Below are 57,671 nucleotides of genomic sequence, written 5' to 3'. Positions count from 1 at the left end.
CAGCCGGTGTATTGCCTGGGCAGCGGCCGCACCGATTCGGGCGTGCATGCCAGCCACCAGGTAGCGCATTTCGATGCTGACCTGCCCGAAGGTCTCGATTTGCCCACACTGCTCTACCGCCTCAACCGGGCGCTGCCCACCGGCATCCGGGGGCAAGTGCTGCACCCGGTACCGTCCGACGCCCACGCCCGCTTTGCTGCCCGCGCCCGCACCTACGAGTACCACGTGCGCCTCATCCCCGACCCGTTCGCCACACGCTTCAGCCTCTACCTCGACCGCGCCCCCGACCTGGAAGCCATGAACGAGGCGGCCGCTATGCTGGTCGGCACCCACGATTTCACTAGTTTTTCCAAGGTAAAAGGAGCCGAAAAGCACTACAACTGCACCTGTTTCGAGGCCGCCTGGCACCTGGAGCCGGGCGGGCTGGTGTTCCGCATCCGGGCCAACCGCTTTGTGCGGGGCATGGTACGGCTGGTGGTGGGTACGCTGCTGAGCGTGGGCCGCGGTAAAATGAGTCCGGCCGAGTTCGGTGCAATTTTCCGGAGCCTGAGCCGGGTGCATGCCAGCGGCGCGGCCCTGGCGGGCGGCCTGTTCCTGTGCCGCGTCGAGTACCCGCCCGAGCTGGTGGATGCGGCGCTGCTGCCGATGGGGTTGCCGTATTTTAAAGGGGAGTAAGTGAGGGGCTGGGGTCGGGCTGCCAGATGAAGCATGACGTTCCTTTTCCTGCTGCTGTCCGTTCCAACTTCCGAATCAATCTGCCCGCGGGCTGGTTACCTTTGCATTCTCGTAGAAACCACGAATGGAGCAAGCTAAACCCGCCACCAAAACCGGCAACGTATTCGACTGGCAGGTGCTGCGCCGGCTGATGAAGTATGTGCGCCCGTATCGGCGCGTCTTTTATTTCCTGATTTTCCTCACCGTTGCCACGGCCGCGCTGGGCACATTGCGCCCCTTCCTGATTCAGCAGATGGTGGATGTAAGCATCGAGCAGGGCGATGTAGCGGGACTCAACAAGATGTTTGGGATACTGCTGGTGCTGCTGGTGGGCCACGCCATCGTCAGCTACCTGCAAACCTATTTCGGCGGCTGGTTGGGCCAGTACATCGTGCGCGACATCCGCGTCGACCTCTACCAGCACATCCTCGACCTGCGCCTCAAGTTCTTCGACCGCACCCCCATCGGCCAGCTCGTCACGCGTAACATTTCCGACGTCGAAACACTGTCGGACGTGTTCAGTGAAGGCCTGGCGGCCATGATTGGCGACATTTTGCAGCTCGTGTTCATCGTGAGCTTCATGTTTTATATCGACTGGCGGCTGACGCTGATTAGTCTGTCGGTGATTCCACCGCTGCTCATCAGCACCTACGTTTTCAAGGAGAAAATCAAGCAGTCATTCCAGGAAGTACGCACGGCCGTTTCCAGCCTCAACTCCTTCGTGCAGGAGCACCTGACGGGCATGAACGTGGTGCAGATTTTCAACAACGAAGCCCGCGAGCAGCGCAAGTTCGAGGCCATCAACCAGGAGCACACCCGCGCCAATATCCGCTCGGTGCTCTACTACAGCATCTACTTTCCGGTGGCAGAAGTGCTGGCCGCCGCCGGCGTGGGCCTGCTGGTGTGGTACGCCGCCCAGGGTCAGATTGAGGGCACGATTTCCAAGGGCGCACTCATTGCCTTCATCATGTACAATGCCCTGTTCTTTCGACCAATTCGCCAGATTGCCGACCGTTTTAACACGCTGCAGCTGGGTTTGGTGAGCACCGAGCGCCTGCTCAAGCTGCTCGACAGCAAGGAGCTGATGGCCGACAATGGCACCTACGCTCCTGAGCAGCTACGCGGCGACGTGCAGTTCGAGCACGTCTGGTTTGCCTACAACGACGAGGACTGGGTGCTGCGCGACGTGAATTTCGACATCAAAGCGGGCCAGACCTACGCCTTCGTGGGGGCTACCGGGGCCGGCAAAACCAGCATCATCAACCTGCTGAGCCGCTTTTACGAAATCAACAAAGGCACCATCAACATCGACGGCCACGACCTGCGCGACTACGACCTCAAGGACCTGCGCCGCCATATCGGCGTGGTACTCCAGGATGTGTTCCTGTTCGCCGGCACCATCCGCGACAACATCACGCTGGGCAAAACCGACATCACCGACGCCCAAATCTGGGAAGCGGCCGACCTGGTAGGTGCCCGCCGCTTCATCGAGCGGCTGCCCGGCGCCCTCGATTATGCCGTGATGGAGCGCGGGGCCACGCTTTCGGTGGGCCAGCGCCAGCTTATCAGCTTCGTGCGGGCCATGGTGTATCAGCCCCGCATCATCATTCTCGATGAGGCCACCTCGTCGGTCGATTCGGAAACTGAGGAGCTGATTCAGCAAGCCATCGAGAAGCTGATGCAGGGCCGTACCAGCCTCGTCATTGCCCACCGCCTGAGCACCATTCAGAAGGCCGACCAGATTATCGTGCTCGACAAGGGCGAAATCAAGGAGTCGGGCACCCACGAGGAGTTGCTGCGCCATCAGGGTTTCTACGCCAACCTCTACCAGATGCAGTACGCGTAACGGCACGGCTACAGAATAGTGTCATGCTGAGCATGTGGCGCATAGAGCCAGAGACGGAGCCGTAGTCGAAGTATCTCTACTGCAATGCTAATCCTATCGTCTGAATTCGACTACAACGAAACGGTAGAGATGCTTCGATTACGGCTCCGTCCCTGGCTCTATGCGCCACATGCTCAGCATGACAGCCGATTACTAAACTCAACAGCTCACCTCTCCCCTTATATGAATCGAATTCTCCTTGCTCTTGCTTTACTGCTGATTGTTGGCTTTTCGGCAGTTTACTGGCAGATGGGCGGCTTCAAGGCCGCTACCGTTACGCTCGAAACCACCTCCCAGCCCTACTTTGTGGCCGGCCGCTACTACGCCGGCCCGGCTAACGACGAGGCGTTTGGCGACCTGACCCGGGAGGCCTACAACGTGCGTAAATCGGGCAAGCTGCGCGGCGACTTCGGCAACATCTTCTACAACAGCCCCGAAAGCACCCGCGACTCGGCCCGCGTGTTCGTGGGCGTACTCGTAGCCGACACCACCAGCCAGCCGCTGCCCAAAGGCTACTCCTACCGCGTCTTCCCAGCCGGCCAGCGTGTGCTGCACGCCCGCATCCAGGCCAGCTACCTCGTGGCCCCCGACAAGCTCTACTCCGGCATTACGGCCGCCGCCGAAGCCCAGAAGCTGGCGTTGGCGCACGTGTATCTGGAGCGTTTTCCCGACCAGGGCGACCCGGAAGTTTTCGCGGTGGTGAAGTAAGGGTTTTTGAACTTCCCTCAAACGTCAAACGGCCCTCCCGAAGCTTTTGGGAGGGCCGTTTGGTTTGGTAGAGTGTGCGGATTTAATTGCGGCCCAGGTAGAGTGAAATGCCTAGGTTTAGGTCGTTGAGGCCGAAGCCGAAATCTAAGGTTTGATCCGTGATTTTAATGTCCTGAGAACCATTTTCGACGCGCTCAGTCAGGCTGTTGTAACTGAGTCCGCGAAGTGTGAGCTCCAGGCCTAGCTTGTTGGTTGGGAAGAACACGATGCCCGGCAGCAACCCGCCGTAGAAGCCCTGCTTGCGGCGGTTGTTGGTGGAGGATGGCGGTCCAACGGCCAGCCTGTTGGAACTGTACACATTCTGATAGCCACCTCCCAACTGGCCGTACAGGGCTACTTTCTCACCGATAAACTTGTAATAGCGGCCGAAAACGCCGCCGCTCAGCGTACGCTCTCTAAAACCATTGATGGAGCTATTCCCTGAGATGTTGTCCGTGCTCAACGACTCGCTTTTCCTCGAAAAAGCACCAACCTGTACACCCAGCGCCAGGTTTTCAGCCACAAAATAGCCAGCGTTAGAAGAGAAATTAAACTGTCTAAATTTATTTTCGGTTGAATGATTGAAGACACCGTCAGTCTCTGTTTTTTGCTGGCTGTAGCCAATGGAGCCCGTAAGCAGCTTGGTGCCGGCCGAAATTTGGGCCTGGGCCGATAGGGTGCCGGCGCTCAGGAGCAGCACGCCGAAAAAGGAATTCTTCATAGGATGAGGAAAAGGATAAAAGATGGGCGAAAGTAAGCGTTTGCTGGTAACCAGACGACGATTCAACGGCCTGTTTATCTTCTTTAGTATCGGTATAAACCTATCTATTTTTGAGGACTGAAACTCCTGCCGAAAGCAACCTCGCCCCAAACGCCAAACTGCCCGCCGAACCAAAGTTCAGCGGGCAGTTTGAAAGAGAGGGTACTATAGGGTCGGGGTGGCAGGATTCGAACCTGCGGCCTCCTGCTCCCAAAGCAGGCGCGATACCGGGCTACGCTACACCCCGAAAAAAAGCCTCCGGGTGGGGTTCCCGGAGGCTTAATCGAAAAACATTCGTCGTCGGAGTGGCAGGATTCGAACCTACGACCTCCAGCACCCCATGCTGGCGCGATACCAGGCTACGCTACACCCCGATGAATGATGATGCAAATGTACGCCACCCAAACGGTAAAACGCAAGCAACCGCGCGGTTTTTCTTGCGCTTCGACGAGGCTCTTAGCCAGCAGAATACCTTATGCAACTGTTTGCGTGCCGGTTGTCTCCTGTTAAAGAAGCAAGGACCACCAAAAAAGTTGATTTGGCGCGCTTCTTGTCCGGTAGTAGCGGCTTACTTTTAGGTCGGCAAAACCAGTAGCAGGGGTGTTCATCGTATCTTCCCTGCCCGTATTGAACCTCATTTTTTCAGCACGTCTATGAAAACCTCTACTTTCCTGGTTTGCCTGCTGGCGTTGCTGGCAATTGGCACCATAGCACGGGCCCAGGCCCCGGCCGCCGCCACCGTAGCCGCAGCTCCGCCAGCCCTGATTACCAGCAGCACGGAAGCGCCAGCGGCTCACAACGAGGCGCTCAAGCTGCGGCTTAATCACAATCCGATTACCAATGCCCTAACCGTACACACCGACGCTACCGGCCCCACCCGCATCGAGGTCAACGGCACCGACGGCCGCCCCGTCATCACCCGCGACGTGCTGCTGGCCGGCGAGTCGGCGGTGGTCCTCAGCGTGGCCAACCTGCCCCGCGGTGCCTATATCGTGAAATGCATAGCCGGCGAACGGCGCGGCATGAAACGCGTGATGCTGGGGCAGTGACCTTCGGCAAGTCAAGGAGAAAAAGTAAAAGCCGTTGAACAGACCAAGTGGTGTCGTTCAACGGCTTTTACTTTTTCTCCTTGACTTGCCGAAGGTTATGCTTCTTCGCTCTGGAGTTGCCGCTCTGGAGTTGCCGCTCTGGAGTTGCCGCTCTGGAGTTGCCGCTCGTAGAGGGCGCGGTAGAGGCTCTGCTCGTCGCGCATGAGGGCTTCGTGGATGCCTTGCTGCCCATTCTGGCCATCGCCAAGCACTAGAGTTACGCTTTGGCTGCTTTCAAATAGAAAAATATGCAGCTTTGTGCCTGCTCGTATTGCCCGCGCTAAACGTCGAGAAGGAGTGTGCCATTACGCTCCGATTCAGAAAAGCAGCCCTTGAAGCTGTTTAGGAAGTCAACTAGAACGTCATGCTGAGCTTGTCGAAGCATCTCTACTGCTTTGTAGTGGGGCGTTCAACGAGGCAGTAGAGATGCTTCGACAAGCTCAGCATGACGTTCATTTAAATAGCAGACACTTCCTAAACAGGTTCCTTATAAATCGGCATACCGCGCAACATCATCAGATATATCAATTACCCACTTCGTTGGCTAAATCACCTTTTTTACGCTCTGCTACAGGCCTTTCCTTGCTCCTGCTGCTGGTACTGGTCTTCTTCTCGCTGTTTTTCCGCTTGGGCAGCGCTCCAATGCAACGGTGGGATGAGTCGCGGCTGGCCCTTAATGCGGCGGGCATATTGGAGCAGCGGGAGTGGCTGGTTATGTTTTACGGGGGGCAGCCAGACCTGTGGAATACCAAACCGCCCCTGATGATTTGGCTGCAGGCGCTAAGCATTAAGGCCCTGGGATATACCGATTTAGCAGTGAGGCTGCCGGCGGCCCTGGCGGCTCTGGCCACTACGCTGGGTTTGTTCTGGTATGGCCACCGCTACTTGCGAGGACCACTGATGGGCTGGCTGGCCGCTGTAGTGCTGCTGGCCTCTCCGGGCTACATCACCTTACATGTGGTGCGCACCGGTGATTACGATGCGCTGCTCGTGCTATGGACTACTATTGCCCTGCTTGCCTTTGGCAACTACCTGACGACAGGCGCCAGCCGCACGCTGTGGCTCGTTGTGGGGGCCTTTACCCTGGCAGTTTTTACCAAAGGCGTGGCCGGGGTGGTGGGCCTGCCCGCGTTGCTGCTGGCGGCTGCCTGTACCAAACAACTGCCGGGTCTGCTGCGGCAACGCCACTTATACCTGGGTGGCCTGGCATTACTGATTGCGGCAGGCAGTTACTACGTGGCGCGGGAATCAGCCGCGCCGGGCTATCTGGCGGCCGTGTGGGCCAATGAGTTGGGCGGGCGGGCAACTACCGCTCTGGATGATCATTCTGAGTCGCTTGGGTGGTACACCAATCTGCTGGCTACTTCCAAGTATTCGTTCTGGCTGGTGTTTTCTCTGGTTGGCTTAGTGTTGGGAATCCGGCAGCAGCCACGCAGTCCGGAGTATCGGCTGGTGGTGCTCTGGGGCTGCTGGGTGGGCTGGTATCTACTGGTGCTTAGCCTTGTGCAAACCAAGCTTACCTGGTATGATGCGCCCATCTATCCGGCGCTGGCCTTGTTGGCCGCCTTCGGTATCAGCATGCTGGTACGGGCAGTAACCGTTCATTTTCGGCTGCCCGCATTACGGCCCGTGGTGTGGGTGCTGCTCTCACTGCTGTTGTTCTGGGGGCCATATGCTAACCTGATGAAGCAACAGACTACCGCTCATCGCGCACGCTATGGCGAGGCTGAGGTGCAGTTTGGCCGACATCTGCAACGGCAGCGCACAGCCCAGCCTTGGCTGACAGCTTATTCCATCCTCACGTCGTCGGCTTACAACGGAAGCATGGAGTGGTACGCCATAGTTGCGCAAAAATCATTCAACGAGCAGGTTACGTATCGTTTTGACGATAATATTCCCCAGTTGGTCGCCGGCGAAACCGTGATGGTGTGCGACAGCCGACTGCGGCAGCAGTTGCAACAGCAGCGCGTGGTTCAGGTGCTGCTTCAGCAAGATTCCTGTGCCACCTTGCGGGTGTTAAAATAGCCAGCCCTGGTAAGATAGCCCACTTTCCCCTACGCTTCCTCGCTCTGGAGCTGCCGCTCGTAAAGGGCGCGGTAGAGGCCCTGCTCGTCGCGCATAAGGACTTCGTGGGTGCCGTGCTGCACAATCTGGCCGTCGTCGAGCACCAGTATTTCGTCGGCCAGCTTTACCGAGCTCACGCGGTGGCTGATGATGAGGCTGGTGCGGTTGTGCATGATGCGCTGCAGGGCGCCCAGAATGGCGTTTTCGGTGTCGGTGTCCACGGCTGAGAGGGCGTCGTCCAGAATCAGGATTTTGGGTTCCTTGACGAGGGCGCGGGCGATACTGACGCGCTGCTTCTGCCCCCCCGAAAGCGTAATACCCCGCTCGCCGAGCTTGGTGTCGAAGCCTTGGGGGAAGTCGATGATGTTGTTGTACACGTTGGCGTCGCGGGCCGCCTGCAGCATGCGCGCCTCGTCGGGCTCATCGAGGCCGAAGTTGATGTTGTTGCGGATGGAATCAGAAAACAGGAACACATCCTGCGGTACGTAGCCGATCTGGCTCCGGAGCGAAGTGAGGGCCAGGTCGCGCACATCCACGCCATCGACGCTGATGCTGCCCTCCGTTACATCATATAGGCGCGAGAGCAGGGCCGCCACGGTGCTTTTGCCCGAGCCGGTGTTGCCAATAACGGCCAGCGTCTGGCCCGGCCGGATGCGGAACGACACGTCGCGCAGGGCCTGGATACCGGTGTCGGGATAGGTAAAGGATACGTGCTCGAAGTTGATTTCGCCTTTGATGTCCAGCTCGATGTGCTGGCGCGAAACGATGTCGGTTTTCTGATCCATGAACTCGTTGATGCGGGCCTGCGAGGCCTCGGCACGCTGCACCAGCGAGGAAGTCCAGCCCAGCGCCGTAACGGGCCAGGTAAGCAGGTTCACGTAAATCAGGAACTCGGCAATGCTGCCGGTGGTAATCGTGCCCCGGATAACTTCCTGGCCGCCCACCCACACGGTGATAATCGTGCTCAGGCCCACCAGAAACAGAATCAGCGGGAAAAACAGCGAGTTGACGAAGTTCAGGCTCAGCGACTTCTCCTTGTACTCGTTGGAGGCCGCCGTGAACTGCCGGTGCGAGTCCTGCTCGCGCACGAACGACTTGATGACCCGGATACCCGAAAAGGCCTCCTGCACGAAGGTCGTCATGCCCGACAAGGAACGCTGGATTTCGTCGGACTTGCGCTGGATGATGTTATTAACGTAGAAAATACTCACGCTCAGCACCGGCAGCGGCAGCAGCGTGTAGAGCGTCAGCTTCACGTTCACCATGAGCATGAGCGGCACGATAAGCACAAACAGCAGCACGAGCTGCATGAAGTACATGATGGCCGGCCCGATGTACATGCGCACCCGGCCCACATCTTCGGAAATGCGCGACATCAGGTCGCCGGTGCTGTGGCGGCGGTAGAAGCTCAGCGGCAGGCTCTGGTAGTGCTGGTAGATTTCGTTTTTCTGGTCGTTTTCTACCAGCCGGCTCATCACAATCAGCGTCTGGCGCATGAAGAACAGGAAGATGCCCCGCAACAGCGCCATCAGCAGAATCAGGAGCGCGTAGAGCAGCACGTTACGCCCGAACAGCTCGTAGACCTGCGTTTGGGCCCGGGTACCGCCATAGAGGTGATATAGGTCGATTCCCTCGCCCACCAGATCGAAGGCGTAGCGCACGATCTGGGCCGGAAAAATGGCCAGCAGCGTACTCAGGGCCACGAACAGCACGCCCCCGAGGAAGTGCCATTTATAGCGCAGTAGATATTTATTGGTAGCGGAAATTGCAGGCACCAGCGAAAAGTTGGGAGGTGGTATAGTGTAGGAAGGTAGAAAGTTATAAACGGAGCAAAGGGTTTCCGCGGCTCGTTTAACTGCGTACAAACGCCACCGTTGGAGTATCGCCGTTGAACGGTTCGTGTCGGGCAGAACCGAATAAACAACAGCAGCAACGACGAGACGCAACATTTTGCGTCTGCACTTTCTCCCCTTCCAAACTCCCGCAAAACGGCGTACTTTTGCACCCGAATTGCGGGGGCATCGGGCCGGAGCCGCGCGGGGCGTTCATTGAGCGAAGGGAAAACAGCCAAAGGCCGTTACCAATCGTTTAACGACTGCCGGGCGCTGGCAGCGGGCCGCCACCACCGCGAAGGTACGCCAATCCTCCCCTTCCCACCCACCCATTTTCCACCTCCCCCACGTTATGGTTGAAACGCAAGTAGTAACCGAGGCCTCCGTTTTCGGCCAGATTGCCGAGTTCCAACACGAGCAGGTAGTGTACTGCCACGACCACGAAACCGGCCTGAAAGCCATCATCGGCATTCATAACACCGTACTCGGGCCCGCACTGGGCGGCACCCGCATGTGGCACTACGCTTCCGATGCTGAGGCCCTGAACGACGTGCTGCGCCTGAGCCGCGGCATGACCTACAAAGCGGCCATTTCGGGCCTGAACCTGGGTGGTGGCAAAGCCGTCATCATCGGCGACGCCGCTACCATGAAAACCGAGGCGCTGCTACGCAAATTCGGCCGCTTCGTGCAGAACCTCAACGGCAAGTACATCACGGCCGAAGATGTGAACATGACCACCCGCGACATGGAGTTCATCCGGATGGAAACCAAGCACGTTTCGGGCCTGCCCGAGAGCATGGGTGGCTCCGGCGACCCGTCGCCGGTAACAGCATACGGTACGTACATGGGCATGAAAGCCGCCGCCAAGCGCGCCTTCGGCTCCGACTCGCTGGCCGGCAAGCGCATTGCCGTGCAGGGCATGGGCCACGTGGGCACTTACCTGCTGGAATATCTGCAGAAAGAAGGCGCTCAGCTGATTGTGAGCGACTACTACGAAGACCGGGCCCTGGATGCGGCCAACCGCTTCGGTGCCCAGATGGTCGGCCTCAACGACATCTACGACCAGGACGTGGACATCTACTCGCCCTGCGCGCTGGGTGCCACGCTCAACTCCGACACCATTCCGCGCCTGAAGTGCCAGGTGGTAGCCGGCTGCGCCAACAACCAGCTGGCCGATGAGAACCTGCACGGCCCCGAGCTGGTGAAGCGCGGCATCGTGTATGCCCCCGACTTCCTCATCAATGCCGGTGGCCTCATCAACGTGTACTCGGAAGTAGTGGGCGGCAACCGCGAGGCGGCCCTCATCCAGACCGAGAAAATCTACGACATCACCACCCAAGTGCTGGCCAAGGCCGAGCAGGAAGGCAGCCACCCACAGGCCGCCGCCACCCGCCAGGCCGAAGAGCGCATCGCCGCCATCGGCAAGGTAAAATCTACTTATTAATTGAGTTATTAGTTGGTGGTTGTCAGTTGTTCGGTTGTGCTTGTAGCCATCAACCTACCAACTGACAACCACCAACTGACAACTGACAACTCTACAAAATGCTCAACCGTCGCACGCTCCGCATCAAGGTCATGCAGGCCCTGTACGCCTACCATCAGGCCGTCGGGTCCGATTATTCTTTGGCTCTTGAGCGGATTGCGGAAGCCTTCGTGCCCGATTTGACCGCCGCCGAAGCGCCTGACCGCAAGCTGCTGCAAGGCCAGCGCAAGATGGGCGAGGTCATTTTCAAGGAGTGGCATAAATCGGGCGAAACCCCGGAGCCGACCGACGATGCTGACGTGAACGACGCGGTGAAAGACGCCATCAAGTTCTACCAGGCGTCGGTTGCCAAGGATAAAACCTACTACGCCGGCCAGCTCGTGAGCGGGGCCGAAGCCATTCATGACCAGTACCTGCACCTGCTCAATATTCCGGAGGTGCTGCTGCAGATCCTGCAGCAGGAGCGTGGGCGCGACTCGCGGCGGCTGACGGCCTCCCCCGAGCCGTTGCTCGACACTACCCGGCTCACGGAAAACCAGGCTATCGGCAAGCTTTTGGAAAACCTGCAGTTGCTGGACCTGACCATTCGGCGCAACCAGAAGTGGCACGGCCAGCCCGAGCTGGACGCGCTGCGGGCGGCCTGGCGCAATGAGATGAAGCAGGACCCCGAGCTGCTGAGCTACTTGGCGGCCCCGGCCGGCAACTACGCCGAAGACCAGGAGATGCTCAAGCATCTCTACAAGGAGTTCGTGTTTAAAGGCACGGCCCTGCCCGAGTATATTGAGGAGGATGACCAGAACTGGGAAGAAAACCGCTCGGTAGTGAAGAACCTGGTTATCAAGACGGTGAAGATGCTCGATGAAGCGGCCGACGAGAATATGGTGCTCATGTCGCTGTCGGCCAACTGGGCCGAGGACAAGGAGTTTGCCGAGAGCCTGTATCAGCAGACGCTGGCCGACGACGCGCAGTATGAGCAGCTCATCGCCGACTCGTCGCAGAACTGGGACGTAGACCGTGTGGCCCTGACGGACAAGATTCTGCTGAAAATGGCGCTTTGCGAGATGCACCTCTTCCGGGCCATCCCGGTGAAGGTGACCATCAACGAGTACATCGAAATCAGCAAGAACTACAGCACGCCGAAAAGCAAGCAGTTCGTCAACGGCATCCTCGACAAGCTGGCCCAGGACCTGACGGCCAGCGGTGCCATCCGCAAGTCGGGCCGGGGTCTGCTGGACAACCAGTAAGGAGAAACGCCCGTCATGCTGAGCGTGTAGTTTTATGCGCCACACGCTCAGAATGACAAGCCTCCAACTACTGGCTGCCGGTTTGCGTACGCAGGTTTACTATCCTGTCTCAACTCTCACCTCCCTATACTCACTTTTCCCGTTATGAGCAGCAAAACCACCACTGGTATTCTGTGCTTTGCCGGCGGCGCCCTCACGGGGGCCGTGGTTGGCCTGTTGTACGCCCCCGAAAAGGGCCGCGAAACCCGTAGCTGGCTCAGCTACCAGCTCGAAAAGTACCGCGAAACCCTGGCCGACCTTACGGAAAACCTCGTAACGAGCCGCTCCGACCAGGGGCCCAGCTCGGCCAAAAGCGAGGGCCAGCGCGTAATTCAGGATGCCAAGAGCAAGGCCGAGCAGCTACTGGGCGATGTCGACCAGCTCATCGACCAGATCAACTCGCGCAAAACGCTGTAAGCAGCCCCGTCGCGCCGGGCAACCGGCGTATTGTTGCGGGTGCTTTCTGCTTTTTTTGCTGATGCTATTCAGGAAAGTGCCGGAGAACTGACGCAACTGTCGGGGCTTCGGCACTTTTCGTTGCCCGCTCCGCTTCGGTATCGGTACCTTTACGGAAACGTTCCCGGTCCTGCTCCCCCGAGCGGCCGGGCCGCCCTTCAAACCATCAATCCTTCAACGTAATGCAACGCATCACCCTTATCCCCGGCGACGGTATTGGTCCCGAAATCACGAAAGCAGTAACCGATATTTTTGCCGCCGCCGAGGTTCCGGTGCAGTGGGAGGAGCAGAACGCGGGCCAGACCACCTTCGACGCCTCGGGCGAGCTGATTCCGCAGGCCCTGCTCGATTCGCTGGAGAAAAACCGGGTAGCCCTCAAAGGCCCTATCACCACGCCCGTGGGCAAGGGTTTCCGCAGCATCAACGTAACGCTGCGCCAGAAGTACAACCTCTACCAGAACGTCCGTCCGTCTAAAACCACCGCCGGCATTGCTTCGCGCTACGCCGATTCGGGCATCGACCTGGTGCTGTTCCGCGAAAACACCGAAGGGCTGTATTCGGGCCTTGAAATGTACGATGAGCACAATGGTATTGCCGACTCAGTAGCCCGCAACACGGTGGTGGGGGCGCGCCGCATTTGCCGCGCTGCCTTTGCCTACGCCGCCAAGCACGGCCGCAAAAAGGTAACCATGGCTCACAAAGCCAACATTCTGAAGGTGGCGGGCAAAGTAATGCTCGACGCGGCCCAGGAAGCGGCCCGCGAGTTCCCGCAGATTCAGTACGAGGAAAAAATCATCGACAACATGTGCATGCAGCTGGTTATGCGGCCCGAGCAGTTCGACGTGATTGTGACCACCAACCTGTTCGGCGACATTCTCTCCGACCTCTGTGCCGGCTTGGTAGGCGGCCTGGGCGTAGTGGCCGGCGCCAACATCGGCGACGATATGGCCATTTTTGAGGCCGTGCACGGCTCGGCCCCCGACATTGCCGGCCAGGGCAAGGCCAACCCCACCGCCCTGCTGCGCTCGGCCCTGATGATGCTGCACCACATCGGCGAGCACGCCAAGGCCGACCAAATTGAGAAGGCTCTGCACCTGACACTCCAGGACAAGAGCAAGTGCACCGGCGACCTGGGCGGCTCGGCTTCCACCAGCGAGTTCACGCAGGCCATTATTGGTAACCTGGGAAAGTAAGAGGGAAGAAAGCAGCCCTGTCGTTCCAACGAAGGAAGGGCCTGGGTTAAGCTGTTGCAACGCTGTTGTTCAATAGTTTAACTCAGGCTTCTGCTTCTTCGGAAGAATAGGGCTACTGCCTGGCTCCGTTCCCTACTGCAACTCAAGCTTACTTATATTTGTCTTTCGGAAGCTATATACCGGCTTCTCATCTTGACTTTCAGTTACCTATGAAACGTACACTGCTTTCTTCTTTGCTGATTTCCAGCGCGCTGCTGCTGGGTGCCTGCAACAACACCCCCAGCGAAGTAGGCACCGAGGGCATGAATGCCGCCGCTGCCGATGCCAACGCGGCCACGGCTGCCCCGCTCATCGACAACCCCAATGTGAGCTCGGAAACCGAGGCGCCTAACCCCAACGCGCCGGTGATGACTTTCGCCAAGACTGACCACGACTTTGGTGACATCCAGCCGAACGCGGTAGTAAAGACCACCTTTGAATTTACCAACACCGGTAAGTCGCCGCTCATCATTGAAAACGCCACGGCTGCCTGCGGTTGCACTACGCCCAACTGGACCAAGGAGCCCATTGCGCCCGGTGCAAAAGGCACGATTGACGTGCAGTTTGACGCCCACGGCAAAACGGGGATGCAGAACAAGGAGGTGGCCATTCAGGCTAACACCCAGCCCAGCATCAACAAGGTGGTCATCAAAACCAACATCCTGCCCGACGGCCAGAACGGCCCCTACCGGCAATAAGCCAATAGCAGGGGAGCAGGTGGTAACGCCCGCTCCCCTGCCATTGCCAACGCTGCCTCTCTCCCGCTGAAAATCCCGCTTATGTTCGCTTCTCTTTTGCTGCAAGCCCCCGCCGCCGGTGCCGGAGGTCTTATTCAATACCTGCCCCTAGTAGCCATGGCCGCGGTGGTTTACTTTTTCATGATCCGGCCCCAGCAGAAGCGCACCGCTACCGCCAAAAATTTCCGCGCCAGCTTGGCCAAGGGTGCCCATGTGGTAACTATTGGCGGACTGCACGGCAAAATCGTGGACCTGAGCGAAGAATCGGTGACGGTAGAAGTGGATAAGGCTGTGCGCCTGCGCTTCGACCGCGCAGCCATTGCCCGCGAGGTAGCCAGCAAAACCACCGTAGTGGCCGAGTAATAGCCGCGGCGGGGCGTCAATTCGGCGCTTGTAGTATCTTGTGGATTCCGGAATTCCGGCTTCGGGTGCAACCGGAGGCCGGAATTTTGGTTTTTGCAGCAGTTGCCGCCGCTTTTTCCACCCTTTTTCAGCTGATTTCCTGTGTCGTCTGCCCGCCCCAGTATTCGTCTGCTTCGCTGGTTCGTGAGCCCGTTTTTCGGGCAGGAGCGCAGCTATTGGCGGGCCGTGCTGGCGTGTTTTCTGGTGGCCAGCACCTTCTGGCTGCTCAACGCGCTCAACAAAACCTACACTACCCGCATCAGCTATCCGCTGGTGTGCCGCTACGATGATGCCCGCTTTGTACCAGTGCAGCCGTTGCCCCAGGAAGTAGCCGTGAACGTAACCGGCCGGGGCTGGAAGCTGCTACGCGGCCAGCTACCGCTAGAGGTGCGCCCCGCCGAAATAGTGCTGCGCGACCAAGCTACCCGTTACCTCACGGCCGGCAGCCTGCGCCCCGCCCTGCAGCAGGCCATGGACGGACTGCAACTCAATTACCTGGTTTCCGATACGCTATGGGTTGACCTCGACCGGCTGGTAAGCCGCCGTCTGCCGCTGGCCCTGAGCCCAGCCACCGATGGAGCCGCGCTGCCCTACGAAGCCCGCTTCAAGCCCGACGCCGTTACTTTCACCGGTCCCGCCAGCAAAGTCAACACCCTGCCCGACCCCTACCCCGTACACCTGCCCCAGGCCCCGGCCGGCTCCACCCAGGGCGATGTGCAGGTACCCATTGGCGGCCCCGACCAGGTGCAGTCGGACGTAACAGATGTGCGCGTGCGCCTCTTGCGCCGGCCCGTAATAACGGTGCCCGTCGATGTGGTGCCCGAGCTGCTCGACGCGCCCGCCGGCCGCAGTTTCCGCCTTACGCCGGCCACGGTCCGGGTGCGGCTGCAGTTCTTCCCCGAAGACACAGCAGCTTTCCGGCCCGACCAACTGCGGGTACAGCTGCACTACGGCCAGTTCATCAGCCCCACCGACTCGGTGATGCGCCCCTTCCTATCGCGCAAGCCACCCCAGGTACGCGGCTATCTGGTACTCACGCGCGGCGTACGGCTACAGACCAAATAGCACACGGCTAGCTGTCAGCAGGTAGGATATAACGTGTCATTTCTGCGAATGCCAAAGCCCCGAAGAGGTAGCTAGGCTGTTTGTCAACCATTGCTCCCCTACGGGACTATCTTAGCCTATAGCACTCACGTCTATCTATGTATAAATAAGCTGTTATGCGGGCGTCTGGAGTTTAAAAGGCTGGGGTTGTCTTCCACTTACTGCTGCACTCAGTTGAAAAAAGGCTTTCTGGGCTTGGTTGGTGGCTTCGTCTGCTTATCGGGAGGAGGGAGATTTAAAGGACTACCTAAAACGCTGTTGTTATCGTGGTTTCGAGTCCCACAATGCGAACAGGTGTTCTCGAAGTACGTATTTTTCCGGGCGCAATAGGGGCATTTCATATAAGCACTGATTACGGTCAACAGAGCCGGATTTCACTTTGCGCTACACATGGAAAGAGCTTTCTTACGGCTTTGGAGAAAGTAACAACATAGGCGGTTACACAGCTCCTGCCTATTTGCTGAGCACAAAAGTCCACCTCTATCCGCATATCCACAAAGGCCAAAAATTTCTTTTTCTTTAAGTATTCAATACCCGCTACCGCTCCGTGCCCCGCTTAACCCTACCCGTTCATGCTGCCTTGCAAGCCGCTGTGGCCACCCGTTTCGGGCAGCCGCTACGCTACCCCAGCCACTGCGACGCCCTCGAGGAGGAGCTGCGCCAGGCACCGGCCACGGGCGGGGGGCGTTTGAGCCCGAGTACGCTGCGCCGGTTTTTCGGCCTCGTTGAGAAAGAAGGCGGCTACCACCTGCACACGCTCGATACATTGGCGCGCTATGCCGGCCACGCCGACTTTGCGGCCTTCGGGCAGGCCCTACGCCAGCAGGCGAAAGTCGAAGCCAGCCACCTTACCGATATTCCGGAGCTGTTGGCTATGCAGCAGCTGGCATACCCCGAGCGCCTGCTGCTGGGCTATTTCCTGGGCCGCATTACGCGGCCGGCCGTGCCCACCGGCCCGGCACCCGCGCTGGCCCTGCGGCTGGCTGCCCACCCGGCGGGGCAGGAGTACTACGTCGAGTCATTCGTGGATCTGGCCTACCTGAACGGGGCGTACGGGCAGGTAGTGCACACATACCTGCAGCACAAAACCACGCCCGAAGCCCAGCTATTCGGGCATTGCGCCCTGTTTCTGGGCGAGTTTCTGGCCCAGGACGAGCCGGCCTGGCAACAGCGGCTGGCACAGCTAATGGACCTGCCCGTGCCCGCCGACTGCCACGCGTTTCCGCACGGCCGCCGGGCCTTTGCTGAGGTGGCAGCCGTCCACCACGCTGCACCGCAACACCCGCTCCCCGCTGCACTGCTCAGCCGGCTGCGGCAGCAAGCTACAACGCACGCCGCCCGTTCGGTAGCGGCCCCGGCCGCTTTGCCGGCCTTCTACAACCTGTTTCCGGCGGGGTTCCATTTCCTGGTAGCCGAGGCACTTTTCCTGACCGGCCAATATGCGGCACTTGGCGAGTGGGTAGCTGCCACCTGGGCCGAGGTTCCGGCTGTAGCCACGCTCGAAAACAACGTGTACACCGAGCTGCTATACGCTTTCGAAGCAGTGGCCGCCCACCGTACGGGCCGGGTGGTACACCGCCCCACGCGGCTAAGGGCGCTGTTTATGCTCGATACCCACGGCTGGCTACTCGATTATTACCAGGTACACCTGTGGCTCGTAGAGCTGCATTTTGCAGCTGGTACGGCCGAGCAACAGGAACTACGCAGCTATATAGATACTTTTGCCCAGCGGCACCGGATGACCTTTTTCGGGCAGTTGGCTGGGCACATTTCTCCTACCGCGCCGCTCTAACAACCCTATTTCGCTTACTAAACACCCGCCAGATGCTCAAAATCGGAATTACGGGCGGTATTGGCTCGGGCAAGAGTATAGTAGGCCGGCTGTTTACCGTGCTGGGCGTGCCCCTCTACGACTCCGACAGCCGGGCCAAGCAGGTAATGGCTCACAACCCAGCACTGCGCCAGGAGCTGAGCGAAGCCTTCGGTCCCGAAACCTTCGACGCCAGCGGCCGCCTCGACCGCGCCTACCTGGCCCGCGTTGCCTTCCCCGACCCGGTGCAGTTGGCCCGCCTCAATGCCCTGGTACACCCCCATGTAGGCCGCGACTTTGCCGAATGGGCCACGGCCCGCCAGGCCGAGGGCCACGCCTATGTGCTCAAGGAAGCGGCTCTGCTCTACGAATCAGGTGCTTACAAACAGCTTGACCGTATCATCACTGTTTTTGCACCCCAGGCGCTGCGCCAGGCCCGGGTGCTGCTCCGCGACCCCCACCGCAGCGTTCAGGATGTACTCACCATCATCGGCAAGCAACTGAGCGAGGACGAAAAGCTGGCCCGCGCCGACTACGTAGTGCACAACGACGATGAACACCTGCTCATCCCGCAGGTAGTGCAGCTGGATGCGGAGTTGAAGGCGCTTTCGAGTTAAGGCACTGTCATTCAGAGTGCAGCGAAGCATCTTGCGTGCTAACGTTGAGTTTCTACCCCTAACGTCAGCACGCAAGATGCTTCGCTGTGCTCTGAATGACAGTGCCCTCAATCTGACACGTTCTTTTACTTTGCCGACTAACGGATAATCGGGCTGCGCTCGAACGGCCGCTCGCGGTCGAAGAGGTAGCGGTAGGTGACGTGGGTTTTGTAGATGCGGGCGCCAATAGAGCGCGTGAGAGCCAGCATGCGGGGGTTGAAGTCGCCAATCCAGTTCATCTCGATTTCGCGGTAGCCGGCGCGCATAAACTCGGCGCGGGCGTGCACCATCAGGGCGCTTTCGACGCCCTTGCCCTGCCACTCGGGCACCACCCCGAAGATGACGCCAAATAGCTTTTTATCGCGGCGTTGCATGTATTGCCGCTTTTCCCAGAGAAAGCGCAGCTTGGCCAGCAGCCCAAACCGGCGGCTGACGTGCTTGAAAATCTGGTTCAGCTCGGGCAGACTCACGAAAAACGCAATCGGCTCGTCGTTGTGGTAGGCAAACCAGAGCAGGCGCTCATCGAGCACGGGCTGCATCTGCTTCACCAATTCGCGGGCCTTATCGAGGCTCATGGGGTTGATACCGCTGTGGTTGGCCCAGGCCAGGTTGTACACATGGTGAAAATCGTGGGCCAGCTTCTCGGTGTCGCGCTTGTTAGCGTGCTTGAACTGAAAGGCCGGGTACTGCTCCGCATACTTATCGAAGGCCCGCGAAAACGTAGCATGCAGCGGCATATCTACGTCGCGGTAGCAAGTGTACTGCCGGAAAAACAGCTCGAAGCCGTACCGCTCGAACAGCTGCTGATAATAGGGCTGGTGGAAGAACATGCCGTAGTTGGGCTCGGTAAAGCCATCCGTCAGCAGCCCCCAGAACCGGTCCCGCTCGCCGAAATTAATGGGCCCGTCCATGGCCTCCATGCCGCGGGCTGCCAGCCAGTGCCGAGCGGCTTCGAATAGCTCGTTGGCCGCCGCTTGGTCGTCCTCGCACTCAAAGAAGCCCATCCCGCCCACCGGCAGCGTGGGGTCGGTTTGCTCGGCGTCACGATTGACGAAGGCCGCCACCCGCCCCACTACCGTGCCAGCCGCATTGGTCAGCACCCAGCGGATGGCCTCGCCCCGGGCAAGCAGGCCATTTTTAGCCGGGTCGAACACGGCTTCAACATCCGGGTCGAGGGGCGAAATCCAGTTGGGCTGGTTCTGGTAGAGCCGGGCCGGCAGATCGAGAAACTGACGAACGAGGGCGGGGCTGTTGACTTCGAGGAGGGGCATGATTAACTGGGCTATTGATTATCAACGGCTAGCGGTTAGCGCGGGCGAGGTTGGCTTCAAAGGAAACAGATATTCGCCAGCATCGACGGCGACCAGCCGGCAACCCTGTCAGAACGGGCCGCCGGAAACTGGTATCCCGGCATTAACCGGCCAGATCTAGAGCCTGTTATGCACTGGTGTGTTGAAAAGCGGCTTTTTCGGCGGTTGTACAAGCGGCAAGTCGCTGCTGCTGCACAGGCAATGGCCTTGAAGAGCCTACAACGACGCTTTTCTGCCCAAACAAGCCGGAAACGGCCGCGTTTTGACGCACCAGTGCATAACAGGCTCTAGGCGTTCCGAAATACTGTTGGCACGTTCATGGTTGATAGAGCACTGACAAAATCGTCAGGCCATCAGCATCTACCCGGTACATCTCCCGTCCCTGACCGGTTGGCAACGGACTAGGCCAAGCGCGGTAGCCGAAAAAGTAATATCGCCTAGGGCCGGGTTCGTTCAGCACATGAATGCGCTGCCGGTCGGTGGGGCTGAGCCAGACCAAATTATTTAATAATGGCTGCTCCTCGGCAGCGGCCACAAAGATGGGGCCGGTAGGTTGGTGGTGTACCAGATACTCCAGCCCCTGCCGATATGCCAGCCCCCAATAGTCGCGTTCAAACGTACCCTCCACTTGTTGGCTGGTCAGGAAGCTGAAATATACCTGCTGGTGCGGATGCATGCTCACCATGCGTACCACTGTAAGTCCCATCTCAAGCCCGGCCAGCAGCCCCAGCCCCAGCAGCAGCGGCTTTGCCTGGCGGTGGCCGCGTCCCCAATCCCACAGTTGCTCACCCGCCGATACGGCTAGCAGCAGCAAGGCCGGATACGCAAAATACAGGTGGCGCCAACTGTCATAAATAACTGACTGCATATAAATTACTAGTAAAAACGGCAGTAGCAGCCAGCCGCACAGCAGCAAATCGAGGCGGCCGCTGAAAGCACGTAGTCCCTTCAGCGGCCGGCGCAACAACCGCAGGGCTACCAGCACCAAGCTCACTCCAGCCGCCATCCAGTACGCCACCGGTGTGGTAACGAGTAGCCAAACGGGCCCGTAGTGCCAAGGCAGGTGATGGGCCTGCTCCAACTTTCCCCAATACAACACTTCGCCCTGCCAGGGGAAATGACTCATCCGCTGGAAAGCCAGCAGAAGTCGGGATAATGGGCTGGCCCACAGATAGGGCCAGCCCACTATGGTGGCCGCCGCCGCCATCAGTAGGTATATCCCCACCACGGCCCCCACACGGCGGGGGCGGTCGGCGGGTTGAGTGGGCAGCAATACTACCAGCAGCAACAGCCCCAGTGTAAACGGAATCAGCATCAGCCCCAACAACCGAACATCGATAGCAGCAGCCGTGGCTAGGCCGTGCAGTAAGGCACGGCTAAGGGTAGGGCGCTGCACCAGCCGGGCCAGCGTAAACATGCCTAAAGTGAACACCGCCAGGAATAGCAGGTCTTTCGCGTTGTAAAACGATTCGGCAAACAACCGGGGCGAAAGCACGAACAGAAGCACAGGCAACAGCGCCAGCCACGGTCGTTGCAGCCGGAGCTGGGCCAACCTATAAAGTCCCCCTAAACCTCCTAAAACCAACAAAAATGTTAGACTGTGGCGTACCAGATAGTAATTCCAATCAACCTGTTCGCCAATTAGGCCTAGACCATACCGAGCCACCAGGGTCATCGGAAGCTCAAATAATACGCCGTGGTCACTGTCGCGGTACTGCTCAATCGGGTAAGGCTTGTGCCCAAGCGCCAAGTCGGCCACGTAACGCAGGCTTACCAACCCATTACGCTGGTCGGTTGGCTCATCCCACGACACACCATAGTCGGCCACCAGTAGCAGCCCTATAAGTAGCAATAACCCGAAAAAGGCATGTACGCCGAATCGGCGCACCGCAGTAGAAGGAAGCATAGCAGACCTAAAGGAATCGGGCAAGATAGCAGAACGCTGGTGCCAATAGTACGCCCCGCCACGAGCCGCCCGGTGGCCAGACACGCCCAAGCGGGGCCATAACAAAAAAGGACTGCCGGTAACGGCAGTCCTTTTTCTGTGTGGGAGATACTGGGTTCGAACCAGTGACCCTCTGCTTGTAAGGCAGATGCTCTGAACCAGCTGAGCTAATCTCCCGATGGGTGAGCGTACTATAAAAATGGTGGGAGATACTGGGTTCGAACCAGTGACCCTCTGCTTGTAAGGCAGATGCTCTGAACCAGCTGAGCTAATCTCCCGATGGGCGTTTCCCGTTGTTTGGGATGGCAAAGATGGGGGCTCATTTCTGAAAACGCAACACTTTCCCCCATCTTTGGGCGAAGAAATTTCCTGGCTGGGGTCGCTTATGCAGGGAACCCCTTGCCAGTCAGAAATTTCGCTTATAAAAAACAGAGGGCCGCTGGTGGGTAGAATCCTGAAAATTGTGGGGCTGACGCTGCTGAGCCTACTGCTGGCAGCCGGCCTGGGCCTATGGCTGGGTCAGGACTGGCTGATTGGCCGCTTCGTGGTGGCGCTCAACCAGCACCTGACAGTGCCCGTGCGCGCCAGCCGCCTCGATGTGTCGGTGCTCGACCAGTTTCCGCGTCTGTCCATTACGCTGCACGATGTGGTGATGCAGGGCTCGTTGCCCACCGATACCACCCGGCTACTGCGGGCCCGCCGCCTCTACTGCGCCTTCGACGCCCTCGACCTGCTGAGTGGCCACTACCGCATCCGTCGCCTCACGCTGGCCGATGGGCAGCTGCTCCTGCGACGCGACGCCGCGGGCCAAGCCAATTACCTGATTCTCAAAGCCGATACCACTACAAGCAGCGAGCAGCCCTTTGCGCTGGAGCTGCGCGGCATCAGGCTGGAGCGCGTGCGGGCTACCTACACTGATGCGGCCCGCCAGCAGTTCTTCGCCCTGCAAACGCCCGATTTACGGGCCACCGTGCGTCTGGCTGGCCCCCATGTGGAAGTGGCCGTGACGGGCCCAGCCCGCATCGAAACCGTACGCCTGGGCTCCGACGACTACTTCCGGGCCAAGGATGTACGCATGAACGTCCTGCTCGACGTGGACCGGGCGGAGCAGCTGGTTTCTATCAGCCCTTCCACTATTGCCGTGGGTTCGGCCAGCTATTCGGTTTCGGGCACGATTGATTACGCAAAAGCCACCCAGCTTGATTTGCAGGCCGCCGCCCGCCAAGCCGATGTGCAGGCCGTGCTGGCCTTGCTACCGCCCCGCCTGACCCAACGGCTGGCCGGGTACCGTAGCCAAGGGCAGGTATATTTTGAAGGTACCGTACGCGGCGAATGGTCGGAGCAGCGCAACCCGGCCGTGGAAGTGCGGTTCGGCTGCCGGCAGGCCTCCTTCTTTCACCCCGAATACCGCCAGCAGATAGAGGCTGTAAGCCTGAAGGGCCACTTCAGCAACGGTATAGGCCGCACCGCCCGAACGGCCGTGCTCACGCTACAGCAAGTGCGCGGACAGCTGGCGGGCCGGCCGTTTAGCGGCAGTATGCGGCTCAAAAACCTGGCGCAGCCAACGCTGCAGCTGGCGCTGCAGGCCGAGCTGGATGTGGCCCGTGCATTGAAGTTTTTTCCGGTGGCGGCCGTGCGCGCTGGGGTCGGTGAGGCCAGCCTAAGCCTGAAGCTCAACGGGCCGCTGGCCGTGCTCCGGCAGCGGCCCAACGCCCGACAGGCCAGCGGCGCGCTAACCCTGCGCGGCGTTACGCTGCAACTGCGCGACTTCGGCCAGCCCTTCAGCGGCCTTACGGGCCAACTGGAGTTACGCGGGGCTGATGTAGCCGTGAACAGCCTACAGGGCCGCTTGGGCAACTCTGACTTTCGGGGCCGGGGCACCGTGCGCAACGCTACCGGCTGGGCCCTGGGACCGGGCCAGCCGCTGCGGATTGAGGCAACGGTTACCTCGCAGCTACTCGATTTCAACCAGCTACTGTACGCCTACCAACCGGCGGGCAGCCAACGAAGCGGCGGCAGCGCGGGCGCGGCTGGAGGCCTGCGCGTACCGGGCCGGCTGGTTCTAGATGTAGGCCTGCAGGCCCGGCAGGTGCGCTACCGGCGGCTGCGGGGTCGGCAGCTGATCGGCACGCTGCGGCTGCAAAACCAGGTGTTCAGCTCGCCGGGGCTACGCCTGATGGCGGCCGGAGGCCAGCTGAGCGTGCGCGGCACCATGGACGCCCGCCAGCCCCAACTGCTCAAGGCCAGCACCGTGGCCAGTTGCCAGCAGGTGCCGCTGGATAGTCTGTTTTTCGTGTTCGAGGATTTCGGTCAACGCTTCCTTACGAGCCGCCACCTGCGGGGCACGCTCACGGCCTCGGCCGAGTCGGACACCTACTTTGATGGCCAGCTACGCCCGCTGACCGACCGCCTGGAAGCCCAGGTGAAGGCCACCGTGCGGCAGGGCGAGCTGCTCAATTTCGAGCCCCTGCAAAAGCTGAGCCTGGTGGCCGACCGGGCTACACTGCGCCATCTGCGCTTCGCCGAGCTGCAAAATAACTTCTACATCCAGAGCCAGACGGTGTATATTCCGGAGATGGAAATCCGCTCTAATGTGCGGGCAGCGGCCCTTATCCGGGTTACGGGCACCCATACCTTCGACCAGCAGCTCGACTACCATGTGCGCATTCCGTTACTGCCGGGCCTGCTGCCGCGCGCTGCCGCCCGCGCCGATGGCCCAACGCTACGCCTGGGCATAAAAGGCACCGAAAGCAACTTTGTGGTGCGCTACGAAACCGGCCTGCCCGGCCGGCAAGCGCCGGGCCGCAGCCCGGCAAGTGGCCCGGCCCCGGCTGTCCCGGCTGCACCGGCCACGCCTAAAACCAAGCCTTCGTGGGAACTGAAGAAGCCGGACAAAAAGCCCGCCGAGCCCCAACCGGGCGAATTTTTTGAGTTCTGAGCCGTTGCCGCCGTTGGTAGCCGCATAACTGCTTTCCAACCTCGCCGATGTTTGTGATTATGGTCTGCATGCTGCTTCTCGGTGAGTCGGCGCATTATTTTGGGAGACTTGTTTGAGGCCGGGCCAACTTCAAACCCAAAGCCGCGTTAAGGGAGCAGAATATAGTCTTCCCACCTTTTGTCTATCTGATCATGAACGACTCGCAACTGCTCCAGAACTACTCCGACCAAGAAAAAGCCGCCTATCTGAGTGCTATTGCCAGCCTAGCTTCGGCCGACCGTGAAGCGTCGGCGCCCGAAATCGAATTTTTGCAGCAGCTTGCCCATCAGGCCGGCCTTAGCGGTGCCGCTACCCAGCAGGTGCTGGCGGCCGCCAAAAGCTCGAACAACGAAACAGTAAAAAGCAACCTCGATACGTTGCGCGGCAGCGACCTGCGCTTCTCGCTCGTTACCGACCTCATCAGCTTCGCCCGCGCCGATGGTGCCTACTCGAATACCGAGGAGGAGATGGTGAACAAGATTTCGCAATACCTGGGCATCAACGAAAATCAGCAGCATACGCTGGAGCAGGTAGTCGATCAGGCTGCCAACGTACCCCACGACGCCAGCGACCCGGCCAAGCAAAGCTTTCTGGGCGGTATCGGCGACAAGCTCGAAAGCGCGGGCATCCCTAAAAATGCCCTGATGGCTGGTCTGCTCGGCATTGTGGCCCCCATGGTGATTTCGAAGGTGATGGGTGGCCGGGGCCAGAGCGGTGGCGGCGGCGGAATGATGGGTGGCAGCATGGGCGGCCTGCTCGGCGGTGCGGCCCAAAGCGGCATGGGTGGCTTGCTGGGCGGTTTGCTCGGCGGCGGCCTCCTAAGCGGCGTAATGGGCGGTGGCCAGCAGCAGCAGCCAACAGACCAGTACGGCAACTACCCGCAACAGGGCTCACATACCGGCGGCGGCGGCCTCGGCTCCCTCATGTCGATTCTGGGTGGCCTGGGTGGCCAGCCCAACTCGCAGCCTCGCAGCAGCGGTGGCGGCGGCCTCGGCGGCCTTATGGGTGGTGGCCTCGGTGGCTTGCTCGGCGGCCTACTCGGCGGCGGCAGACGCTAGGCTGTTAGCTGTTAGCTGAAAAATGAATAAGGCCCCGTACTCGGTTGATTGCGGGGCCTTACTTTTTGCGTAATTACAGATGTTCTTTTTTAAACGAAGGCTAACAGCTACTAGCTCTCAGCTAACAGCTTAAGACGCTTCTCAGGAGCTGGCAATCGACTGACCACCGCTTTGTGGCTGCAGGCTTTTGGGCAAGTCGGAGCCGCCGGAGCCGCCCGACAGACGGGTCATAGTGGTATCAACGAAGTCGGCTCCCACCTCCTCCACGGCCGAAACAATTTTAAAGTTGATTTCCTCCATCACGTCGAGGTACTCGTCGTAGCTGTCGGTACGCACATAGTACTGCACCCGCACGTCTTTCGAGTTGGATGTCAGGGAGGTGAATTTAACCTGCACATCGGGCTCGATGAGGCGGTGCGTGAGGATGGCCTCGCGTACCAGCTCGATAATGCGGTGGAGCTGGGTGCTGGTCGTCATCTGGGTAAGCGACATCATGAAGAACACCCGGCGGGAAGTGCGGCGCGAGAGGTTGTCGAGCGGCTTATCAATCATGGATTTGTTGGGCACCGTTACGTAGCTTTTCTCCACGGTACGAATCCGGGTGCTGCGGAAACCTATTTTCTCCACCGAGCCCGTCAAATCGCCCACACTCACCAAGTCGCCTACCTCGAAGGGCCGGTCGAGGAAGATGGTGAACGAGGCCAGCAGGTTTTCGAGGCTTTCCTTGGCGGCGAAAGCCACGGCCAGGCCGCCAATGCCCAGGCCACCCACCAGGGCCGTTACATCAATGCTGAATACGCGGCCCAACACCACCAGAAAGGCAATGATGGCCACAAACAGCTTGATAAGGTCGCGGGCGAAGGGCACGAGCTGGTTGGTGAGCCGCGAAGGGTCGCGCAGAGCTCGTTTCATGAACACCAGCACTGCCAGGTCAATCATGCGCAGGAAAATCCAGGTGACGCCCGCTATAAAGGCTATCTGGTACACCCGGAAGGCCAGCTTCGCAAACCACGGCGTGTCATGGCCCACCTCCGAGGAGCGCACCGGAATATCCAGCACGCTGTAGGCGATGAAGATGGTGATGAAGAAGATGACGATGCTGATGGGCTTGATCAGCAGCTCATGAAACTGCTGCTCCGTAACGCCTTCCCCTACCTTCTTAAAAAACCGGAACAGTACCTTCGTCAGCAGGCGCGACACCAGGTTTTTGAACACGAAACCAGCCAGCAGAATGGCCGCGGCTGTCAGGTATTCCTGCACCTCAATGCCGAGCAAATGGTAGTGAAGGATTTCGGAAAGAGACATAGGCGCAGGTGAAAAAGAAAGAGGGCAACAAACAAGCCGGCCGCCGACTGCCCCAACGGGCAGCAAGCAGACGGCTTGTTAAAGCTTCTAACGCAACGAATTTCTTCGCGTTACGGGTAGGCGGGCCGCAAACACCGGGCCGGCCTTGCAACCAGCCCGCGGTTATACCAGCTGGCGCAGGGCCATTTCGAACGACCGTTGGGCCAGACCAGTATGCTCCTCGCTTTGGGTGCGGGTGCGTTCCAGGGCCGCCCGAATGATGCGCGAGGTATCCTCGAAAATGGCTTGGTCGGTAATCTCGGCGTCCGACTCCATCAGGTAGGCAAATACCCGGGCCATGCCGCAGTTGGCAATGAAATCGGGGATGACGCTCACGCGGGCATCGGCAAACTCGCCGGTGGGGCCGAAGAAGATTTCGGGGTCCTGGAAGGGCACGTTGGCGCCGCACGAAATTACCTCCAGACCGTTGGCGGCCAAGGCTTCCACCTGGGCCTTGGTCACGAGCCGCGAGGAGGCGGCCGGCACGAATATCTCGGCTCCGCTAGTCCAGATCTGCTCGTTTATTTCCTCAAACGACAGCCGGTTATCGGCCGCTAGCTCGTTGCCCTGGCGGTTCAGCATCAGCTGGCGGATTTCTTCCAGCCCGAAGCCTTCGGTGTTCAGCAGCCCGCCGGCCCTATCGATAATGCCGGTGATGCGGGCGCCCTGGCTGGCCAGGTAGTAGGCCGCTGCCGCCCCCACATTGCCCCAGCCCTGGATAATGGCCCGCTTGCCTTCGACCGAGCGGCCGCCCCATAGCGCGTAGTAGTGGCGCACGGCCTCGGCCACGCCGTAGCCGGTTATCAGGTCGGCCACGGTGTACTTGCGGCGCAGGTCGGGCGAGTAGGCCACGTCTTCGAGCACTTTTATCACGCCTTGGCGCAGCTGGCCCAGCTTCTGTATTTTCTGGGGCTCGGTGGCCTGGTAGTGGCCGTTTACCACCCCTTCCTGGGGGTGCCAGAGGCCGTATTCTTCGGTGATGGGAATGACTTCGTGGATTTCGTCCACGTTCAGGTCGCCGCCCGTGCCGTAATAATTTTTCAGGAGCGGGAAAACGGCCTTGTACCAGCGCTCCAGCACGCCGCGCTTGCGCGGGTCGCGGGGGTCGAAGTTGATGCCCGACTTAGCCCCGCCAATGGCCGGGCCCGATACGGTGAACTTCACTTCCATGGTTTTGGCCAGGCTTTCTACCTCGCGCTTATCGAGGCCCAGGCGCATGCGGGTGCCGCCGCCGGCCGCTCCGCCCCGCAGCGAGTTGATGACCACCCAGCCTTCGGCTTCGGTTTCGGCGTCCTGCCATTCAAATACGATTTCGGGACGCTTATTTTCAAACTTGGCCAACAGGTCTTTCATCAGGGAGCAGAAGGTAGGGTGAGACAGGAATTTCGGCAGCAAAGGTAGGCACACGGGCGGCAGGCCCCATCGGGCGGGCGGCTCAACTGCCATTGCCCTGCCGCCTTAATGTTGGGCTTGTCCAACATTTACAGGTACAGTATTTGGGGCAAAAGGAACTTTGCAGGCCCCTAATATCGTATTAGCCCTATTCCCGCTTACCGTTCCGTAATACCACCTTTGCATTGCCGAAATGAAGCCACTACTTGCCCGAGTCGAATCGAAGAAAGTTTATAAAGCCGCAGCCATTCTCAAGGTGCTGGCTCACCCTAAACGGCTGGCCATCGTGGACCTGCTGGGTAAAGAGGATAAGATGACCGTCACGGAGATTTACCGGACCCTCGACCTGCCCCAGGCCATTGCTTCCCAGCACCTTATTACCCTCAAAGACCGCGGCATTCTGTCGTCGCTGAAAGTAGGGACTAAAATCTACTACTCTCTTTCCATTCCCAAGCTGCTCGACGTTATCGACTCACTCGAAGAGTGCTGCGATTCGAGTGAGATTTGAGCTGTTAGCTGAAAAGCGAAGAAGGCCCCGTACTCGGTTGAGTGCGGGGCCTTCTTTTGGGTTGAAGTTGTTGGCTTCTTTTGAAACGCAAGCCGCCAACCTAAGTTATGGAGGGCGCTGTAGGGGCGGGGCTTGTCCCCGCCCGCCATCAGAACGATAGGCTGACCACCTCTTTGAAGGACCCGCAACACATGGTGCTAACGGCGGGCGGGGACAAGCCCCGCCCCTACTTCGTTCTGCGCAATATCGGTAGCCAACAGCCTAAAAAGCCGGCTGGCGCTCCAGATCGAACAGGTCGGTGAGTGTGTCGATAAGCTGATCGGCCTCGCCGCGCTTGCAGGCGGCCTTGAGCTGGAGCACGGGTTGCTTGAGGATTTTCTGCATCAGCGAGCGGGTGATATCGTCGAGACGCTTGGCTTCTTCGGGGCTAATTTTCTTCTTGTTGTAGCGGTCCAGTTCTTCTAGGCGGATCTGCTCCAGCGCGTTTTTCAACTTCTGAATGGTCGGCGACACCATCATTTCTTTGGTCCAGTCGCGCAGGCCTTCCATGCTTTCCTCGATGATGGCCCGCACCTGCGGCACCGACTCCAGCCGGCGCTCCAGCGCGGCCGAAGCCTTGCTCTGAATGGCGTCGATGTTGTACACCAGCACGCCGGGCACCTGCTCCACGTCGGGCGCGATGCTGCGCGGCACCGAAAGATCGATGAAGAACTTGTAGCTCAGCACCTCCAGGTTGGCCACCAGGGCGCGGCTGAAAAACGGCTCGGGCCGGGCAATGCTGCTGATGATAACATCGGCCTCCTTCAGCCCTTCGGCCAGATCCTCGAAGTCGAGCACCTTCAAACCACACTCTTCGGCCAAGGCCTCGGCTTTGCTGCGGGTGCGGTTGCAGATGGTTACGTCGGTGAAGAGCTTGCTGTCGCCAAAGTGGCGGCAGACGTCGGCGCCGATTTCACCCAAACCAACCACCAGCACCCGGGGGTTAGCCACGTCGGCGGTCAGCTCCTCTACCAGCTCCAGCGTGGCATACGAAGTAGAAGCAGCTCCATCGCGGAACGCGGTTTCCTGCTGTACGCGCTTGTTGGTGAAGAAAACGGTGTGCAGCAAACGGTGCAGGAAAGGCCCGGCCGCATCGGCATCGGCCGACCACTGGTAGGCCTGCTTCACCTGGTTGCTGATCTGCAGGTCGCCGACAACCTGCGCCTCCAGGCCCATAGCCACCTCAAACAGGTGGCGTACGGCGTCGAGCGAGCCGGCAAACACATCGAAGTAGGGCGTGAAACCGACCACGTCGGGCAGGTTCTTCAGGCGGGCCAGGGCCTCGATAACGGCTACGCTCTGGTCTTGGTCGGCCGAATAGTAAACCTCGGTGCGGTTACAGGTACTCAGCACCAGCAAGTCGGTCAGGTCGAGCTCGTGGTGTAGGGTTTGCAGCAAGCGCCGGCAGGCTGCCTCATCCAACGCAATCAGCTCGCGGATGGCGAGCGGCGCTTTCTTGAACGAGAGGCTGACAGCTTGAAAAGGATGGGACATAGCAGGAGCTAAGGCAGATAGCAGAGGGCAAAATTACATACAAATTGCTAGGGTAAAAACAGCAGATGTGGTACGCTGGTTCGGGCCTGCCTACTATTACTCGGGAAACAGGCGGGAAATGGCACCAACGCAGTTTCCATCCAGAGCCGGTTGATGAAAATCATGGATATAGACCAGGCGGCCTGACTTTGGCCGGGGCCGTATCTTCGGGGCCGGGGCCGCCGTATCAGGGGTCTGCCTTCCGCTGTTTTGCTGCCTGCCGTGCTCCCTACTATTGCCATCTACGACCAGAAGTCGCGCATCAAGCTCCTTATCGTGGCCGTGGCCCTACTGATTGGGGCGGCTACCGTTGTGTATACCAACGTGCTGGTGCAGCGCCTCTCCGAGCGCGAGCGGCAGCAAATCGACCTATACGCCAAAACCCAGCGCTACATCATCAACACCGAAGAGGAATCGAACCTGTCGTTTCTCTACGACGAAATCATCGAGGCCAACAAAACCATTCCCGTCATCATCACCGACGGCGACGACAACATCATCGACGCCCGCAACGTGAACGTGCCCCAGGGCGTGAGCGAAGAAAAGTCGCTGGCATTTCTGCGCGACCAGATTGCCCAGATGCGGGAGCAACACCCGCCCATCGAGATAAAAATCGGGGCTGGTTCGCGTAACTTCCTGTATTATAAGGAGTCGGATTTGCTGACCCAATTGCGGCTTTACCCGCTGGTGCAGCTGGCCATTATCGGCTGCCTGGCCGTGGTTGCCTACTTTGCCTTCAGCTCCTCGCGGCGGGCCGAGCAGAACCGCGTGTGGGTGGGCCTGGCCAAGGAAACAGCCCATCAACTGGGCACGCCGCTCAGCAGTCTGGTGGGCTGGCAGCAGTACCTGCGCGACTCGGAACGATTTAAAGACGAGCCGATTGTGGAGGAACTGGGCAAGGATATCCGGCGGCTCGAAATCATCACCGAGCGGTTCAGCAACATCGGCTCGGTACCGGTGCTGGGCGATGAAAACATTCTGCGCGTGACGGAAAACGCCATCAGTTATCTCCAAAGCCGGGTGTCGCGCAAAGTCAGCTTCGAGGTAAAAACTGATTTGCCCACCGATACGCCGGCCCAGATAAATATTCCGCTGTTCGACTGGGTGATTGAGAACATCTGCAAGAACGCCGTTGACGCTATGGACGGGCGCGGCAGCATCACGCTGCACATACGCCGGCCAGTGCGCGGCAACGAAAACCAAATTGCCCTCGACATCACCGACACAGGCAAGGGCATCCCGAAAAGTAAGCTACAAAGCGTGTTTTTGCCCGGCTACACCACCAAAAGACGGGGCTGGGGCTTAGGCCTGGCGCTGGCCAAGCGCATCATCGAAAACTACCATAAGGGCCGCCTTTTCGTGAAATGGAGCGAGCCCGGCCGCGGCACCACCTTCCGGATAATCCTGAACGGGTGATTTTTGAGAATTGAGTATAGTGAGGTGAGAAAGGAACGTCATGCTGAGCGCAGCCGAAGAATCTCTACTGCAGTGCTATTTCTATTGACTGCAACGAAGCGGTAGAGATTCTTCGGCTGCGCTCAGCATGACGTTCCTTTCTCAACTCTCACCTCACTATACTCACTTCTTATCCCCTTTCCCCCGGTTCGTTATTTCGACGTAGCTATTGCCTTTCACGGGTTTGCCGTTGTGGGTACCCTCTACGCGGCACATTCCTTCCCAATAGTGCATTTTGATGCCGGCAATAAGCTTAAGCGTCAGTTCTTGGTCGGGCATTACGGGCGTGATGGTAAGGTCGTAGCCTTGGCTAGGCACGCGCAGGCGCCACTTGTTGGGGTAACGAAGCTTGGAGTGCGGGCTGGTCCAGTATTCGAGGACGTCGAGCTGGAAATCCTCCGCGTTCAGGTGCTGGTTGCTCAGGTCGGGGCCGTAGTGGGTGCCGCCGCTCACGGTTTGATTGGTTTTGCGGTCGAACAGCTGGTAGGCCATCAGCTCGGTGCGAGGCTCATCGAGCTGCACCGAAAACCAGTCCCAGCCGATACCCTTGTTGGTTACGGAGTTGCCGTTCCATTGGCGGTCGTACCACAGCTCGCCTTCCACCTGCCGCACTTTGCCGCCTATTTCGAGGGTGCCGGTGGTGGCCAGGCGCGGGTAGCTGTAGTAGCCGGCCTTGGCTACGTTGCCGTAGTTTTCGTAGCCGGTGCCGTTGTGCATCAGCACGGGCTTGGCGGGCGTGGTCGTCAGGTCGATGGCCTGGCCGGCGTGAGCGGCCATGCGGCCCTGCAGGTGGTAGCGGCCCTCCTGGCCGGTCAGGGTCCAGGTTTCGTTTTTCTTGCGGGCGCTCAGGTTAAGGGGCAAAACCGAGGGCATTAGCTCGGGCAGGCGCGTGACTTTATAGTCGTAGCGGAACTGCTTGTTTTGCGGATCGGTGAGAGCAAAGTTCACCATCTGCCAGTCGCGCTTGCCATTGATGTTGAAGTGGAAGAATACGTACTCGACGCCAAACATTTCGCCGGTGGCCTTGTCGCGCAGGTGGCCGGTGAAGTACCACCATTCCAGGGAATTCTGTTTGTGGACGGCTTCCTCGCGGGGCAGTTCGGCGCGCTCCGTAAACACGTCGTACTTATTGGTGGGCTTGAGGGCACAGCCCGAGGCCGTGAAAAGTAACAGAACAATAGCTAACAGCAGGTTTTTCATACTGCTGCCATAAGGGTTTCGGGGGCCGAAAGGTTTAGGGAAATAACTATTTACAGGCTGCTTGCGCTGACCTTACTTACCTGCTCTGCTGGGTTTGTCGCAACCAGGCCCGCCACTGTCGTCCGCCCACGATTCGGGTACTACCCTTCAGCCGGGGCCCCAGTTGCGGCCCGTCATCGGCCGTAATCACCCGGAAACCTATCGGGCCGGACTGAAAGAAATTCACATCCACCTCCTGGGGGCCCAGCGGCGACTCATCTAGCACCAATACATCGTGCAAAAGGCGCAACACCCGCACCAATGGCACGGCCACTTCAAACTCGCCTATCGAATCGGTTGTTACGACCAGTTTCAACCGCTTGAAGCGCAACATCGTGTACGGCCGGGGCCCTTGTTCATCGTAAAGCACCCCCCAGCGGTACAGCGAATCGAGCGATGCGGCCCGCAATTGGGCCGAAGCCGGCGCGGCACTAAGCAGCACCAACAACAGAGTACCAGTTGAAAAAAGACCAAAGATGCGAGGGGCTGACATTGCGGCGAGTATAGGACTAACAAGGAACTGTAAAGATTCTTCTACCGCCGAAATGGTCGTGTCAGGCGCTGCCACAGGCCGCGGGGGGTGTACCAGCGGGAACCATACGTCACTATTACCTCGCCCATAAGCCTGTCGCACGAAGCTTCCAAAACAACCGCTTCGGCTTGGTCACTTGGCATAACAGCCGTTTTGAAGCCGATGCTTGAAAATATCAGCCGCGCGCTGTGCGCACCTGCTGCTACTTCCAGCTCATACGTGCCATCAGCTCGGGTTAAAGTGCCGTTATGGGTGCCCTCTACCAGCACCGTTACGCCCGGCAGGCCCTGCCCGGTGCTGGCCTCCGTTACCCGGCCCCGCACGATGCGAACTGGCAGAACTGGATGGGAAGGGGTCGTGGCTACTATGCCCATCGTCATCGTCTGCTGCGTCAGGATTGGGGGAGTTGGCCGCTGGGCCACGGCTGGCGCGGCAGTTCCCATCCCCAACACGGCCAGCACGGCGGCGGCCCACCGCTGCGCAGCAGGAGCCGCCAGAGCCAGCCGCAGCGGCCGACTCAGTTGCCCGGCCCGAAACCGCCCGCAGCTCGGGCCGCTGGCCCGGCTCAGGTAGGCTACCACTTCGGCATCCGTCATCCAGCTGAAATTGACCACTGTTTTGGCGCAGGCGGCACAGTGGCGGCCCTGGGCGGCAGGCGTCATGGCGGCCCAGTTTTCGGCGCAGGGCTGAGGAACGGAGATGGTTAAGAACTGGGGCATGAGGTAGCAACTTGAAGTGGAGGTCTACCAGCCTGATGCCGGGCCGCGCCCGATTCCACACGCAACGCGTAAGATTTCCGCAGCAACAGCAGCACAACACCCGAAACCCTGAGCGGCCGCCGCTACAGCGGCGGCTTCTGCGGCGGCTCGTGGCCCACTACTTTACCCATAATCTGCCCCCGGCCGGGCACCGATTGCAGCCGCACCAGCAGCGGAGCCGGCGCCGGGTTTACTGCCACGCTTAGCGTCTGGGGCACGAATACGAACGGGCTACCCGACACGCGCAGGCTCACCAAACCGTTCTGCACCGCCTCCCACTGCTTCTTCATGGTGAAGCTGAAATTGCCCTGCTCGTCGGCAACGGCCCCGTAGGGCGTGTCGGCAATGAAGATTTCGGCCCCCGCCACGGCCAGCCCGGTAGAATCGTCGAGCACCCGGCCCCGGATGGTTACCTGGCCCTGCGGCGCGGTGGCCAGCTCATCGGCCTGCTCGGTGGCCCCGGTGGCGGCCGTGGCAGCGTTGGTCTGGGCGTTCTGGCAGGAAGTAAGCAGCGGCTTGAGGCTGAGTAGCGCCAGCCCCGTAAGCAGCCAGCGCCGCCAGCGCGGGGCGGCCATTGCCACAGCGCCGGCTGGTACCGGAGGCGCAAACTGCCCGGCCCGGAACAAACCGCACACGGTGCCTACCCCCGGCTGTGCCAGCCACGTGTGCACCTCGGCTTCGCTCAGGGCCGAAAAATCTACGACTTCGTGCTGGCACTGCCCGCAGAACCGGCCGGCGGCGGTGGGGGTCATGGTGGCCCAGGACTGAGGGCAGGGGTTCGGAACAGAGAAGCCAGGCATAGCGGCAGGAGGTTAAGGCAGGACAATAAGTATAAGAATATTTGCCGGTTAGTGCCTGGTAGCCATCGGCACGGGGCAACTGCCCGGCATATTTCTGTATCTTTTGCCCTCTAAACCTGTTCTCCGCTCCGTTGTCAAGCCCTCTACCTCCCTCCCGCATCAGCGGGCTGTTCCGCCGCAAAACCGTTTCGGACCTCCTTGTTAACCCGCCCGCCGACCTGGATATGCTCGGCACCGACCCTGGCTCGCAAAGCCTGGAGCGCCACCTCACCGTCCGCGACCTGACGTCGCTAGGCATTGCGGCCGTTATCGGGGCGGGCATTTTCAGTACCATCGGTAATGCGGCCCACGACGGCGGCCCGGCTGTGTCGCTGCTGTTCGTGTTCACTGCTATTGCCTGCGCCTTTTCGGCGTTGTGCTACGCCCAGTTCGCGGCCACTATTCCGGTAAGCGGCTCGGCTTACACCTACGCCTACGCCTCGTTTGGCGAGTTGGCCGCCTGGATTATCGGCTGGGCGCTTATCATGGAATATGCGGTGGGCAACATCGTGGTAGCCATTTCGTGGTCAGACTACTTTACCGGCCTCATGGACGGGGTGGGGCTGCAAATTCCCATCTGGCTGACGATGGGCATGCAGAGCGCCCACCGCTACTACGGCGAAGTGCTGGCCCTGATGCAGGCGGGCAAGCCCTTGAGCGAAGCCACTGCCACGCAGCTGCTCGGCTACAATGCCTGGAACTCGGCTCCCGAGCTGCCCGGCGGCCTGCGCCTGGTCATCGACCTGCCCGCCGGCCTGATTACACTCGCCATTACGGCCCTGGTGTACATCGGCATCAAGGAATCCAAGAACGCCTCCAACATTCTGGTGGGCCTCAAGCTGGTGGTTGTGGCCGTAGTTATTCTGGTAGGCGCTTTCTACGTGAAGCCCGAAAATTGGAGCCCGTTTGCGCCCAACGGCATTGGCGGGGTGCTTAAAGGGGTGTCGGCCGTGTTCTTCGCCTACATTGGCTTCGATGCTATTTCGACGACGGCCGAGGAATGCAAGAACCCCCAGCGCGACCTGCCCCGGGCCATGATTTACGCCCTCATCATCTGCACCATTCTGTACGTGATTGTGACGCTGGTGCTTACCGGCATGGTGAACTACACCGAGCTGGCCGTGGGCGACCCGCTGGCGTACGTGTTCAATAAAGTGGGCGTGGAGTGGCTAGGCGGCGTGGTAGCCGTGTCGGCGGTGTTTGCCATGGCCTCGGTGCTGCTCGTGTTCCAGATCGGCCAGCCCCGCATCTGGATGACCATGAGCCGCGACGGACTGCTGCCGCCGGTGTTTGCGCGGGTGCATCCCAAGTTCCGCACGCCTTCGTTCAGCACCATCGTTACGGGCTTCTTTGTGGGCATTCCGGCGCTGCTGCTGAACATGGATCTGGTGATTGACCTAACCAGCATCGGCACGCTGTTCGCCTTTGCGCTGGTGTGCGGCGGCATCCTCATCATCGACCCCTACGGTACCTCCGATGCCCGTTTTAAGGTGCCCTACATCAACGGCCAGTTCCTGGTACCGCTTATTCTGACGGTGTGCGGGGTGCTGGTACTGATCTACAATCAGGCCGGTATCCGCGAGTTTACCAAGGCGCTGGGCTCCTACGAGGAGGGCCGCCACTACATCCCGATGCTGGTGTTCTTCGGCTTCTGCCTGGGCCTGTCGTGGCTGTCGTTCCGCAAGCGCCTGAGTTTGCTGCCGACGCTGGGCCTGCTCACCAACCTGTACCTGATGACCCAGCTGGGCCTCAACAACTGGCTGCTGTTTTTCGCCTGGCTGGTGATTGGCCTGGCCGTGTATTTCAACTACGGCTACAAGAAATCCAAGCTGCGCCTGAAGCACGCGTAGCCAGTTGGCGTAGCACCCTGAGCGAGTACCCCGGAGCACGACTCCGGGGTACTCGTTTTCGTTTCCCAGAAGCAGGTTTTGGGCTGGCCAGGGAATTCTGAGCCGTCGGGCACGTTGTATATTCGCATATAGTCCGTTTTTCCGCCCGATATTTTACCTCATGAATCCACTCTTTTCGCTTTCCCTTCCCCTGTTACCCCTGCTGGCGGGCCTTGGCCTGGCCGGTGCTACATTCTCGGAGGCCCAGGCGCAGCCGTCGGCCACTACCAAGGCTGTAGCCGGGCCAACTGCCAAGCTGCCGTTACTTCAGCCCTGGAGCGGCCCCTACGGCGGCGTACCCGCTTTCGACCAAGTGAAAGTGGCCAATTTCAAGCCGGCGCTGGAAATAGCCATGATTGAGAACATGGCCGAAATTGCGCTCATCGCCAACAATCCGGCTGCTCCTACTTTCGAGAATACCATTGCTGCCATGGAGCGTAGCGGCCGCACCCTCGACCGGGTAGAAACGGTGTACGGCATCTGGGGCACTTCGCTCAACGATGCCAGCTTTGCCGCCGTGCAGGCCGAAATGGCACCCAAAATGGCCGCTTTCAGTGACCAGATAACCCAGAATGCCGCCCTGTTCAAGCGCATTGAGGCAGTCTACAACTCGATGGCGAACAGCAACCTAACGCCCGAGCAGCAACGCCTGACGGAGGTGCGCTACAAGGCCTTCGTGCGGGCCGGTGCGAAGCTCGCTGCCCCGGCTAAGGCTCGGCTTTCGCAGATAAACCAGCAGTTGGCCGGCCTCTTCAACAAGTTCTCGCAGAACGTACTGGCCGATGAAGCCAACGAAATGCTGGTGCTCAAAACCGAGCAGGATATGAGCGGCCTGCCCACTTCGCTGCGCGACGGAGCCAAAACCGCCGCCGATTCGCGCAAAGTGGCCGCGGTGGGCGTCATCACCAACACCCGCTCCAGCGTCGACCCGTTCCTGACCTACTCCGACCAGCGCCAGCTGCGCGAGAAGGCCTGGCGCATGTTCACCAACCGCGGCGACAACGGCGGGGCCCATGACAACAACGCCCTGATTACCCAGATTCTGCAGCTGCGGGCCGAGCGGGCCAAGCTGCTGGGCTACAAAACGCACGCCCACCTGCGGCTCGATAACACGATGGCCAAAACGCCCGAAGCCGCCATGGAGCTCATGGAGCAGGTGTGGAAGCCGGCCGTGGCCCGCGTAAACGAGGAAGTGGCCGATATGCAGGCGCTGGCCATAAAGGAAGGTGCGCCGGCCGACTTCAAAATTGAGCCCTGGGATTACGCCTACTACGCCGAGAAGGTGCGCAAGGAGCGCTACGACCTCGACCAGAACGAGGTAAAGCAGTACCTGCAGCTCGACAAGATGCGCGAGGGTATGTTCTGGATGGCCGGCGAGCTGTTCAACTTCAGCTTCAAGCCCGTTACCAATGTGCCCGTGTTTCACCCCGATGTGCGGGTGTGGCAGGTGAACGACAAAACCACCGGCCAGCAAGTGGGCCTCTGGTACTTCGACCCCTACGCCCGGCCGGGCAAGAAATCGGGGGCCTGGATGAACGCCTACCGCCGCCAGGAGCGCATGGATGGCCAGGAAGTGACGACCATCGTGTCCAACAACTCCAACTTCGTGAAGGGCAAGCCCGGTGAGCCGGTACTCATTTCGTGGTCGGATGCTACCACGCTGTTCCACGAGTTCGGCCACGCCCTGCACGGGCTGTCGAGCAACGTTACCTACGGCGGGCTTTCGGGCACCAGCGTAGTGCGCGACTACGTGGAGTTCCCCTCGCAGGTGCTCGAAAACTGGCTGCCTACCCCCGAGGTGCTCAACCGCTTCGCCCTACACTACCAGACCGGCAAGCCTATTCCGCAGGAGTTGGTCGACCGCATCGACAAGGCCAGCACCTTCAACGAGGGCTTCGCCACCACCGAGTTTCTGGCCAGCGCCCTCATCGACATGAAGCTGCACCTAGCCGGCGACCAGAAAATCGACCCCGATAAGTTCGAGCGCGAAACGCTGGCCCAGATGGGCATGCCCTCCGAGCTGGTGATGCGCCACCGTACGCCGCAGTTCAACCACGTATTCGCCTCCGACGGGTACTCGGCCGGCTACTACTCCTACCTGTGGTCGGTGGTGCTGGCGGCCGATGCCTTCAGCGCATTCACCGAGGCCGGCGGCGCCTACGACAAGTCGGTGGGCGAGCGGCTGCGCAAAAACGTGTTCACGGTGGGCAACACCGTCGACCCGGCGGCTGGCTACCGCGCCTTCCGCGGCCGCGACCCGAAAATTGATGCCCTGATGGCTCAGCGCGGTTTCCCGATGACGACTGCCACACCGACAACGCCGGCCGCGCCAGCAGTTCAGGCTGCGGACCAGCCGGAAAAAGTCAAGATGAAAATCAAAAAGGGCAAGCGCAAGTAGCCCCGTCAGAACCTCAGGCTGCGCTCTGAGTGCAGCCGGCACAAAAGAAGGCCCCGCAATAATTGTTGCGGGGCCTTCTTTTGTTGCTAATGCGGTTAACCCAAGCTGCGGAGGGCGGTGTAGGGGCGGGGCTTGTCCCCGCCCGCCGTTGAACGATTCGGTAACGGACCGTTGTACGAACCCATCGGAGGGCGGGGACAAGCTCCGCCCCTACACCGCCCTCCGCAGCTTGCTACGTTCTATTGCAAATCGAAGCGCAGACCCAGGTAGCCGAGGCGGCCAACCTGCGGGCCGCCAAATACCTGCGTGTTGTTGGTATCGAAGGCGTTGGAAATGCCGGCCTGGAACGTAGTGCCCCACTTCGGTACCAGGTAGCCCAGGTAAGCATCGGTGGTGCTGTAGTCGCGGATGCGGCCGACGGCGAAGGGCATTTCCTGTAGGTGGCCCTGTACCCAGCGGTAGTTTACGGAGTAGCTCAGGTTGCTGAGCTGGCCGTTTATGCCTACGTTGTACTTGTGCTTGGGCGTGTTGAAGAAGGTCTGGAAGCCAGCGGGCAGGTCGCTCTTGTCGATAACGTTGAGCGAGTAGTTGCCGGTCAGGTTGAAGCCGCGGTTGAAATAATACGTCAGACCCGCCGTAACGCCCTGGGTTTTCACTTCCTGGTTGCTGTTTGCATACGTGTACAGCACGCGGGTGGGCTTGCTCTGGTTGGTATAGAGCGTAGGGTAGCCCTCCTGTAGCTGTGCTCTGGTCGGCTGGCTGCCATCGGTATTGCCAACGAACAGCTGGCCCCCGATAAATCCATCATAACGGCTCCGGAAATAGCTTACATCGGCGTACAGGTTGGCAATCAGCGCACCTTTGTAGCCAATTTCGGCTGTTTTCACCTGCTCCAGCTTCAACGGGCTGATGTTAGCCTCGTAGGTTTTCAGCAGGTCGGGATTGGAAACGGCCGCGCCAAACGTTTGGGGCGAGGCAAACAACGCCTCGTTGTACCCCCGGAACCCGTCGGCGGCGTTGCCCAGCAGTACGGCATTACGAATGTCGCTGTACAGATACTGCTCCAGCTGCGAAGGCGAGCGGAACGCTTGCCCGTAGCTGGCGCGGAAGTTATGCTGCTTGTTTTCGCCCAGCGAATACACGGCTGATGCCCGAGGGGAGAAAGACGGCTTGAAGTTCTTGAACTCATCGACCCGGCCGGCCAGGGCCAGTTTCAGGCGCTCCTGGAATACGGTTTGGGTGAGCTGGCCATAAACGCCATACTCGTAGTTTACGATGCGCTTACCATCCCGATCGGAGAACAGCAGGCCATCGGAACCCAGCCGGTACTGGCGGTAGGCCCCGCCCACTACCAGGTTGGTACCCGCCTCGCCGAGGGTAAACTGCCGCTGAGCACTGATGTCGTGCAGGTAGGAGTTGAAGTACTGCTGGGCGCCGGCACCTGGGGTCCGGTTATCCACAATGCGGTTGCGCAGGGTGGTGAAACGTGGATCGGAGGTTTTAAGCTGGGTGCTATTGGCCGCCGACTGAGCCGCCGCCAGCGCCGCATCGGGCGCCAGGCCGGCCTGGCGGGCCTGGCTGTAGGCAGCATTGTAGGTGGCGTAGAACAGGTTCTGGTAGCTTACGCTCCCGCCTTCCGTAGTGGGCGCCTGCTGAATCAGGGAGCCCAACTGGTTGAATTCGTAGGAGTTGCCGGAGAAGTCCTCCGTGCTATACAGGCGCACAAACCCTTTGCTGCTCTTCAACTCAGCGCGGTATTGGTTCGAGCCCAGGCCCTTCACCCGGAAACGGCTCAGGTTCTGGTAGGTGGCAGTGCCCTCGGCCCGTTTGGCTTCTACGGTTAGCTTCAGGTCGTCGCGCAGCAGGTACGAAACAGTACCGCCCAAGCGGTACGACGACGTCCGGTTATCGTTGGTAATCAGCTCCTGCTCCGTAAAGCCCGGTAGGTAGGCTGTTTTTCCGTACAACTCCGGGTTGGTGCCGCCCGGCAGTTGCTGAAAAGGATTGAACGCGTATCCTCCTTCTCCGTAACGGTTTACCGCATTGTAGCCCAGCGTGGAGCCGGCGGGGTTTGCCGAACTCTGGGTGGCCTCGTAGTTCGTCGCCAGCCAGTCATCGGCCCGGAAGGCGCTGGCGTTGATCTTGAAAGCGAGTTTCTCTGTAATTTTTTTGGCGTAACGCACCTGCCCATCCAGCAAATCGCGCTGGCCGGCGCGCAGGCGCACGCTTAGCCCCTCATACACGAAGGGGTCTTTGGAGTTGAACAGGATTACCCCGCTCAGAGCATTGGCACCATAAAGAGCCGAAGACGGGCCGTGGATAATCTCGATGCTTTCCATATCCAGCTCCGGGATACCAACCAGGTTGCCAGGGCTTAGGTTGAGGGAAGGCAACTGGGTATCCATGTAGTCTACCAGCTGAATTACGCGCTCCGATTTGGCCGTGTTGAAGCCCCGGGTACTTATGCTGGTGAACAACATGGAGGCCGAGCTCACATCGATGCCCTTTACCTGACCCAGGCCGCTCAGCACCTCAGGCGTGGTAATGCGCTCAATCTGGCGGGTCGAGAGCTTATCGACGGTTACCGGAGCGCGCAGAATGCTTTCCTCAATGCGCGAGGCCGATACGATGGTTTCGTTCAGCAGGGTGGCGCTGGGCGAAAGGCCCACATTAAGGGCCTGATCGGGCGCCTGGAGCAATACTTCCCGGGTATCAAACCCTACGTAAGAAAACACCAGCGTTACCGGGCCATTTGCAAAGTCGGCGCTTACCCGGAAGCTGCCCTGCTGATCGGTGCTGGTGCCAATGAAGGTGCCTTTGATGAAAACAGTAGCTCCCGGCAGAGGTATGCCTTTATCGGTCAGCACCTTGCCGGATATAGATGCTTCGGCCAAGTTGGGGGAAACAGCGGCGTTGTAAACAGCAGGAGTTGTTACAGCAGAAACTGCAGTAGCCGAGGCCAATTGCGGCAACAGGGCCGTAGTAACCAGCAGCGAGGGGTAATAAGACTTCATACGAGTGAGAATGCCCGGGGACGTGTGTAATGGGGGCACAAACGTAGGCTCCATCCAAGCAGAGGCAGTGTATTTTTCGATGAACGTGGTATAAACCCGGGCAGAACTTAGCTTTAATTGTTTTGCAGATAGCCTGTGTAATCCCGTAGCGCACCCTGGGGCTGGTTGAGACGTATGGGGACAGATGCCGAACCTGACCAACCCCGAACTGGCCTTTGTACTGGGACGCCTGCTGCTGGGCGTAAATTTTCTGATGCACTGCCTGGTGCGCCTGCCCAAGCTGGCCGGCTTCCGGGCGGGCCTGGTAAAGCAATTCGCGGCTACGCCCCTGCCCGCGCCGCTGGTAGACGTGTTTGCCGCGGCGCTGCCCTTCGTGGAAGGCGGAATTGGGCTGGTGCTGCTGCTGGGCCTGTTTACCCGCCCGGCACTGGCAGCGGCTATGCTGGTGATTATAAGCCTGGTGGTGGGCAGCAGCCTGCTCGAAGAATGGGCAACGGTCGGTTCGCAGATGCTCTACGGCCTGTTCATTATCACCCTCATCCTGCACGCCCAGCACAACCGCCTATGCCTCGACCGGCGGCTCGGCCGTCCGGAAGTGGTGTAGCTGCGCAAAACAGGCCGGTGGCTGAGGCATACCAGGCAGCAAGCTGGTTTTGCACGCGTGGCATTCCAGCTTATCTTCCTGCCTTCAACCCAGTTATACCTGCCGTGGCTGCCAACGAAACCGTTCTGCTGACGTTACGCCTGGCCGGCTCGGTGCCTGCCCGCGCCGGCCGCGAGCTGCACGCTCACTACCTGGCGGCCCAGGCCGCCGCCCGCACCGCCCCCTACCCCGCTGCGGCCGGCCACCGTGCCGAAAAGCAGTTCTTCGCCGCCTTCGATGCGCTGCTCGATGCCCATACCGTAGGCCCCGATTACCTGGGCCGCGAGAAAATAGCCGAGCTGGTAGCGGGCGAGCTGCTGATGCTGGAGGAGCAGGGTTTGCGGGTTCCGGGCTTCGTGCTGCTCCCCAACCACCTGCATGCCGTGCTGGTACTGCCAGCGGGCGCGGGCTTATCGCTCTATAAAACCATTGAGCTGCTGCACCAGCGCACCGCCGCCCAGGCCCGCCGCCTGCTACGCGGCCAGCTCCCGCCCGAGGCCGATTTCTGGCACCCCGGCTCCCACGAATTACCTATCCAGGACGAAGCCGAGCAGCAGCGCGTGCTGGCCTACCTAGCCGCCCACCCGGCCCGCCTAGGCTTGCCCGCGCGGTTCCACGCGTGGCCGTACGTGCCGGAGTGAGTAATTGAATGCTTGCGGCACGACGTAGGGGCGGGGCTTGTCCCCGCCCGCCGTTGAACGGTTCCGTTTGGTCATGCTCAACGGCGGGCAGGGGCAAGCCCCACCCCTACATGACAGCTATCATTCACTTACTTCGCTCGGTGGATAATGGCGACGCTGACTAGGATGATGACCATGCCCAGCAGGTGCCAGAGGTTGAACTCCTCACCGTCGAGCACGCCCCAGGCCAGGGCTACTACCGGAATGAGGTAGGTGTTGGAAGCTGCGAACAGGGCCGTAGAGGTCTGAATAAGCTTATTAAAAAGCACCATGGCCACGGCCGTGCTCATGGTAGCCAGCAACGCAATGTAGCCGAAGGCCGTCCAGGCCCCGGGCACGGTGGCCAGCTTACCCAGAAAACCGGTGCCCACGAGCAGAAAAGCCAGCGCCGGCCCGCCAATAAACAGCAGCAGCAGCCCCGTTACGGCCAGGGCCGGAATATCGCTCAGGTGGCGCTTGATGACGTTTACACTCACGCCGTAGCCCAGCGTGGCAGCCACAATGAACAGACCGTACCAGGCGTTGCCGGCCCCGCCGGCGGGGGCAGTACCGGCCGCGGCGCTACCGCCTAACACCATCAGCACCAACGTGCCGGCCAGGCCCAGCGCAATACCCAGCACCCGCAGGCCGGTAAGCTTCTGGCCGAAAAAGGCAGCCCCTACCACCAGCGTAAATACGGCCGTGAGGGCATTGAGCACCCCCGCCAGTCCCGAGGCCAGCCGGGTTTCGGCGTAGGCGAACAGGAAAGCCGGCAGCAGTGTGCCCACTACACCGCTCAGCAGCAGCCACTTCAGCTTCTCGCGGTTTACGCGGCCCAGGTGGCGCAACGCAAACGGCAGCAGCAGCAGCGCCGCCACGCTCACCCGGGCGGCCCCCAACTCCAGCGCCGAAAACACCAGCAACCCCTTCTTCATCAGAATAAATGAGGTACCCCAGATGCCAGCCAGCACCAACAGCAGCGCCCACGCCGTGGCCGTTGGGGCGGGCAGCGGCGACGCGGCAACGGCGGCTGGAGCGGTGGGGGCGGCAGTAGGGTTGGCGGGGGTAGTAGTGGGCATAAGGGCAGGAGTGGAAGCAGGACGGGCGAAGAAAGCAACAAAAGAACGTCATGCTGAGCCTGCCGAAGCATCTCTGCTGCTTCGCTGAACAACCTCAGTGAAGCGGTAGAGATGCTTCGGCAAGCTCAGCATGACGTTCTGATAAACACGTAGACTTACCCCACCAGCACCGGCTCAGCGGCCGTTATTTCGTCGAGGATGCGGTGGATTTCCAGTGGGTCGTTGGTATCGACGAGGCGGCTACGCCACTGCCGGGCCCCTTCGAGGCCGCGGAAGTACTGGGCGTAGTGGCGGCGCATTTCGAACACACCGGCCCGTGGGCCCTTCCACTCCAGGCTTTTCTCGAAGTGCATGCGGCAGGCCTGCACGCGCTCCTCCACGGTGGGCGGGGCCAGCAGCTCACCGGTGGCCACGTAATGTTTCACCTCCCGGAAAATCCAGGGGTAGCCGATGGCGGCGCGGCCAATCATAATGCCGTCCACGCCATAGCGGTTCTTGTACTCCACGGCTTTCTGGGCAGAGTCGATATCACCGTTGCCGAAGATGGGGATTTTGATGCGCGGGTTGTTCTTGATGGCCGCAATCAGCCGCCAGTCGGCGTCGCCCTTGTACATCTGCACGCGGGTGCGGCCGTGCACCGTGAGGGCCTCGATGCCCACATCCTGTAGGCGCTCGGCTACTTCCTCCACGTTCTTGGTGTCCTCGTCCCAGCCCAGGCGGGTTTTCACGGTTACCGGCAGGTGGGTCGCCCGCACTACAGCAGCCGTCATTTCTACCATTTTCGGAATGTCGCGCAGCAACGCGGCGCCCGCGCCCCGGCAGGCCACCTGCTTCACGGGGCAGCCATAGTTGATGTCGATCAGGTCGGGGCCGGCCTCGGTGCTGAGGCGGGCGCACTCGCCCATCGTGGCCACATCGGAACCGAAGAGCTGGATGCCGATGGGCCGCTCGTAATCGAATACATCGAGCTTCTGGCGGCTCTTGGCGGCGGCCCGAATCAGGCCCTCCGACGAGATGAATTCGGTGTACATCAAATCGGCCCCGCCCTGCTTGCACACGGCCCGGAACGGCGGGTCCGATACGTCCTCCATGGGCGCGAGCAGCAGCGGGAAATCGGGCAGGGCAATGTTGCGGATATGGACCACTTATTTTTGAGCTGATAGCTGGCAGCGGTTAGCTGGCAGCTTTTGATTGATAACGAAAAAGGCACCGGCGCAGGCCCGTTGGGGCTGGCACTGGTATTTTGCGCAAATTTACGATTAGTTAGGGGCCCGGCCCCATCCACCCCCAACCCCGCCCCCGACATGAAAGGTTTCGTTTCGAGCCGGCTGCACCCGCTAGCCAACCTGGGTCTGCTGCTGATTTTGCTGGCCGTAATGGGCGTGCTTAGCACACTCCTTATTGCCATTATCAGCAACCTGCTGTATGGGGTGGGCTTCACGGCGCTGGGCAATGTGCAGCAGCAGCCCAGCAACTACGCCAACGGCTGGGAAGTTTCGATGCTCAGCCAGGGCCTGCTACTACTCGGTGGGTTTGGGGGGGCGGCCGTAGCGCTGACCAAGCTTACGGGCTACGAACTGCCCGATTACTTTACTCCCCGCCGCCAGATACCGCCTGGCTGGCTGCTGCTGGCGGCCGTGCTCATCGTGGCCAGTATGCCGGCTATGTCGGTACTGATTTCCTGGAATGCCAAGCTGCACCTGCCCGAGGCCCTGGCCCACTGGGAGGAGCTGGCCCGGCAGGCCGAAGCCACGGCCCAGAATACCATTAAGTACCTGACCCGCTTCTCGTCGCCGGCCCGCTTTGTGGTGGCGCTGCTGGTTATTGCCGTGATACCCGCCGTAAGTGAGGAGCTGTTTTTCCGGGGCGTGATTCAGCGCAACCTCGTGCAATGGACCAGCTCGCGGCACGTCGGCATCTGGCTGGCGGCGGCCATTTTCAGCGCCATTCACTTCCAGTTTCTGGGCTTTTTCCCACGCTTCATGCTGGGGCTTGTGCTGGGCTATTTATACGAGTGGAGCGGCAACATTCTGGTGCCCATGGCGGCCCACTTCGCCCAGAACGCCTTCCAGCTGGTGCTGCTGTATGCCCAGCAGCGCGAATGGTCGGCCACCGATTTCGACCCCGATTCGACCGAGGCTCTGCCCCTGCCCTGGGTGCTGGCTTCGCTGCTGCTCAGCTCGCTCCTGCTCTGGTACCTCTACCAACGCATGCAGCGCCCCTTCTCCGACGGCCCGCCCACCGAAATGCACACCCTGGGCCGCCGTGGTGTGGCCGTGGTGCACGCCGCCGACGCCCCGCTCCCACCCGCCCGCACCCTCAGCCACGATGGCGTGGATACAACCAATTCCTGAGCTCTTAGCGGAGAGCTATTTGCTGGTAGCTTTCGTACTGAAATCCTATTTTCGCCAGGCAATGCCTGTCAGGTTTCAGATTTTGTGCGGAGATTGAGCCGCCGACCATTGCTTTGCCTGCCTGGCATTTCCCCCTTCTATTTCTCAAAAGCGAACAGCTACTGGCTGTCCGCTAATAGCCTACAAACCGTTGTCTGAGCCCGCCGCCGCCAAAGCCCCGATGTCCAACTTAAGTCAGCGCATTATTTTTGGCGTGCTGGGAGCCGTACTGCTGCTGGGCAGCGTGTGGTTCAGTGTCTGGACGTTTGCCCTGCTTTTCGTGGTAGTGCAGGCCCGAATGCTGCTGGAGTTCTACCGCATGATGCGCCAGGCGGGTTACAAGCCGGCCGCCATGCTGGGCGTGGGCATCAGTCTGCTACTGTTTGCCAGCGTGGCTGCCCTCACCGATTTCCGGACGCTGGCCAACGCAGCCGTACCGCTGGCCGTGGCCGACATGGGCTACCTGCGCAACTCGGCGGTGGGCCTGATTGTGCTGCTGCCGGTACTGCTGATTCTGCGCGAAATGTACTCTTGGCCCCGCGCTGAGCAGGCGTTTGCGCCGTTTTCCAATGTGGGCGTGGCCCTGCTGGGGCTACTCTACGTGAGTCTGCCCATGAGCTTGCTCACGGTTGTAGCCTTCAGTGGATCAGGCGGCTATGACTACCGCCGCGTGTTTGCGCTGCTGTTTATGGTCTGGGCTTCCGATATCGGAGCCTACGCGGCGGGCAAAAGCATGGGCAAGCATAAGCTGGCTCCTAAAATCTCGCCCGGCAAAACCTGGGAGGGTGCCGTTGGCGGCTTTCTGCTCACGCTGCTGGTGGGTGCGGCCCTGGGCTGGCTGCTGCCCGAACTCTCGCTGGCTTACCGCCTGATAGTGGCTGGCGTGGTAGCCGTGTTCGGCCCGCTCGGCGACCTGGCCGAATCCATGCTCAAGCGCAGCGTAGGCGTCAAGGATTCGGGCCGCATCATGCCCGGCCACGGCGGCCTGCTCGACCGCTTCGATGCCTTCCTGTTTATCCTGCCCGTGCTGGCTGTTCTGAAGCTGATTTTCGATTCATAATCAGCCGCTAAGCGGCGCGCGCCCGCCTGCATTACCGTCTCCTTCCCCACTCCAAAGTAAAGGTCTACCTTTGCTTACGAATTCCACCCGCGGCTCCGTTTTTTCGGGGCCGCTATCTTATTCCCCCCACCCAATCCCCACCCGTATGGCTGCTACCACGGTCTACAAGTACAAAGAGCCGGCTCCCCGCGTTGATGCTGAAAACCCGCTCGAATCGATGATGTCGCGTTTCAATGTGGCGGCCGAAATCCTCGGCCTCGACGAGGAAACATACGAAGTGCTCAAGGCCGCCGACAAGCAGGTCATCGTGCATATTCCCGTCACGATGGACAACGGCAAGGTGCGCGTGTTTGAGGGCTACCGCGTCATTCACAACACCATTTTGGGTCCCAGCAAGGGTGGTATCCGCTACGATAAGAACGTACACCTCGACGAGGTGAAAGCCCTGGCGGCCTGGATGACCTGGAAGTGCGCCGTGGTCGACATTCCGTATGGTGGCGCGAAGGGTGGCATCATCTGCGAGCCAACCAAAATGAGCGCCGGCGAAATTGAGCGCCTCACCCGCGGCTACACGCTGGCCATGAAGGACGTATTCGGCCCCGACCGCGACATTCCGGCTCCCGACATGGGCACCGGCCCGCGCGAGATGGCCTGGCTAATGGACGAGTTTTCGAAGACCGTGGGCGGCACCTCGCCGGCCGTGGTAACGGGCAAGCCCCTGGTAATGGGTGGCTCGCTGGGCCGCACCGAGGCTACCGGCCGCGGCGTGATGGTAGCGGCCATGGCAGCCCTCAAAAAGCTCGGCCTCGACCCGCACACGGTGTCGGCGGCAGTGCAGGGCTTCGGTAATGTGGGTTCGTGGGCAGCCAAGCTGCTAAGCGAGAAGGGTGTGAAAATCAAGGGCCTTTCCGACGTAAGCGGCGCTTACTGGAACGACAACGGCATCGACATCGACGAGGCTATTGCCTATAAAAATGCCCACGCCGGCCGTCTCGACGGCTTCCAGGGTGCCACGATGCTCGAAAACGCCGACGACCTGCTCACCACCGACGTGGATGTGCTTGTACCAGCCGCCGTTGAGGATGTCATCACCGAGCACAATGCCCACGCCATTAAGGCCAAGCTGATTGTGGAAGGCGCCAACGGCCCTACTTCGGCGTCGGCCGACCCCATCATCAACGAAAAAGGCATTATGGTGGTGCCCGATATTCTGGCCAACTCGGGCGGCGTAACTGTTTCCTACTTCGAGTGGGTGCAGAACAAGCAGGGCTTCAAGTGGAGCGAGAAAATGGTAACCGAGCGCGCCGACCGCATCATGAACGACGCCTTCGAGAAGGTGTACCAGACCAGCCAGAAGTACGATGTGCCCATGCGCATCGCCGCCTACGTGGTAGCCATCGACAAAGTAGCCCAGACCTACAAGTTCCGCGGCGGCTACTAAAGCCCTGGTCTCGTAGGTGTCTGGCTGCCGCTGATGCAGGCATGCCGGACAGACAAACCGTTTAGCAGCCGGCGTCAGGCAGTTTTCGGGTCTTGGCGCGACATGTGGCTTGCGCACGTATATTTGTTTTCGGATAGCCCGAGCCGCTGGTTCGGGCTATCTTTGTGTAGCCTAGCTGCTTTGAGCGCTATTCTACCATCGAAATTGGCTAACTCAACGTAAGCAATAATCCGCGCTATGCTCTATCGGTCCACTTACGGACCGGCCACGAGCCACCTGAATCAGTTTACTCAGGCCGACAGGCGCAAATCAGTGATGTATGAAAATCCATAAGGAAGGACGACGGATTCTGTTTTTTACACTGCTGGCGCTGCTGGTCGTGAACCTGCTGCTGTTTCGCTACAACGCTGAAAACGGTGGTTTCAACAAGGTTTTCGCCGGCATTTCGGTTATCATGTTCCTGGTTCTGCTGCAATTTTTCCGCAGCCCGGCCCGCCGTCTCTTCACCCACGAAGACCTGATTATCGCCCCGGCCGATGGCAAGGTGGTGGTAATTGAGAACGTGCAGGAGCCCGAGTATTTCGACGATATGCGCATGCAGATCAGCATCTTCATGTCGCCGATTAACGTGCACATCACCCGCAACCCGATTTCGGGAATCGTGCGTTACTTCAAGTACCATCCCGGCAACTACCTGGTAGCCTGGCACCCCAAAAGCAGCACCAAAAACGAGCGCACCACAGTGGTGGTGGAATCGGAAGCCGGCCCGCTGGTGCTGTTCCGCCAGATTGCCGGAGCCATGGCCCGCCGCATTGTGTGGTATGTAAACGAAGGCGACGAGGTAAGCCAGGGTGAGGAGTTCGGCTTCATCAAGTTCGGCTCGCGGGTTGACATCTTCGTGCCCCTCGACACTGAAGTAAAAGTACAGATTGGCGAAAAGGTAAAAGGCGGCCAGACCGTCATTGCCCAGCTCAAAACGCCACCGCCAAGCCTTTTTTAAGCAGTTGGTGGTACCTCCCAAACAACAGCGGCGGCTCCCGATTCGGAGGCCGCCGCTGCTGTTTTAAGAGTTATGAGTGGAATTGCGCCTGGATGGCGGCATCGTCTATTGTTGCTGGGCCGGCTATACTTCGGCTTTGCATTTTGAGCCAGCCATACTTGATAGTGTAATACCAAGTTTGAGACTTCGCTGCCGGTAATCGAGCGGCGGCTATTACCTGACCGTAGGTAAATCCCTCACTCTTCTGTCGGGTATCAGGATTAGTGTAGGTATGCGTACATAGAAACTCGTCGGAAGTATACACCCACTCCATTGCCACATATACTCCTTGCTGCGGAAACTCTATTCCATAACGATCTAAATTCACAGTCACCCAGCCCCTCTCGGTCGCTGCCGCCAGCACAGATGTTGTTAGCAAGTCAGTTCCATGGCTACCATCAGGACCATCTGCCGCATATATGCGTACCCGAAAAGGAGCCCGCATGCTTACTTTACTGCAACCTATGCTTGACTTCACGAAGAAGCGCACGGCCGTCAGGTGGCCGTCGGTAGGCGGCTGGCACAGGCGGGCTATCTGCCAGCCACTGTTACTTTCACGTGATAGACGGTTTTGCTGGTAACCGCCGTGCTTGGTTGGCCCAACTAGCAACCCCACCCACTCGGCTATACCTGGCCGCACCACCACCTCGTTCAACGACACGGGCAGCGCGGCCAGCCGCAACGTGGCCGTAACCCCGGCCGGCACCGGCACGCGCTGCCTCGCATAGCCCAGCGCCGAAACACTCAGCGAGTCGGTGGGCGCAAGGGCGGCGGGCAACGGCAGTGAGAAGCGTCCCTCGTCATCGGCCTGCACTCCTATCTTTTGGGCCGGCAACTCCAGCACGGCAAAGGGTACTGCGCCCCCTCGGCTGTCCTGCACGGTGCCAGTAAGGGTGCGTTGGGCCTTCAACGGATGGGCCAGAGCCACGAGAAACGTTGTGGCAGCAAGCAAACAAGGAAATTGGGAAGGCATACAAACGGAAAGCCGGCTGATGCCACGAAGCTAGCCGATTTTACCATTCATTCAGTTAAGCCTAAATCAACCCTTTTTGGGCAACTGATAATGCAGTAGCACGGTGCCGTCGGGCCAGGTTTGGGTACGCAGCATCTGCAGCGTCTGGGGCTGCGCCTGGTGGCGCCAGAGTGGGATGCCCGAGCCCAGCACACGCGGCACCACCAGCAGCATCAACTCATCGACCAGGCCGGCTGTGAGCAGCGGCGAGGCCAGCGTACTGCCCCCGATAAGCCAGATGGTACGCCCGGGCTGCTGGCGCAGCTCCCGCACAAAAGCCAGCGCTTCGCCACTAACGAACTGTACCGATGCATCGGGCGTCTGGGTTGGGGACTGACGGCTGAACACGTAGTTGGTGAGCCCGGCATAGGGCCAGGAGCCCGAATCGAGTATTTGCTCGTACGTGCCGCGCCCAAGCAGCGTCGCATCGGCACTGGCCAGAAACTCGGCGTAGCCATAGTCCTGGTCGGCTGTGGGCAGCCACTCCACCGAGCCATCGGGTGAGGCAATATAGCCATCGAGGCTGATGGCAATATAGAGTACAACTTTACGCATGCAGGGGTGGGGTTTGGTTGGAGGAGAAGAGCGAGAGTTTGGTAAAACGTGCCGCGCCGGCTGTCGGGCCCGGTTTGGTAGCTGGTACGAACTAGGCAGCTATCAGGATTGGGGTTCGGTGCTTTGTCTTTGAATAACACCAGCAATCCGGCTGAATCTAACCAGTAAGCTAATTTCCATTTTTCAGTCGAGATTTGGAAGTGACTCCCTCGTTAAGTGGGCACCCGGTTAGCACCGTATCTTTGTACCCGCACCAAACCGGTGCCCCAGTCCGCCACTCCTTTCTTTGCACTTCCTTATCGCATGGCCGAAGAACTCCTGCTCGATACAACCCTCAGCAAAGCCGACCAATACCGCCAGCTGCTGCCCCAGCTCACTGCCCTAACCACCGGCGAGCCCGACTTAGTAGCGAATCTGGCCAACACCGCCGCCGCGCTACGTCAGGCATTCGGCTTTTTCTGGGTGGGATTTTACTTGGTAAAAGACGATGAGCTAATACTCGGCCCCTTCCAGGGCCCTATTGCCTGCACCCGTATCCGGCACGGCAAGGGCGTGTGTGGCAGCAGCTGGGCCCAAGCCACTACGCTGCTCGTACCCGACGTAGAGCAGTTTCCCGGCCACATTGCCTGCAGCTCCGCCTCGAAATCCGAAATCGTGGTGCCCGTCATCCAGAACGGCCGCGTGGTGGCCGTGCTCGATGTCGACAGCGACCAACTCAACGACTTCGATACCACCGACCAGCAATTTCTGGAGCAGCTCGCGCAGCTGGCCGCCAGCTGGTTCTAAAGTATCTGAGCTGGCTACCGGCCAGAAAGACCAGGGGCCGCAACTGAAAACATCAGTTGCGGCCCCTGGTCTTTCCAATACGTTCATCGATAAGTCAGCCTGAGCTGCGTACTTGCTACAGCACCATATAAAAGAAAAGGGCGTCTCCGTAATGGAAACGCCCTTTTAGGTAGCGGGGACTGGACTCGAACCAGTGACCTTTGGGTTATGAGCCCAACGAGCTACCAACTGCTCCACCCCGCACTGTTTGGTAATACAAATGTACCAGGCTTTTTGGGAAAAGCAGCATGAACGGCCATAAAAACCCCACTGTTACGCTATCCCCCCTGATAATCAAGCGCAAAAAATCAGTCAGTGCCCATACGACCACCCATTAGCCATCCTCTGGCAAGCCTACTCAGCCCATCAAACACGCCTGCTGCCTAAAACCGACTAGTGATTCCGAAGTGGATTTTGCCCGAGCCTAACCCGAAACGCTGCTGCTCGCTGCGCCCCAAGGCGTACACGAACTGGAACTGGCCCGCGCCGGTACGGAAGCTCAGGCCTGCCCCCAGGCCAGTAGGCGTATCGCGCGGATAGGGGTCGTTGGGCAGGTCGCGGCGCAGATAAGCCTGGTCGGCAAACACGAACAGGTAAGTATCGGGGCCGGTGAACTGGCGAAACTCGGCCGTGCCTACCGCATACTGGCTGGCGTAGAAATTCAACTCGTTGAAGCCGCGGAGCGTCGCCAGCCCGCCCAGTCGGAATAGGTCGTTGAGAAACAGCCGGTCGTTGAGCAGGGCCTCGCCGCGCAGCCGCGTGAGCAGCACCCCCGCCCGCCCGAGGCGGAAATAACGCTCGGCCCGCAAGCCCAGGCTCACTTGGCGGGTGCGCAGGGCCAGGTCATTGTATAGCTCGGGTTTCACGTCGGAGTTAGGGGTCAGGCGCTTGGTACCAATAGCCGCCTGCCCACTCAGCAGCAGTCCTCGTTTTGGAAAATAAGGGTCGTCAAGCGTGTTCCAGGTATAGTCGAGGCCGTAGGAGCCAAAGCGCGAGTCCACGTTGTCGGGCAGGCTGGTAGCCTGTTGCAGGGTGGAATTTTGGTTGAGCAGGCGGGAATTGCGCTGCTCGAAGAACACAGCCAGCCGGCCGGCCCGGGCCGTGGGGTAAGCCACCTGCACCCGCGGCCGGGTAGTGAGAAAGGATGTATCCTGCTTGAGCAGGTTAAACGAGGCACTAACTTCCAGCGGAGTGCCAAAGAACGTGGGATGCAGGTACTGAGCGTCGAGCAGCTGGGAGGTGGCATCGAGCTTGCGCCACTGCACGCCCAATCCCTTTCCCCCGCCCCCGATATTGCGCAGGTTCAGGGTAATGTCGCCGGTTATCTGCACCTTCTTCTGGCCCAGGCCCGGGTTGGGGTTGGGCAGCACGCCCACAATGGCATCGAACTGGTTGGCCGTACGGTCATCAAGCAGGAAGTATATCCGCGCCCGTCCCCGGGCAAAACGAACTTCGGGGGCGGCCTTCACCTGCAGATACGGCAACTGGCGCAACCGGCGGTCGGCCTCCAGCAGGCGTTGCTGGCTGAATGGTTCGCCGGGTTCTATCTGTAGGTATCTGCTCAGGAAGCGCGCCTTGGTTTTGGTCTGACCGATAATCTGAATGGAGTCGAACACAATAGCCGGTCCCCGGCGCAATACCACCCGGCCCTCAATAGCAGTGCCACGCAGGGCCAGCGAGTCGAGTCCTACGGTGGCAAAGGGGTAGCCTTGGTTTTCGGCCTCCTGAAGCACGCTTTCTTGAAACTTCACCCATTCCTGGGGCCGTAACAGCTGTTGCTGGTAGAGCTTTTCGCGGAAGCCAGCCCGCTCCAGGAGCGCGTCGCCAAGGTTTCCGTTGCGTAGCCGGGCCCAACGAAATTGCTCGCCCACGTACAGGCGCACGCGCAGTGTATCGTCGGTGCCCCAGCGTAGCTCATCGGCCGAGGCTGTGAGGTAAGCATCGGCCTGCAGCGCCAGCACCAGCGTACGCACCTCGCGCAGGGCAGCCAGCGAGTCGGACAGCTGCCGGCGATAGCGGTAGGCCCGTAACAGGGCTTCATCGGCAGCTTCGGTTTCGAGGCGCAACACCACGGGCCGCACTGGCCGAGGCAGGGCGGGCATAGCTTTACGCACCGAGTCGGGCGGCGGGGAAATGGCGGGCATAGCCGAAACCGGCGCAGCAGCCGGATTCAACGGCGTGCTGCCCTGGGCTGCCGCCCACCCGGCCGCATTCAGCAGCAAACACCAGAAACAGAGGATGCGGACGTACATTTGTGCCAGTGCAACGCGAACCGCGACGTTTAATTTCCCGAAGATACTTTTTGGGTAGCGGAACGCGCTTCGTAGCCGGTGGCCCCGCCTCGCCGAATGGCTTGGCATAAGCATAAGTAACCGCCGGAACATCGTACTGGCGGGCCCGCTTCGGGCATCTTTCAGCCGTTTTCTGCCCCTCTCCTTGCCTGGTATCTACCTCCACATCCCCTTCTGTAAGCAGGCCTGCCACTACTGCGACTTCCACTTCAGCACCAGCATGGGTCTGAAGAGCCGTTTGGTGGAGGCAATAGTAGCCGAGATGGATCTGCGGGCTGATTACCTGGAACCAGGAGCAACCGTTGAAACCATCTACCTCGGTGGCGGCACGCCCTCCCTGCTTTCGGCGGCAGAACTGGACCAGCTACTCACGGCCATCAACCATAAATTTACAGTGGCCGCCGATGCCGAAATTACGCTCGAAGCCAATCCCGACGACCTGACGCCAGCCAAAGTACGCGAGTTAGCGGCCTCGCCCGTCAACCGGCTCAGCATCGGCCTGCAAAGTTTCCACGAGCCGCATTTGCGCCTCATGAACCGGGCCCACTCGGCCCTGGAGTCGGGCGAGGCTGTACGCCGGGCCCAGGATGCCGGCTTCGAGAATATTTCGGTGGATCTGATTTATGGTATCTCCGCGCCCAACCACCACATCTGGGAGGCTGATATGGCAGCAGCGTTTGCGCTCCAGGTACCGCACCTCTCCTGCTACGCCCTCACCATAGAGCCCGATACCGTGTTTGGCCGCCAGCTGCGCAAGGGCAAGTTTCTGCCGTCGCCCGATGAGTTCGTGGCCCGGCAGTTTGAGCTGCTACTGGCCGAAATGGCCCGCCACGGATACGAACAGTACGAAATCAGCAACTTCTGCCAGCCCGGCCGCGAGTCGCGCCACAACTCAGCGTACTGGGCCGGTGTACCTTACCTGGGCCTGGGGCCCAGCGCTCATTCCTTCAATGGCCACAGCCGCCACGCCACGCTGGCCAACAATCCGCGCTACGTAGCCGCCATACTCGAAGAAGGCACCGTACCAGCCACTACAGAGGTCCTCAGCCCGCTGGATCAAGCCAACGAATACCTCATGACCAGCCTGCGCACTGCTCGTGGCTGCGACCTTAACCACCTACGCGACCGATTAGGCATTGACCTTCCATCTACCTGTGCCGCTTACCTGGCTCAGCTCCAAACCACCGGTCTGGCAACATTGGAAGCCGGCTGGCTGCGCCTGACCGATGCCGGCAAGCTGTTAGCCGACCACATCACACTGGAGCTTTTTCAGGCGGGCTGATAACGACATGGCGAATCAATAAGACAACTGCCGCCCCAATATTCCGGGGGTTGGTAGTACCGCTTTGACTCTTTTGTTATTTCTTTGGAAACAGTAACCGGCCATAACACCCGGCCGCTCCTATCCGCCAACCGAAAAAAGATGAGAAGACTGATTGATGCGCTGGCCGATGACACAGATTTCTTCATTGAGCAGGTGCACCTTACCGCCATCGTTTTCGATAATTCCGACGACGTGACCATCTGGGCGACTACTGATTTCGACGGGGATACGCACTTCTTTCACCTAGGCCTACCCTTTCAGCAGCTCGATCTGCTTTTGCGCCTAGCAGGCCCTCGTTCGCCGGTGTTGCAGGAAGACATTGCCGATGCACTAGCCACTGTTCAGGAGTGGCCCTGCTTACTCGAATACACGACCGAAGCCAGCGCTCCTATTCCATTGCCAAACGTAGCTCTCAAGCTCTCCTGTACCTATCCGGCCGATGAGCCATTTGGTGAAGAAGAGGAAGAAGAGCTACCCTTCGACATAAGTGTGCAGGAAGAGGAAGAAGCAGCCGAATACGAAGCCGAGCAGCCGCACAATATATTCTATCTGGAAGGAGTATTTCTACGAGTGGTATAGCTACATACCCAGCGGGGCAACATACAGAATAGCAGGAAATAAGAGGCGCTACAGACCCATTGGGGCCACCGCTTAACGATACAAAACAATTGCTCGCCGGAGCACATGGTGGAGGTCATTTCAGGCTTGATGAGGCCGGAGTTTCCATCAACAGAGTCTACAACGGAATACGGCCCGCCTCCTCGGTTGAGGAAGCGGGCCGTATTCCGTTGGGGCGCCTACCGTGCTTGCGCAGCCCGTCGGGCCAAGCCGTACCGGGGCCGTACCGGGGCCATGCCGGGCAGTAGG

47 protein-coding genes and 5 tRNA genes (1 of these 52 running past the window's edge) are annotated in these 57,671 nt (G+C 59.9%); 29 read left to right on the top strand and 23 right to left on the bottom strand.

The genetic code is table 11. The features are described 5' to 3' along the window. From truA to HW554_RS13535, 3 genes are all read left to right on the top strand, one after another. Positions 1 to 675, top strand: partial view of a tRNA pseudouridine(38-40) synthase TruA gene (gene truA / locus HW554_RS13545; RefSeq protein WP_176909118.1) — the 3' portion only. Its footprint begins 117 nt before the window's first position; the window shows 675 of its 792 coding nt (coding positions 118–792); its start codon lies off the left edge, out of view; its stop codon occupies positions 673 to 675. Positions 676 to 799: 124 nt separating this feature from the next. Then, complete coding sequence (locus HW554_RS13540; RefSeq protein ID WP_176909117.1) at positions 800 to 2,560, top strand: ABC transporter ATP-binding protein; 1,761 nt, start codon at positions 800 to 802, stop codon at positions 2,558 to 2,560. Positions 2,561 to 2,782: 222 nt separating this feature from the next. Further along, on the top strand, positions 2,783 to 3,307 hold the full coding sequence (locus tag HW554_RS13535; protein ID WP_176909116.1) for a hypothetical protein: 525 nt from the start codon (positions 2,783 to 2,785) through the stop codon (positions 3,305 to 3,307). Positions 3,308 to 3,389: 82 nt separating this feature from the next. On the opposite strand, the gene HW554_RS13530 is transcribed toward HW554_RS13535, so the two are convergent. The 3 genes from HW554_RS13530 to HW554_RS13520 form a co-directional block, all read right to left on the bottom strand. Next, positions 3,390 to 4,067 (bottom strand): outer membrane beta-barrel protein, encoded by a 678-nt coding sequence (locus HW554_RS13530; RefSeq protein ID WP_176909115.1) that lies wholly within the window; start codon positions 4,065 to 4,067, stop codon positions 3,390 to 3,392. Positions 4,068 to 4,279: 212 nt separating this feature from the next. Further along, a tRNA-Pro gene (locus HW554_RS13525) sits at positions 4,280 to 4,353 on the bottom strand. A gap of 53 nt (positions 4,354 to 4,406) precedes the next feature. After that, a tRNA-Pro gene (locus HW554_RS13520) sits at positions 4,407 to 4,480 on the bottom strand. 279 nt (positions 4,481 to 4,759) lie between these two features. Between HW554_RS13520 and HW554_RS13515 the strand changes: the two genes are divergently transcribed. Then, entirely contained in the window at positions 4,760 to 5,155 is a 396-nt protein-coding gene (locus tag HW554_RS13515; RefSeq protein WP_176909114.1) for a T9SS type A sorting domain-containing protein, read from the top strand. 95 nt (positions 5,156 to 5,250) lie between these two features. Here HW554_RS13515 and HW554_RS13510 read toward each other — a convergent pair whose 3' ends face one another. After that, complete coding sequence (locus HW554_RS13510) at positions 5,251 to 5,406, bottom strand: hypothetical protein (protein WP_176909113.1); 156 nt, start codon at positions 5,404 to 5,406, stop codon at positions 5,251 to 5,253. Positions 5,407 to 5,776: 370 nt separating this feature from the next. Between HW554_RS13510 and HW554_RS13505 the strand changes: the two genes are divergently transcribed. Next, positions 5,777 to 7,219 (top strand): ArnT family glycosyltransferase, encoded by a 1,443-nt coding sequence (locus HW554_RS13505; RefSeq protein WP_176909112.1) that lies wholly within the window; start codon positions 5,777 to 5,779, stop codon positions 7,217 to 7,219. Between the two features lie 29 nt (positions 7,220 to 7,248). On the opposite strand, the gene HW554_RS13500 is transcribed toward HW554_RS13505, so the two are convergent. Beyond that, positions 7,249 to 9,033, bottom strand: a complete 1,785-nt coding sequence (locus HW554_RS13500; RefSeq protein ID WP_176909111.1) for an ABC transporter ATP-binding protein — start codon at positions 9,031 to 9,033, stop codon at positions 7,249 to 7,251. 409 nt (positions 9,034 to 9,442) lie between these two features. Between HW554_RS13500 and HW554_RS13495 the strand changes: the two genes are divergently transcribed. From HW554_RS13495 to coaE, 9 genes are all read left to right on the top strand, one after another. Next, positions 9,443 to 10,534: a Glu/Leu/Phe/Val dehydrogenase gene (locus tag HW554_RS13495; RefSeq protein ID WP_176909110.1), complete on the top strand. Its 1,092-nt coding sequence runs from the start codon at positions 9,443 to 9,445 to the stop codon at positions 10,532 to 10,534. 98 nt (positions 10,535 to 10,632) lie between these two features. Continuing rightward, a complete protein-coding gene (gene nusB / locus HW554_RS13490) occupies positions 10,633 to 11,817 on the top strand; it encodes a transcription antitermination factor NusB (RefSeq protein WP_176909109.1) in 1,185 nt (394 codons plus the stop codon). A 144-nt stretch (positions 11,818 to 11,961) separates the two neighbouring features. Then, positions 11,962 to 12,273 carry a YtxH domain-containing protein gene (locus HW554_RS13485; RefSeq protein WP_116941769.1) on the top strand — a complete coding sequence of 104 codons (312 nt, stop codon included), beginning with the start codon at positions 11,962 to 11,964 and terminating at the stop codon, positions 12,271 to 12,273. A 221-nt stretch (positions 12,274 to 12,494) separates the two neighbouring features. Beyond that, on the top strand, positions 12,495 to 13,505 hold the full coding sequence (locus HW554_RS13480) for an isocitrate/isopropylmalate dehydrogenase family protein (protein ID WP_176909108.1): 1,011 nt from the start codon (positions 12,495 to 12,497) through the stop codon (positions 13,503 to 13,505). A gap of 209 nt (positions 13,506 to 13,714) precedes the next feature. Then, on the top strand, positions 13,715 to 14,242 hold the full coding sequence (locus HW554_RS13475; RefSeq protein ID WP_176909107.1) for a DUF1573 domain-containing protein: 528 nt from the start codon (positions 13,715 to 13,717) through the stop codon (positions 14,240 to 14,242). An 81-nt stretch (positions 14,243 to 14,323) separates the two neighbouring features. Beyond that, positions 14,324 to 14,644: a preprotein translocase subunit YajC gene (yajC, locus tag HW554_RS13470; RefSeq protein WP_176909106.1), complete on the top strand. Its 321-nt coding sequence runs from the start codon at positions 14,324 to 14,326 to the stop codon at positions 14,642 to 14,644. A gap of 141 nt (positions 14,645 to 14,785) precedes the next feature. Then, positions 14,786 to 15,748, top strand: coding sequence for a YbbR-like domain-containing protein (locus tag HW554_RS13465; RefSeq protein WP_176909105.1), 963 nt, complete (start codon positions 14,786 to 14,788; stop codon positions 15,746 to 15,748). A 586-nt stretch (positions 15,749 to 16,334) separates the two neighbouring features. Continuing rightward, the gene (locus tag HW554_RS13460; protein ID WP_176909104.1) at positions 16,335 to 17,579 is read left to right on the top strand and encodes a hypothetical protein; all 1,245 of its coding nucleotides are present in this window, start codon (positions 16,335 to 16,337) and stop codon (positions 17,577 to 17,579) included. A gap of 32 nt (positions 17,580 to 17,611) precedes the next feature. Next, positions 17,612 to 18,214 carry a dephospho-CoA kinase gene (coaE, locus tag HW554_RS13455; protein WP_176909103.1) on the top strand — a complete coding sequence of 201 codons (603 nt, stop codon included), beginning with the start codon at positions 17,612 to 17,614 and terminating at the stop codon, positions 18,212 to 18,214. A gap of 137 nt (positions 18,215 to 18,351) precedes the next feature. Here the strand turns inward: coaE and HW554_RS13450 are convergent, their stop codons facing one another. The 4 genes from HW554_RS13450 to HW554_RS13435 form a co-directional block, all read right to left on the bottom strand. Further along, positions 18,352 to 19,524 carry a GNAT family N-acetyltransferase gene (locus tag HW554_RS13450; RefSeq protein WP_176909102.1) on the bottom strand — a complete coding sequence of 391 codons (1,173 nt, stop codon included), beginning with the start codon at positions 19,522 to 19,524 and terminating at the stop codon, positions 18,352 to 18,354. A 355-nt stretch (positions 19,525 to 19,879) separates the two neighbouring features. Next, positions 19,880 to 21,469: a hypothetical protein gene (locus HW554_RS13445; protein ID WP_176909101.1), complete on the bottom strand. Its 1,590-nt coding sequence runs from the start codon at positions 21,467 to 21,469 to the stop codon at positions 19,880 to 19,882. A 141-nt stretch (positions 21,470 to 21,610) separates the two neighbouring features. Next, positions 21,611 to 21,685: transfer RNA gene (locus tag HW554_RS13440), tRNA-Val, on the bottom strand. A 23-nt stretch (positions 21,686 to 21,708) separates the two neighbouring features. Beyond that, a tRNA-Val gene (locus HW554_RS13435) sits at positions 21,709 to 21,786 on the bottom strand. A 164-nt stretch (positions 21,787 to 21,950) separates the two neighbouring features. On the opposite strand from HW554_RS13435, the gene HW554_RS20990 reads away from it, so the two are divergent. Together HW554_RS20990 and HW554_RS13425 are read left to right on the top strand one after the other, a co-directional pair. Beyond that, positions 21,951 to 24,446, top strand: a complete 2,496-nt coding sequence (locus HW554_RS20990) for an AsmA-like C-terminal region-containing protein (RefSeq protein WP_176909100.1) — start codon at positions 21,951 to 21,953, stop codon at positions 24,444 to 24,446. Between the two features lie 191 nt (positions 24,447 to 24,637). Next, positions 24,638 to 25,543, top strand: a complete 906-nt coding sequence (locus HW554_RS13425; protein ID WP_176909099.1) for a TerB family tellurite resistance protein — start codon at positions 24,638 to 24,640, stop codon at positions 25,541 to 25,543. Between the two features lie 141 nt (positions 25,544 to 25,684). On the opposite strand, the gene HW554_RS13420 is transcribed toward HW554_RS13425, so the two are convergent. Further along, complete coding sequence (locus tag HW554_RS13420; protein ID WP_176909098.1) at positions 25,685 to 26,848, bottom strand: mechanosensitive ion channel family protein; 1,164 nt, start codon at positions 26,846 to 26,848, stop codon at positions 25,685 to 25,687. A gap of 162 nt (positions 26,849 to 27,010) precedes the next feature. After that, positions 27,011 to 28,240 carry a Glu/Leu/Phe/Val dehydrogenase dimerization domain-containing protein gene (locus HW554_RS13415; protein WP_176909097.1) on the bottom strand — a complete coding sequence of 410 codons (1,230 nt, stop codon included), beginning with the start codon at positions 28,238 to 28,240 and terminating at the stop codon, positions 27,011 to 27,013. 232 nt (positions 28,241 to 28,472) lie between these two features. On the opposite strand from HW554_RS13415, the gene HW554_RS13410 reads away from it, so the two are divergent. Then, on the top strand, positions 28,473 to 28,787 hold the full coding sequence (locus tag HW554_RS13410; protein ID WP_176909096.1) for an ArsR/SmtB family transcription factor: 315 nt from the start codon (positions 28,473 to 28,475) through the stop codon (positions 28,785 to 28,787). A 261-nt stretch (positions 28,788 to 29,048) separates the two neighbouring features. Here HW554_RS13410 and hemA read toward each other — a convergent pair whose 3' ends face one another. Further along, positions 29,049 to 30,320 (bottom strand): glutamyl-tRNA reductase, encoded by a 1,272-nt coding sequence (gene hemA / locus HW554_RS13405; protein WP_176909095.1) that lies wholly within the window; start codon positions 30,318 to 30,320, stop codon positions 29,049 to 29,051. 261 nt (positions 30,321 to 30,581) lie between these two features. On the opposite strand from hemA, the gene HW554_RS13400 reads away from it, so the two are divergent. Beyond that, positions 30,582 to 31,775: an ATP-binding protein gene (locus HW554_RS13400; RefSeq protein ID WP_176909094.1), complete on the top strand. Its 1,194-nt coding sequence runs from the start codon at positions 30,582 to 30,584 to the stop codon at positions 31,773 to 31,775. 162 nt (positions 31,776 to 31,937) lie between these two features. Here HW554_RS13400 and HW554_RS13395 read toward each other — a convergent pair whose 3' ends face one another. The 4 genes from HW554_RS13395 to HW554_RS13380 all read right to left on the bottom strand — a co-directional run bounded on the left by HW554_RS13395 (position 31,938) and on the right by HW554_RS13380 (position 35,143). Continuing rightward, a complete protein-coding gene (locus HW554_RS13395; protein WP_176909093.1) occupies positions 31,938 to 33,014 on the bottom strand; it encodes a lipocalin family protein in 1,077 nt (358 codons plus the stop codon). Between the two features lie 76 nt (positions 33,015 to 33,090). Further along, positions 33,091 to 33,546: a hypothetical protein gene (locus HW554_RS13390; RefSeq protein WP_176909092.1), complete on the bottom strand. Its 456-nt coding sequence runs from the start codon at positions 33,544 to 33,546 to the stop codon at positions 33,091 to 33,093. A 41-nt stretch (positions 33,547 to 33,587) separates the two neighbouring features. Then, positions 33,588 to 34,304 carry a carboxypeptidase-like regulatory domain-containing protein gene (locus HW554_RS20665; protein WP_246285222.1) on the bottom strand — a complete coding sequence of 239 codons (717 nt, stop codon included), beginning with the start codon at positions 34,302 to 34,304 and terminating at the stop codon, positions 33,588 to 33,590. A gap of 122 nt (positions 34,305 to 34,426) precedes the next feature. Continuing rightward, positions 34,427 to 35,143, bottom strand: a complete 717-nt coding sequence (locus HW554_RS13380; RefSeq protein ID WP_176909091.1) for a peptidase associated/transthyretin-like domain-containing protein — start codon at positions 35,141 to 35,143, stop codon at positions 34,427 to 34,429. A gap of 224 nt (positions 35,144 to 35,367) precedes the next feature. On the opposite strand from HW554_RS13380, the gene HW554_RS13375 reads away from it, so the two are divergent. Next, positions 35,368 to 37,032 (top strand): amino acid permease, encoded by a 1,665-nt coding sequence (locus HW554_RS13375; RefSeq protein WP_176909129.1) that lies wholly within the window; start codon positions 35,368 to 35,370, stop codon positions 37,030 to 37,032. A gap of 160 nt (positions 37,033 to 37,192) precedes the next feature. After that, complete coding sequence (locus tag HW554_RS13370) at positions 37,193 to 39,469, top strand: M3 family metallopeptidase (RefSeq protein WP_246285221.1); 2,277 nt, start codon at positions 37,193 to 37,195, stop codon at positions 39,467 to 39,469. Positions 39,470 to 39,708: 239 nt separating this feature from the next. On the opposite strand, the gene HW554_RS13365 is transcribed toward HW554_RS13370, so the two are convergent. Next, positions 39,709 to 42,483: a TonB-dependent receptor gene (locus HW554_RS13365; protein ID WP_176909090.1), complete on the bottom strand. Its 2,775-nt coding sequence runs from the start codon at positions 42,481 to 42,483 to the stop codon at positions 39,709 to 39,711. A gap of 184 nt (positions 42,484 to 42,667) precedes the next feature. Between HW554_RS13365 and HW554_RS13360 the strand changes: the two genes are divergently transcribed. Beyond that, the gene (locus HW554_RS13360) at positions 42,668 to 43,087 is read left to right on the top strand and encodes a DoxX family membrane protein (RefSeq protein ID WP_176909089.1); all 420 of its coding nucleotides are present in this window, start codon (positions 42,668 to 42,670) and stop codon (positions 43,085 to 43,087) included. 104 nt (positions 43,088 to 43,191) lie between these two features. Continuing rightward, positions 43,192 to 43,767, top strand: coding sequence for a hypothetical protein (locus HW554_RS13355; RefSeq protein WP_176909088.1), 576 nt, complete (start codon positions 43,192 to 43,194; stop codon positions 43,765 to 43,767). A 128-nt stretch (positions 43,768 to 43,895) separates the two neighbouring features. Here the strand turns inward: HW554_RS13355 and HW554_RS13350 are convergent, their stop codons facing one another. Together HW554_RS13350 and dusB are read right to left on the bottom strand one after the other, a co-directional pair. Continuing rightward, complete coding sequence (locus HW554_RS13350) at positions 43,896 to 44,864, bottom strand: DMT family transporter (protein ID WP_176909087.1); 969 nt, start codon at positions 44,862 to 44,864, stop codon at positions 43,896 to 43,898. Between the two features lie 155 nt (positions 44,865 to 45,019). Continuing rightward, positions 45,020 to 46,009 (bottom strand): tRNA dihydrouridine synthase DusB, encoded by a 990-nt coding sequence (gene dusB / locus HW554_RS13345; protein ID WP_176899583.1) that lies wholly within the window; start codon positions 46,007 to 46,009, stop codon positions 45,020 to 45,022. A gap of 159 nt (positions 46,010 to 46,168) precedes the next feature. Between dusB and HW554_RS13340 the strand changes: the two genes are divergently transcribed. From HW554_RS13340 to HW554_RS13325, 4 genes are all read left to right on the top strand, one after another. Beyond that, complete coding sequence (locus HW554_RS13340; RefSeq protein WP_176909086.1) at positions 46,169 to 47,218, top strand: CPBP family intramembrane glutamic endopeptidase; 1,050 nt, start codon at positions 46,169 to 46,171, stop codon at positions 47,216 to 47,218. Between the two features lie 190 nt (positions 47,219 to 47,408). Then, entirely contained in the window at positions 47,409 to 48,317 is a 909-nt protein-coding gene (locus tag HW554_RS13335; protein WP_176909085.1) for a phosphatidate cytidylyltransferase, read from the top strand. A 145-nt stretch (positions 48,318 to 48,462) separates the two neighbouring features. Beyond that, positions 48,463 to 49,758, top strand: a complete 1,296-nt coding sequence (locus tag HW554_RS13330; RefSeq protein ID WP_176909084.1) for a Glu/Leu/Phe/Val family dehydrogenase — start codon at positions 48,463 to 48,465, stop codon at positions 49,756 to 49,758. Positions 49,759 to 50,077: 319 nt separating this feature from the next. Next, positions 50,078 to 50,758, top strand: a complete 681-nt coding sequence (locus tag HW554_RS13325) for a phosphatidylserine decarboxylase family protein (RefSeq protein ID WP_176909083.1) — start codon at positions 50,078 to 50,080, stop codon at positions 50,756 to 50,758. A 70-nt stretch (positions 50,759 to 50,828) separates the two neighbouring features. On the opposite strand, the gene HW554_RS13320 is transcribed toward HW554_RS13325, so the two are convergent. Together HW554_RS13320 and HW554_RS13315 are read right to left on the bottom strand one after the other, a co-directional pair. After that, positions 50,829 to 51,749, bottom strand: a complete 921-nt coding sequence (locus tag HW554_RS13320) for a carboxypeptidase regulatory-like domain-containing protein (protein WP_176909082.1) — start codon at positions 51,747 to 51,749, stop codon at positions 50,829 to 50,831. 87 nt (positions 51,750 to 51,836) lie between these two features. Beyond that, entirely contained in the window at positions 51,837 to 52,364 is a 528-nt protein-coding gene (locus HW554_RS13315) for a dihydrofolate reductase family protein (RefSeq protein WP_176909081.1), read from the bottom strand. A 303-nt stretch (positions 52,365 to 52,667) separates the two neighbouring features. On the opposite strand from HW554_RS13315, the gene HW554_RS13310 reads away from it, so the two are divergent. Then, the gene (locus tag HW554_RS13310; protein ID WP_176909080.1) at positions 52,668 to 53,150 is read left to right on the top strand and encodes a GAF domain-containing protein; all 483 of its coding nucleotides are present in this window, start codon (positions 52,668 to 52,670) and stop codon (positions 53,148 to 53,150) included. 170 nt (positions 53,151 to 53,320) lie between these two features. Here the strand turns inward: HW554_RS13310 and HW554_RS13305 are convergent. Then, a tRNA-Met gene (locus HW554_RS13305) sits at positions 53,321 to 53,393 on the bottom strand. 179 nt (positions 53,394 to 53,572) lie between these two features. Next, positions 53,573 to 55,441, bottom strand: coding sequence for a BamA/TamA family outer membrane protein (locus tag HW554_RS13300; RefSeq protein WP_176909079.1), 1,869 nt, complete (start codon positions 55,439 to 55,441; stop codon positions 53,573 to 53,575). 184 nt (positions 55,442 to 55,625) lie between these two features. Here HW554_RS13300 and hemW point away from each other — a divergent pair, with 184 nt between their 5' ends. Together hemW and HW554_RS13290 are read left to right on the top strand one after the other, a co-directional pair. After that, positions 55,626 to 56,762 (top strand): radical SAM family heme chaperone HemW, encoded by a 1,137-nt coding sequence (gene hemW, locus HW554_RS13295; protein ID WP_176909078.1) that lies wholly within the window; start codon positions 55,626 to 55,628, stop codon positions 56,760 to 56,762. Between the two features lie 141 nt (positions 56,763 to 56,903). Continuing rightward, positions 56,904 to 57,383, top strand: a complete 480-nt coding sequence (locus HW554_RS13290; protein WP_176909077.1) for a hypothetical protein — start codon at positions 56,904 to 56,906, stop codon at positions 57,381 to 57,383. Positions 57,384 to 57,671 lie beyond the last annotated feature (288 nt).

Origin of the sequence: Hymenobacter lapidiphilus, assembly GCF_013377885.1 — a bacterium.
GTDB classification, from domain to species: domain Bacteria; phylum Bacteroidota; class Bacteroidia; order Cytophagales; family Hymenobacteraceae; genus Hymenobacter; species Hymenobacter lapidiphilus.
The sequence above is the reverse complement of the archived record's forward strand: the minus strand, read 5'-3'. Positions and strand labels throughout refer to the sequence as shown.

Bases quoted from the DNA above. Each gene is read 5' to 3' on its own strand.
- coaE (WP_176909103.1), top strand. From the start codon at position 17,612: ATGCTCAAAATCGGAATTACGGGCGGTATTGGCTCGGGCAAGAGTATA.
- HW554_RS13290 (WP_176909077.1), top strand. From the start codon at position 56,904: ATGAGAAGACTGATTGATGCGCTGGCCGATGACACAGATTTCTTCATT.
- HW554_RS13535 (WP_176909116.1), top strand. From the start codon at position 2,783: ATGAATCGAATTCTCCTTGCTCTTGCTTTACTGCTGATTGTTGGCTTT.
- HW554_RS13415 (WP_176909097.1), bottom strand. From the start codon at position 28,240: ATGAAAGACCTGTTGGCCAAGTTTGAAAATAAGCGTCCCGAAATCGTA.
- HW554_RS13300 (WP_176909079.1), bottom strand. From the start codon at position 55,441: ATGTACGTCCGCATCCTCTGTTTCTGGTGTTTGCTGCTGAATGCGGCC.
- HW554_RS13350 (WP_176909087.1), bottom strand. From the start codon at position 44,864: ATGCCCACTACTACCCCCGCCAACCCTACTGCCGCCCCCACCGCTCCA.
- HW554_RS13395 (WP_176909093.1), bottom strand. From the start codon at position 33,014: ATGAAAAACCTGCTGTTAGCTATTGTTCTGTTACTTTTCACGGCCTCG.
- HW554_RS13360 (WP_176909089.1), top strand. From the start codon at position 42,668: ATGCCGAACCTGACCAACCCCGAACTGGCCTTTGTACTGGGACGCCTG.
- HW554_RS20665 (WP_246285222.1), bottom strand. From the start codon at position 34,304: ATGCCCCAGTTCTTAACCATCTCCGTTCCTCAGCCCTGCGCCGAAAAC.
- HW554_RS13530 (WP_176909115.1), bottom strand. From the start codon at position 4,067: ATGAAGAATTCCTTTTTCGGCGTGCTGCTCCTGAGCGCCGGCACCCTA.
- HW554_RS13390 (WP_176909092.1), bottom strand. From the start codon at position 33,546: ATGTCAGCCCCTCGCATCTTTGGTCTTTTTTCAACTGGTACTCTGTTG.
- HW554_RS13410 (WP_176909096.1), top strand. From the start codon at position 28,473: ATGAAGCCACTACTTGCCCGAGTCGAATCGAAGAAAGTTTATAAAGCC.
- HW554_RS13340 (WP_176909086.1), top strand. From the start codon at position 46,169: ATGAAAGGTTTCGTTTCGAGCCGGCTGCACCCGCTAGCCAACCTGGGT.
- HW554_RS13315 (WP_176909081.1), bottom strand. From the start codon at position 52,364: ATGCGTAAAGTTGTACTCTATATTGCCATCAGCCTCGATGGCTATATT.
- HW554_RS13425 (WP_176909099.1), top strand. From the start codon at position 24,638: ATGAACGACTCGCAACTGCTCCAGAACTACTCCGACCAAGAAAAAGCC.
- HW554_RS13475 (WP_176909107.1), top strand. From the start codon at position 13,715: ATGAAACGTACACTGCTTTCTTCTTTGCTGATTTCCAGCGCGCTGCTG.
- HW554_RS13370 (WP_246285221.1), top strand. From the start codon at position 37,193: ATGAATCCACTCTTTTCGCTTTCCCTTCCCCTGTTACCCCTGCTGGCG.
- HW554_RS13310 (WP_176909080.1), top strand. From the start codon at position 52,668: ATGGCCGAAGAACTCCTGCTCGATACAACCCTCAGCAAAGCCGACCAA.
- HW554_RS13515 (WP_176909114.1), top strand. From the start codon at position 4,760: ATGAAAACCTCTACTTTCCTGGTTTGCCTGCTGGCGTTGCTGGCAATT.
- hemA (WP_176909095.1), bottom strand. From the start codon at position 30,320: ATGTCCCATCCTTTTCAAGCTGTCAGCCTCTCGTTCAAGAAAGCGCCG.
- HW554_RS13445 (WP_176909101.1), bottom strand. From the start codon at position 21,469: ATGCTTCCTTCTACTGCGGTGCGCCGATTCGGCGTACATGCCTTTTTC.
- HW554_RS13450 (WP_176909102.1), bottom strand. From the start codon at position 19,524: ATGCCCCTCCTCGAAGTCAACAGCCCCGCCCTCGTTCGTCAGTTTCTC.
- HW554_RS13365 (WP_176909090.1), bottom strand. From the start codon at position 42,483: ATGAAGTCTTATTACCCCTCGCTGCTGGTTACTACGGCCCTGTTGCCG.
- nusB (WP_176909109.1), top strand. From the start codon at position 10,633: ATGCTCAACCGTCGCACGCTCCGCATCAAGGTCATGCAGGCCCTGTAC.
- HW554_RS13495 (WP_176909110.1), top strand. From the start codon at position 9,443: ATGGTTGAAACGCAAGTAGTAACCGAGGCCTCCGTTTTCGGCCAGATT.
- HW554_RS13380 (WP_176909091.1), bottom strand. From the start codon at position 35,143: ATGCCTGGCTTCTCTGTTCCGAACCCCTGCCCTCAGTCCTGGGCCACC.
- HW554_RS13325 (WP_176909083.1), top strand. From the start codon at position 50,078: ATGAAAATCCATAAGGAAGGACGACGGATTCTGTTTTTTACACTGCTG.
- HW554_RS13420 (WP_176909098.1), bottom strand. From the start codon at position 26,848: ATGTCTCTTTCCGAAATCCTTCACTACCATTTGCTCGGCATTGAGGTG.
- HW554_RS13375 (WP_176909129.1), top strand. From the start codon at position 35,368: ATGCTCGGCACCGACCCTGGCTCGCAAAGCCTGGAGCGCCACCTCACC.
- yajC (WP_176909106.1), top strand. From the start codon at position 14,324: ATGTTCGCTTCTCTTTTGCTGCAAGCCCCCGCCGCCGGTGCCGGAGGT.
- HW554_RS13540 (WP_176909117.1), top strand. From the start codon at position 800: ATGGAGCAAGCTAAACCCGCCACCAAAACCGGCAACGTATTCGACTGG.
- HW554_RS13480 (WP_176909108.1), top strand. From the start codon at position 12,495: ATGCAACGCATCACCCTTATCCCCGGCGACGGTATTGGTCCCGAAATC.
- HW554_RS13330 (WP_176909084.1), top strand. From the start codon at position 48,463: ATGGCTGCTACCACGGTCTACAAGTACAAAGAGCCGGCTCCCCGCGTT.
- HW554_RS13485 (WP_116941769.1), top strand. From the start codon at position 11,962: ATGAGCAGCAAAACCACCACTGGTATTCTGTGCTTTGCCGGCGGCGCC.